Genomic DNA, 57,116 nt, shown 5'->3' with positions numbered 1-57,116 from the left:
GTTGTTCTGGTTCAGCACCTTGACGTCAAGGCCCAGGGACTGCAGTTCTTTAATCAGAACCTTAAACGATTCCGGAACGCCCGGCTTCGGAATGTTCTGGCCCTTCACGATCGCTTCGTAGGTCTTTACGCGGCCCACGACGTCGTCGGACTTGACGGTAAGAATTTCCTGCAGGGTATACGCCGCGCCGTAAGCTTCCAGCGCCCAGACTTCCATTTCGCCGAAACGCTGGCCGCCGAACTGCGCTTTGCCGCCCAGAGGCTGCTGCGTAACAAGGGAGTAAGGTCCGGTGGAACGGGCATGGATTTTATCGTCAACCAGATGATGCAGTTTCAGGTAATACATAATGCCGACGGTAACCGGGTTGTCAAAGAACTCTCCGGTACGGCCATCCTTCAGAATGGTCTTGCCGTCCTCGCTGATGCCGGCCTTTTTAAAGCATTCGACAATGTCGTCTTCATGCGCGCCGTCGAATACCGGGGTCATGATCTTCCAGCCGAGCGCCTTTGCGGCATAGCCGAGGTGAACCTCAAGCACCTGTCCGATATTCATACGGGAAGGAACGCCCAACGGATTCAGAACAATGTCGAGCGGGGTGCCGTCCGGAAGGAACGGCATATCTTCCACCGGAAGGATACGGGAAACAACGCCCTTGTTGCCGTGGCGGCCGGCCATCTTATCGCCCACGGAAATTTTACGCTTCTGGGCAATATAGCAACGGACAACCTTGTTGACACCGGGGCTTAGCTCGTCGTGGCTGTTTTCGCGGGTAAATACCTTTACGTCGACCACGATGCCGTATTCGCCGTGAGGCACTCTCAGAGAAGTGTCCCTCACCTCTCTGGCCTTTTCACCGAAGATGGCGCGCAGCAGGCGCTCTTCGGCGGTCAGCTCCGTCTCGCCCTTCGGCGTGACTTTACCGACAAGAATATCACCGGCACGCACCTCGGCGCCGATGCGGATGATTCCGCTTTCGTCCAGATCGTGAAGCAGATCCTCGTTGACGTTCGGAATATCCCTTGTGATTTCCTCCGGCCCGAGCTTCGTGTCTCTGGATTCAATTTCGTATTCTTCAATATGAATGGATGTGTAAACATCGTCGCGGACAATCTTTTCGCTGATGAGAACAGCATCCTCGTAGTTGTAGCCTTCCCATGTCATGAAGCCGATCAGGGCGTTTTTGCCCAGACTGATTTCGCCGTCCTTGGTCGCGGGACCGTCGGCAATGACGGAACCGGCTTCCACTCTCTGGTTGACATCGACAACGGGAACCTGATTGATACATGTTCCCTGGTTGGAACGCATAAACTTAGTAACATGGTAAACGTCGACGCTGCCGTCGTCGCAGGTCACCCGAATTTCATCCGCGCTTACGCTGCGGACAACGCCGGAGTGTCTGGCGATCACGCATACGCCGGAGTCGACGCCGGCTTTATATTCCATGCCGGTTCCGACGATCGGAGACTCGGTTTTCAGAAGCGGAACCGCCTGCCGCTGCATGTTGGAACCCATCAGCGCACGGTTGGCGTCGTCGTTTTCCAGGAAGGGAATCATCGCGGTGGCGACGGAAACAACCATCCTCGGCGAAACGTCCATATAGTCCGCTTTTTCGCGCTCGATTTCAAGGAACTCGTCGCGGTAACGGGCGTTGACCTTGGCATTTTTGAAACGCCCCTGCTCGTCGAGCGGTTCGTTCGCCTGCGCAACGATATAATCGTCCTCAATATCCGCGGTCATATAAATCACTTCTCGGGTAACGCAGCCGGTCGCTTTGTCCACGCGGCGGAACGGCGCTTCAATAAAGCCGTACTCATTGATTCTGGCAAAGGTCGCCAGATAGGAAATCAGTCCGATGTTCGGACCTTCCGGCGTTTCAATCGGGCACATGCGTCCGTAGTGGCTGTAGTGAACGTCACGGACTTCGAAGCCCGCGCGGTCTCTCGACAGGCCGCCGGGGCCCAGGGCGGAAAGACGGCGCTTATGCGTCAGCTCCGCAAGGGGGTTCGTCTGATCCATGAACTGCGACAGCGGGGAGGAACCGAAGAATTCCTTGATCGCCGCCACAACGGGACGGATATTGATTAAGGAATGAGGGGTCAGGACTTCCAAATCCTGCGCCTGCAATGTCATTCTTTCACGTATAACGCGCTCAAGTCTGGAAAAACCAATTCTAAACTGATTCTGAAGCAGTTCGCCGACCGAACGGATACGGCGGTTTCCCAGATGGTCGATATCGTCGAGATTGCCAAGGCCCACGGCCAGGCAGTTCATATAGTTGATCGAAGAAAAAATATCGTCGATGATGATGTGCTTTGGAATCAGCTCATCCGCTCTGGTTTTAATGGTCTCCTTCAGTTCCTCGTCCGAAGAACAGGAATCCAGAATTTCAGCCAGCACGCTGAAACGCACTCTCTCGTTGATCCCGCATTCGGCTTTCGCGTCGAACCCGACAAATTTGTTGATGTCAACCATTCCGTTGGAAATTACCTTTACCTCACGCTCGTTGACATTGACGAACGCGATGGACACGCCTGCATCGTCAATTTCATGCGCTTTGTCGTGAGAAAGGATTTCACCCGCTTCCGCCATCAGCTCGCCGGTAAGCGGGTTGACAATGGGACGGGAAAGCTTCTGGCCGGTAATGCGTCCGGCAAGATTCAGCTTCTTATTATATTTGTAGCGGCCGACACGGGAAAGGTCGTAGCGGCGGGCATCAAAGAACAAACCGTTGATGTGGGACTGAGCACTCTCAATCGTCGGCGGTTCGCTTGGCCTTAATTTTCTGTATACTTCAAAAAGAGCCTCTTCGGTGTTTTTGCAGGGATCTTTTTCAATAGTGGCGTTCATACGGTCGTCGTCGCCGAAATATTCGCGGATTTCCTCGTCGGTTCCAAGGCCGAGCGCGCGGACAAAGACTGTTACCGGAATTTTCCTGTTTTTATCGATACGGACATAGAAAACGTCGTTGGCGTCGTTTTCATATTCCAGCCACGCGCCGCGGTTCGGGATAACGGTGGAGCTGAACAGCTCCTTGCCCGTCTTGTCATATTCCATTTTATAATAAACGCCGGGTGAACGGACCAATTGGGAAACAATCACGCGTTCCGCACCGTTGATAACAAAAGTGCCGCTGTCCGTCATGAGCGGAAAGTCGCCCATGAAAACCTCGGATTCTTTTATTTCCCCGCTTTCCTTGTTGAGCAGGCGGGCGGTAACCCTTAGAGCGGCCGCATAGGTAGCGTCGCGCTCTTTGCATTCTTCCACACTGTAATTCGGTTTGTCGTCGTCCAGTTTGTAATTCACAAAGTCCAGCACAAGATTGCCGGTATAGTCAGTAATTCCGGAAACATCCTTGAAAACCTCCTTGAGGCCTTCATCAAGAAACCACTGATAGGAATTCTTCTGTACCTCGATCAGGTTTGGCATGTCCAAGACTTCATCAATACGCGCGAAGCTCATGCGAACATTTTTGCCTACTTGCACCGGTTTGACATTCACCATTGGCTCGATCACTCCATTCATATATTTACCATCTTCGCAAGAAATAAAGCACAAAAATAAGCTGCATCCATCTCCCCTTTTGGAAGGTTTTCATGGGAACCTCTTGCCTTTTTGAAATTGTTGTGATATGATAGAGCAAGATAGACGTGAGTATATGTTTCCATGATGATGCAGTATATTATTTTATTACAATATATTGTGTTTGTCAAGCCATGTTTTACAAATTTATTATTTAAATGGTAAAAATCCGACGACTAAACAGCCGCCGGATTTTTTTATGTTCATTTTTCCCCTTTTTTCCCCATTATATCGCCTGTATCGCCATTGCTGAGGGAATCGAAGGTATAGGAGTCCAGTTTTTTACGTACAATGGACGAAATCTCGTCGTAGATCTGATGAACCTTACAGCAGGTGTTGTGCTGGCAGGCGTACTCGTCCTGCTGGCATCGGCTGATCATGTACGGGCCTTCGACCGACTCAATCACTTCCCGCAGGGTGATTTTGCCGGGTTCCCGCGCAAGCATATAGCCGCCGTGCGCTCCCTTGTACGAGACGATCAGGCCGCCCGCCACCAGCTTGCGCAGAATTTTCAGCGCAAACCGCAAAGGTACATGGGCCTGGTCGGAAATGGACCTCGCATCTATTTTTTGATTGGATACCGCCAGCATTTCCACAATTCTGACGGCGTAATCGGCTTCCAGTGTCATGACCATGCAGTCATCCCCTTTAATCCAGGAAATCTTTCAGCTTTTTGCTGCGGCTCGGATGGCGCAGCTTGCGCAGAGCCTTCGCCTCAATCTGTCTGATACGCTCTCTGGTAACATTGAATTCCTTTCCGACTTCCTCCAAAGTGCGGGAACGGCCGTCTTCCAGACCGAAGCGCAGACGGAGCACCTTTTCCTCCCTGGGGGTCAGTGTGTCGAGCACATCGGCAAGCTGTTCCTTCAAAAGCGTGTGGGAAGCGGCGTCCGCCGGCGCCGGGGCGTCGTCATCCGGAATAAAGTCGCCGAGATGGCTGTCCTCTTCCTCGCCGATCGGCGTTTCCAGCGAAACCGGCTCCTGTGCGACGCGCATGATTTCACGCACTTTGTCCACCGGCATATCCAGCTCTTCGGAAATCTCGTCGGCGGTCGGCTCGTGGCCGTTGGTGTGCAGAAGCTGGCTGGAGACCTTCTTTACCTTATTAATGGTTTCCACCATGTGAACCGGGATTCGGATGGTCCTTGCCTGGTCGGCAATAGCGCGGGTAATCGCCTGACGGATCCACCACGTCGCGTAGGTGGAAAATTTAAAGCCCTTGGAGTAATCGAATTTTTCTACCGCCTTAATCAAACCTAAGTTGCCTTCCTGAATCAGGTCCAGGAACTGCATACCGCGCCCCAGATAGCGCTTCGCAATGCTGACGACCAGGCGGAGGTTCGCTTCGGAAAGGCGCTTTTTTGCGGTCTCGTCCCCGTCGGAAATACGGATGGCAAGGTCGATTTCCTCCTCCGGCGTCAAAAGGGGAACCCGGCCGATCTCTTTCAGGTAAACCTTGACAGGGTCGTCGATCGCAATTCCTTCCGTGCTGAGCGCAGATTCGATGTCTTCGTTTTCGTCCACCTGCGTGTTGAAATCAATGTCTTCCAGCGCTACGTCGGCAAAATCTTCAATAATTTCCACACCCTGTGCTTCCAGCGTATCATAGAATTTTTCGATCTGCTCGGGTTCAAAGTCCAGTTCTCCGATCGCGTCCAGAATTTCCTTGGTCGAAAGCTGTCCTTTGCTCTTTCCCTGCTCGATCAATTCCCTGATCACTGTTTTCTTGTCCGGTGCTCCCATAAATTAGTCCCCCTATTTCTTCTGTGACCTCAGCTTTTGCAGGTAATCCTGTATCTCCTGCGGCTCTGCTGAATTTACGTTTTCTACGCTCATTTTTTCATATTCCTGCTGAATAACATCGATATATTCCTCTGCGTCCCGCATCGTAACGGAAACACCGTGAAATTTCGCAAAAATCTTGGCAATGGAAGAAATCTCCTCCATGGAGAACTCTTCCGCTATATCTGTAAGGCTGACCGCCTTCGCATTCCTAATTCTTTCCATTATTGTCCCATATACACGGCGGTTAAACGTTGTCGCAAATTTTTCGGCCGGCAAAAGCCTTTCTATTGCTATAGCGTTCTCAGGGTATTGAACAATATACGCAATCAGCGCCTCTTCCGCGCTTGCAGCCCTTAAATGCTGCACTTTTTCGGGGTTAATGCTGTCGCGAACACCCGCCGACTGCTGTTGGAACGCCTTGAACGCCTTTTGCTCCTGGTTTTTTTTCAGTTTCGAGCGGTTCTTCTGTACCTGCTGCAAAATGGCCGTACGCTCAATTCCGATTTCCTCCGCAAGCTTTCCCGCGTATACCTCCTGCTCAATCCGGTTGTCCAGCGTGGCCAGCACCGCGGAAGCGCCCGTGAGGTAATCCACCCGGCCCTGCGGCGTCTGAATGTTGCAGCCCTGCCGAATTTTCTGCAAACGGTATTCTACGTCGTTTCCGCTGGCGTCAATCAGCTGCTTGAATTTCACCCGGCCGTTCTGGCCGTTCGATCGTATGTATTCGTCCGGGTCCTTTCCTCCGGAAATCGTAAGTACCTTCACCAGCAGCCCCGCCTCGCGCAGAATCGGGATGGCGCGCGCGGTCGCCTTCTGCCCCGCTTCGTCGGAATCGTAGGAAAGAACCACTTCTTTTGTATACCGCGCCATCAGGCGGGCCTGATTCGGCGTCAGAGCCGTGCCCAGCGTGGCGACCGCGTTGGTGAACCCGGCCTGATGCATGGAAATCACGTCCATGTAGCCCTCGCACAGGATCAACTGCTCGGTGCCGCTGTTTTTGGCAAAATTCAGCGCGAACAGAAAATTGCCTTTATTGAACACAGGCGTATCCGAAGTATTGAGATATTTCGGCTTTTCATCAGTCAGCACGCGGCCGCCGAAAGCAATCACGTTCCCCCTCAGATCGATGATGGGGAATATCACCCGTGAAAAAAAGCGGTCAACAGCTTGTCCCGACCGGCCTTTGAAAGCGACATTGGCCAGAATCATTTCGTTCTGCGTGTAGCCTTTTTTCTCCAGACATCCCACCAGAGAGTAACGGGAAGCCGGAGCGTACCCCAGCCCGAAATGGCGAACCGTGGCGGACGACAGGGCACGGCGGTTCAGATAATCCATGCCCGCCTTCCCCTGCTCTGAATTTAATATCGAATAATAGTACCGCGCGGCCTCGCGGTTGATTTCCAGAATGCGCGCCCGCAGCCTGGCCATGCCGTCGTCGACCTGGTTTTCCGGCACCTGAATTCCGGCGCGCTGCGCCAGAAAGCGAACCGCCTCCATGTAATCCAGATTTTCAATGCGGCGGACAAACGTAATAACGTCGCCGCCCGCACCGCAGCCAAAGCAGTAAAACGAACCGTTTTCCGGATACACGTTAAAGGACGGCGTCTTTTCATTGTGAAAAGGACAAAGTCCGACCAGATTCCTGCCGCTGTGCCTGAGATTGACATAAGAAGCGACGACTTCGGATATTTCGCAGCGCGCCTTTAACTCCTGCATAAAAGCTTCCGGCAATGGCATATCGTCACCTCATTTTTATTAAGATTTACAATTTCCAGGATTTCGGCACATAAATATCCTGAAACAGCTGGACCGCAAAATGATCGGTCATCCCCGCAATATAATCGCATGCGGCGCGCTCGGTTCCGTCCTGCTCCGCAATCAGGCACATATCCGGCGGGAAACGCTCGGGCCGCTGCAGATAATAGCTGTACAGCGTGCCGATCAGATTCGGAACCTTTTTCTCTTCCGCCTTTGCGTAGGGATTCAGGTAGACGGACTCAGACATAAAATCGTGCAGCCTGTCAAAGGCATCCTGAACCCTCGGGTCCATTCTGACTTCCCCGTTCCGGCTGTTTTCCACGACAGAATGGACCAGGGTATCGATTCTTTCCGTCCGCCGTCCGCCCAAAACGGATTTGATATCTTTCGGAATATCGCTTTCCAGCAGTACCCCCGCCCGCTCGGCGTCATCCATATCGTGATTTATGTAGGCAATCCGGTCCGCCGTACGGACTACTCTTCCCTCGAGCGTCATTGCTTCCCTGCCCTTGGTGTGGCACAGGATGCCGTCGCGCACCTCTTTTGTCAGATTGAGACCGGCGCCGTTTTTCTCAAGCTTCTCCACGATGCGCACGCTTTGCTCGTAGTGGCGGAACCCGCCGGGACAAAGCTGATTCAGCGCCCGTTCCCCCGCGTGGCCAAACGGCGTATGCCCCAGATCATGGCCGAGGGAAATCGCCTCCGTCAGGTCCTCGTTCAGCCGGAGCGCCCTTGCTATGGTGCGGGCAATCTGGGAAACCTCCAGCGTGTGGGTCAGGCGCGTGCGGTAGTGGTCGCCTTCCGGGGAAAGAAAGACCTGCGTCTTATGCTTCAGCCGGCGAAAAGATTTGCAGTGAAGGATTTTATCCCGGTCCCTCTGATAGGGCGTGCGCAGATCGCACTCCTCCTCGGGAACATCCCTGCCCAGCGTATTCCTGGAAAGCGCGGCATAGGACGAAAGGGTTTGTTCTTCAATCTCCTGTGTACGTTCACGGACCGTCATCATACCACCGCCTGTTTTTCTATATTCTTTGGGTTTCATATAGATATACGCAGGATTATACAAAATCCCTTCAATTCTCAGGAAAATTTAAAAAACTTTTCTCCTGTGACCTCCGTTTTGCACTGACCGCAGGTGGCGTCGGCCAGTTTTTGTTCAAAGGAGCGCATATCTTCATCGCTCATATGAAAAGATAGCCTTACAGAGTCGGTAAACTCCGCATTGTCCACCGTCCCGCCGCTTTCCGGTATCAGCGCGCTTACTCTGCCGTACTGATTGTAATCGAAGCAGACCTCGACCGTCAGGCAGGTCCTCATCGTAATGATTCCGGCCTGCTCCAGTGCGATGGACGCTCCGTGGGAATAAGCCCGCACAAGGCCCCCGGCGCCGAGGAGGATTCCGCCGAAATACCGGGTGACGACGACCGCCGTATCCACCACATCGGACTTCACCAGCACGTCCAGCACCGGGATCCCCGCCGTGCCCTGCGGCTCGCCGTCGTCCGAATAGCGCCTGATCTGCCCCTGACGGAGAGAGTACGCGTAGACGTTATGGGACGCGTTCCAGTTTTTGGATTTTACGGAATTGATGAATGAAACCGCCTCTTCCTCGGTTTTTACAGGCTTTACGCAGCCGATAAAGCGCGAGCGCCTCTCCACAAATTCTGCGAGGGCTTCCTTTTCAACCGTTCGATATTCAACCACGGGCATCCTCCACAAAAAATAAGCGGCGCAGAAAGCCTGCGCCGCCTAAGCTAATCCAAGAAAACTCAATCTGTCAATTACTTGCCCATACCGTAACGCTTCTTAAACATATCAACACGTCCGCTTGTATCAACAAGCTTTTGCTTACCTGTAAAGAACGGGTGGCACTTGGAGCATATTTCAACGCGGATGTTTTCCTTCGTGGATTTTGTGTTTATAACATTCCCGCATGCGCATGTGATCGTAGTTTCTTTATACTTGGGATGTATATTTTCCTTCATTACCTGTCACCTCTTTCAACCAAACTGCAACTTAACATTTGAATTTTACCATAGAGATTCCCAAATTGCAAGTAAAAAATCATATTTCAGGAATATTTCTGCTTATTTCGGACTTTGCTTGCGGATATACGCCTCAAATTCTTCCAGGCACATGGAATATTCCCGCATCTTTACGGCGTTGCCGCCGCCGACATACCGAAAATGACGCGGGTTGGACGCCACACCGGTGATCGCGGCCTTTGCTTCGGTGTACCGCAGCACGAAACCGTACTGCACGCTGTTCTTGACAAGCCATTTATACTGCGGGGTAGCGGAAAAATCAGTACCCGCGGCCTCGCCCTCCGCCGCAAACTCCACCGCCATGCCGGTCTGATTTTCATTGTACCCTCCGCGCCCTACGGTATTCTGCACCTGGTTCTCCGCCCTCACCTGCGTAAATCCCTGATTCTTCACCAGATCCTGTACGGCGGCGGCGAAGAGCTTGTCCTGCTCCTTCGCGTTCACATAGCCCCTTGTCAGCTTCAGGGGACATCCCGCGGACTTCGCATCGTCCATCATTTTCCGGAGAGCGGGAAGGATTCTGGCATCGACGGTGATTCCCTCCAACTGATCTGACTGAACCTGAAAATCGGACTTGAGCGGGGTGGACGCGTTTACCACCACCAGATTATAGGAATCGTCGTAGACAGGCAGCGCCCCGCTTTTGGAAGAGGCTTCTTCGGCCATGCTGGAAACCGAAGCGGAAGCCGGTTTCGTAAACGGATTCTTGAGCTGGACCCACACCAGAATGGCCCCCGAGGCAACCGAAATACAGACGATAACCGCAATGACGGTCATAATGATTTTTATTTTTCGCACCTGATCGGCATTGCGCCAGCCAGTGCGGCTTTTCACTATCTTTTCTCCGCGTCTGCGCAATGAGCCGCCCCCTTTCCTACGGTTCGTTTTACCGCAATCCGTCAAACCGATTTTCCTTTGCGCAGGGGAAATCGGCAGCCTTCTTATCATGATATCATTGTATAACTTAAATCAAATAATTTCAACCGCTTTCTCAATTTCAGGCTTGTATACAATATCTGACAATTCATTTGATTTATGGTGATAAATATAATATCATATACACTGGGTAAAATTTTTGATTTCTATTTTTACGTTAGGATTGGAGTCTTAGAACATGAGAAAAACCAAAATCATATGTACTCTCGGCCCTGCGACAGATAATATCGACGTACTGCGGCAGCTGATGCTCGCCGGCATGGATGTCGCCCGACTGAACTTCTCCCATCAGACCTCTGCGGAGCAGAAAGTGCGCGCGGACGCCGTAAAAAAGCTGCGCAGCGAACTCAAGATTCCCGTCGCGCTTCTGCTCGACACCAAAGGGCCTGAAATCCGTGTCAGGGACTTTAATCAGCCGAAAATCACACTGAAAACCGGGGAAAACTTTACGCTGACCAGCCGGGATATTGTCGGTGACGAAACCATTGCTTCCATCACGTTCGCGCGTCTTCCGCTGGAGGTTTCCACCGGGGCCAGAATTCTGATCGACGACGGCCTGATCGAACTGAAAGTACTTTCCTGCACCGAAACCGACATCCACTGCAGCGTCGTCAACGGCGGGACCATTTCGGCCCATAAGGGAATCAACGTACCGGGCATCAATCTTTCCCTTCCGTTTATCAGCGAAAAGGACAAGGAAGATATTGCTTTCGCCGTGCGGGAGGACTTTGACTTTATTGCCGCTTCCTTTACGCGCAGCGCAAAAGACATTATCGAGCTGAGAACGGAACTGGAGAAACATAACTGCCATAAAATCCGTATCATTGCCAAAATTGAAAATTCCGACGGTGTGGAAAATATTGACGACATTATCCGGGTATCGGACGGCATCATGGTCGCCAGAGGCGACCTCGGCGTAGAGATTCCGCTTCAGGAAATCCCCGTCATCCAGAAAAAGCTGATCAAAAAGGCTTATAATGCCGGCCTGCAGGTCATTACGGCGACCCAGATGCTGGATTCCATGATCAAGAATCCGCGTCCGACGCGTGCGGAAGCTACCGACGTCGCAAACGCCATTTACGACGGAACCAGCGCCATCATGCTCTCCGGCGAAACCGCCGCGGGGAACTACCCGATTCAGTCTTTAAAAACCATGGCGACCATTGCGGAGCGCACCGAACGCGATATTGATTACAAGGGCCGTTTTGAAAAACGCGATTTCACCGAACAGCCCAACGTTACTTCCGCAATCTCCCACGCAACCTGTACAACCGCCCAGGACCTCGGCGCGGTCGCGATTATGACCGTGACGAAATCCGGCAGAACCGCCCGCATGATTTCCAAGTACCGTCCGGAATGCCCGATCATCAGCGGGACCACGGACCCTACCGTCCAGCGCCAGATGAATCTTTCCTGGGGCGTTGTGCCGATTATGATGGATGAAAAAGACAACACCGACGAGCTGTTCGACCACGTAGTCGACGTTGCCCGCAATCAGGGCCTTGTCAAAAACGGAGACCTCGCGGTGATTACCGCCGGTGTGCCGCTCGGCGTTTCCGGCACCACCAATCTTCTGAAGGTCCAGCTGGTCGGCGACGTGCTGGTATCCGGCATCGGCGTTACCAAAGGCGCTGTCTGCGGCAATCTGTGCGTCTGTGCCGACGAGGACGAAGCTCTGAAAAATTTTAAGGACGGTGACATCCTCGTCATTCCGCAGACCAGCAACAAAATTCTCCGTATCATAAAAAGCGCGGCGGGGATCATCACCGAATTCGGCGGAATGAACTCGCACGCGGCGATTGTCGGGCTGACACTGGACAAGCCGGTGATCGTCGCTGCGGAAAACGCGGTGCAGATTTTAAAGAGCGGCACGACGGTCACGCTGGACGCGTCCCGCGGCATTGTGTTCAGCGGAATTGAAAAATGTACGCTGTAAGCCATCCGTTCAGCCTCAAAAAAGCCTGAGATTTTATATTTGAAAGATACAAAAACAGCCTGACCTGTGTTTTCCCCACAGTGTCAGGCTGTTTTATTCTTGTAAGGTCTCAATCGCCAGAGAGATAATCCGCAAAGCTGATTTTTTCAACGGAATCGCTGTAATACTTAGGGCTGATATCAATCGATTTCAGATATGCCTGTAAATTCTTTTTGAGCAGAGTTTCATAATCTTCCCCGGAATACCGGGAAATCATCTTTTCCGCAACGTCGTGATGCGTTCCGCAGAACTCCCTGATGGACGGCGCCCAGTAGCTTCCGTCCTTCGCCTGCGTATACGCCGTGCAGTCAGAAATTTTTCCGTCGCTGCCGACGGTTCCCGTAATTGCGGCGGGAATCACCGCTCCGCCCGTATTCGTCACAGTATCGCCAAGCACCTGAAAATCCTTAACCAGTACCGTGGCAAAAACAGTTACCGTCGTCCCCTGCGTCTCGCTCCCGTAAAGGACGGGAGCGGCAATGGTGACAGTATCATCTTTTTGAGAAGCGTACCGGTCCATAGCCGCTGTATAAACAAAATCAAGATTGCGGTCGTTCGTTGTTTCCCAATATTCCTTTTTGGGCAGAGAGGCCGGCTCATAGGGATCCAGCTTTTCGTACCATTCCTGCGCCGTTTGGAAGCTGCCCTCCGGCACATTGTTTCTATCGCCAAGCAAATCGACGCAGATCGCTTTCATGATCTCGCCCCGAAGCCCATCCGATCTGCCGCTTTTGAATTCTGCGAGCAGATAGGTAAGCGCCGTATCCCCCTGTTTGAGAATATTTTCATACTCCTGCCGATGCGCGCTGATATAGTCGTTCGGTGCGGAGCCGGACAAGGGAGAGGACAGGATCGTTTCAAGGTCCGCTTTGATGCTTTCCTGTGCGGCGGACCGGGAGGAAAACGAATCCTCTTCCCCGGTTTTCCCCTCTGAAACAGCCGGAAGACTTTCCGCAGTGGAAGCCGGTTTTTCCGGAGAACCCGAGCGGCAGGCCGCAAGGATGCCCGCACAGGCCGTCAGCGCCAGCAAGGCGCAAAAAACAGCCGTGCTTTTTCTAAGCGGCGATAAAAGCGGGTTCATGTCAGCCCCTCCTGTCTCCGGATAACGATGTTTTTTTCAGCTTGCCTCGTAAAAAGCCTTGATTCCCTTATAGGTCATATAGACGTCCAGTTTCGCTACAATCTCAAACGGAGAATGCATCGAAAGAACCGGAACGCCGACGTCGAGAACATCCACATTCAGATTGGCAATGTATAACGCAACGGTTCCGCCGCCGCCGCCGTCCACCTTGCCCAGCTCGCCGATCTGCCACAGCACGTCGTTCTGCTCAAAAATGTTTCTGACCTCGGCGACGAATTCCGCAGACGCCTCGCTGGAGCCGCTCTTTCCCCTGGAACCGGTGTATTTGGCCATACCGACACCGTCGTTGATATAGCAGGAATTGGTCGGCTCGTACGCGCTGGCGTAGTTCGGGTCATACGCAGCCGTCACATCGGCGGAAAGGCATTTGGATTTACTCAAAACATGCCTTGCTTCCAGCCCCTCGGCATGAGCCAGATCGGAAATGAAATAGTGCATAAACTGGGAGTTCAGGCCGGTGTTTCCGTCGCTGCCGATTTCCTCCTTGTCGGCCAGAACCGTAAGGATGGTGCTGTCGGGTGTTCCGGCCTGCAGAGCGGCCATCAGAGCCGGATAAGCGCAGACCCTGTCGTCGTGGCCGTAAGCGCCGATCATGCTGCGGTCGAAACCGATATCGGAAGCTTTGAACGCCGGTACGAATTCAATATCCGCGGAAACGAAATCCTCCTCGGTCATCCCGTATTTGTCGTGAATCAGTTTCATAATGTTCAGCTTTACCAGATTTTCACCTTCGTCGGCCCGGACGGGACGGCTGCCGGAAACGATGTTCAGGTTTTCGCCCTCGATCGCTTTGGAAAGCTTCTTCTCCATCTGTTCGGCACTGAGGTGCGGAAGCAGATCGGTTATACAGAACTGCGGTTCGCCCGGCTCCTCGCCGATACGGATTTCCACGGAAACGCCGTCCTTGCGTACGGCAAGGCCGTGCATGGAGAGAGGAATGGCAGTCCACTGATATTTTTTGATTCCGCCGTAATAATGGGATTTGAAGAAAGCAATGTCGTCTTTTTCATAAAGCGGATGGGGCTTCAGATCGAGCCTTGGCGAATCGATATGGGCGGCGGCGATGCGTACGCCGTTTTTACAGCCGTTTTTGCCGATCACCGCAAGGATCACGGCCTTTCCGCGGTTGTTATAATAAACCTTATCTCCCGCCTGATATTTTTTCTGAGGGTCAAAGGGCACAAATCCGGCCTTTTCAGCCGCCTTCAACGCAAAAACGGTCACTTCGCGCTCTGTTTTCGCAAGATCCAAAAACTTTTTGTAATCCTCGCAGAAATCATCGGCTTTTTTAACCGTCTCATCCTCCATTTGAAAATAGCCGTTTTTCCGGTTGAGCAAAAGCTCCTCCGTCAGCTTTTTCAATTCGTCTTTTTCATATTTCTTAGCCATCGATTGTTTCTCCTTTGCTGTTAAATTGATATAGTTTTTTATAATTCGCATAATTCTTTAAGACGGCGTCCACATAATTTCTCGTTTCCTCATAGGGGATGCTGTCAAGCACGGCGCCGTCTTTGGAAATATCCGGATTTTTCAGCCATGTGTTTACCGTACCCATTCCGGCATTGTACGCGCTCAGAGCGGTCGCCTTCTCGCTGTACCTCTCAGACAGAAGGGCCAGAAGCTTGCAGCCGTAACGAATGTTGATGTCCGGCGCGTAAAGGTCCTCTTCCTCGTATTTCGTATCGCTTTTCAGCTTGGTCTGCACCCACTCAAAGGTATCCGGCGTCATCTGCATCAGGCCGACGGCCCCGGCGTGCGACCGGGCGTTCGGGTCAAAATTGCTCTCCGCCTTGATCACGGAATAAACCAGCGCAGGGTCAAGCCGGTTAGCTGTCGCCTCTTTCGCCACAAGCTGTGTATATTGAAGGGGATACGCCCTTTTCATGAAAAAAGTATACCCCCGATTCAAGGCAAAATAACCGATCAGCAACAAAATAACGGCCGCGGCGCAGGCCAGAAGAATTCTTTTAAAATGTTTCATGCATAATCTCCGATAATTTTCTCCAAAAGCTGATTCACTCTTTCCTGGATATCGTCGTCACTCATGGTGCCGGTAAGCTGATACCGTGCGCGGGAGCTGTAATACGCGTCGTCCTGCTGCATGCTCATCCGTGCTCTGGCCAGCTCCGGCGTGATGGAGTCGCGGTTTACAATGCGGTAAAGCCGAACTTCGGCGGGCGCGGTGACGGCCACAGAGGTCGTGCAGAGCGAATCGGATCCGCTTTCAAAAAGGAGAGGAGCGTCCAGAATAATCGCCTTCGCCGTTTGTTGCCGATATTCGGCGATCTTACGGATCACTTCCTCCTTGATCAGCGGATGGGTAATCGCATTCAGCCGCTCTGTGCTTCTTTGATCGGCAAAGGCGCGCTGCGCCAGCAGAGTGCGGTTGAGCCGGTTGTCTTCCCCGACAATATCATTCCCAAATTCGGCTTTTAAAGCCGCAAGGCATTTTTCGTCCGCAATGGTTTCGCGGGCAATCCGGTCCGCGTCCACAATCAGGCAGCCCGCCTTCTGAAAGGCGGCGGCCACGGTCGATTTTCCGGCGCCCGTCGGGCCGGTCAGTCCGATTACCAGATCAGTCAAGATGCAGCACCTCAAATCCAGCCGCGCGGATCAGCCGGTTATAAACGGCAAGACCCACGCCTTTCGGTTCCGGGCAGCGTGCGTAAACGGTTTTCGCATGAATTTCGTCAAGGCGGCGCAGCGCATCGAAAAGCTCCCGCGCCTGCTCGCCGTAATCGTCTTCCCCGCCGTAGCAGACGGTCGGAACCGTCAGCTCCGCGTCCTCCCCGCTGTAGCAGAGGGCCGCGGTACCGTCGCCGCCGTGGCTGTTTACATAATTTCTATATGCGTCAAAACTGCCGTCAATGATAATTACGTTCGCTTTCGGCGAATAATGCTTATACTTCATGCCGGGAGAAGAAGCGCGAACGCCTTCCTTCAGCGGATGCAGCACCGCGCTGTCCATTTCCACCGTTCCCAGAACACTGCGGAGCTGCTCCAGCGTAATCCCGCCCGGCCTTAACAGGCGCGGAGGATCGCAAGCCAGGGTAACGACCGTCGATTCTACCCCGACCCCGCAGGGCCCGCCGTCCACCACCGCCTCTATTTTCCCGTCCAGATCGTTCAGGACATGCTCGGCGGCCGTAGGGCTGGGATGCCCGGAAAGGTTGGCGGACGGCGCGGCAAGCGGAATCCCCGCGGCATCGATCAGCGCCCTGGCGGCGGGATGGGACGGAAAACGGATGGCGACCGTGTCGAGTCCGGCGCTCACCTCGTCCGGAATTTTATCCGACTTCGGCAGAATGATCGTCATCGGACCGGGCCAGTATGCCTTTGCCAGCTTTTCGGCTTCGGGCGTTACTTCCCGAACCAGCTGACTAATCTGGTCAAAATCAGAAATATGTACAATTAAAGGGTTATCCATGGGCCTGCCCTTCGCGGCAAAAATACCGGCGACGGCTTTTCCGTCCAGCGCGTTGGCGGCAAGCCCGTAAACCGTTTCCGTCGGGATACCGACCAGACCGCCGTCCCTGAGAATTTGAGCGGCGGTAAGGATGTCTTCCCGGTTGTTTGCGTTCAGCCTTAGGGTCTGCATTGTTTTATTCTCTCTCTTCCGATTGGTTGTCTATGGTGTTTTGGAGCTTTGCGGCTCTGTCCGCCGTAATCAAAGCGTCTATAATTTCATCGAGACTTCCATTTAAGATATCGTCCAGGCGGTAAATGGTCAGACCGATCCGATGGTCGGTCATCCGCCCCTGCGGATAATTGTAGGTGCGTATCCGCTCGGAACGGTCGCCGGTTCCCACCTGTGACCGGCGTTCGGAGGCTATTTTTTCGTCGTGCTCCCGCAGCTTCGCCTCATACAGCCTGGAACGCAGCACTTTCATTGCCTTGTCTTTATTTTTGTACTGGCTCCGCTCATCCTGACATTCCACCACCGTGCCGGTAGGCAGATGGGTGATCCGGATTGCGGAGGAGGTTTTATTGATGTGCTGTCCGCCCGCTCCGCTGGAACGGTAGGTGTCGATCTGCAAATCCTTCGGATTGATCTCGAGTTCCACTTCGTCGGCTTCCGGCAGAACGGCGACCGTAGCGGTGGAGGTATGCACCCTGCCCTGCGTCTCTGTTTCCGGCACGCGCTGCACGCGGTGCACGCCGCTTTCATATTTCAGGCGGGAATACGCCCCGTCGCCGGTAATCATAAAGCTGATTTCCTTAAACCCGCCCAGCTCCGTTTCGCTGACGTTCAGAATTTCCGTTTTCCAGCCCTTCGTTTCCGCGTACATGCTGTACATACGGTACAGGACGGCTGAAAAAAGGGCGGCTTCCTCGCCGCCGGCGCCGCCCCGGATTTCAACGATAACGTTTCGGTCGTCATTGGGGTCGCGCGGCAGAAGCAGGATTTTCAGCTCCTCGGAACACCGCTCGATGTCCGATTTCGCGGTCTGAAATTCCTCGTCCGCCATCTCCTTCAGGTCTTTATCGAGGCTGCCGTCCTCCAGCAGCTCGCGCGCTTCCGTCATAGAGCGGACGGCCTTTTGGTATTCCCCGTATTTTTCGACGATGGGCGTGATATTTTTATGCTCCTTCATCAGTTCGGTATACTGGGCCTGATTGGATAAAACCGAAGGGTCGTAGAGCTTCTGATTTAACTCCTCATACCGTTTTTCAAAGACTTCCAGATTTTCAAACATAGTCATTCTCCTTCATTTATTCTGTTGATAAATAAAGGAGCTACAATTCGTGCTGCGGTTCTTCCCTGATAATCTTTTTAATGTTCTTTTCGCATTTCAGCCTGGGAACCATGATTTCATGCCCGCAGGAGGTACAGCGAATTTTAAAATCCATGCCGGAACGAAGAACAAGAAAGGTTTTACTCCCGCATGGATGCGCTTTTTTCATCTGTAAAATATCACCCGGCCTGACATCCATGTTAAGCACCCCGCTTTCCTCAATTTACTTTCTTTAGAAAACATATAATATAGTATATCACTAAATCCGCTGAACCTACAATATATTTTTCATATTTGCTTGCCCGCGTATAGGGAAAAAGGGTATAATCTGCTTATGATTATGAAATAAAGGCCGTGATCGCATGTCTACGAAGGACGAAATATTAAAGTATCTGCAAAAGCATAACGACTATGTTTCGGGCGAGGAGCTCAGCGAACAGCTGATGGTCTCCCGCACCGCCGTCTGGAAGCACGTCAACACCCTGAGAAGCGCTGGCTATGAAATCGAATCCGTTACAAACCGCGGCTACCGCCTAATTTCCTCCCCCGATCAGATTACGCCGGAGCTCATTCTTTCGGGCCTGAAAACAAAAACACTCGGGAAAACCGTTTTCAGCTTCGACAGCATCGATTCCACCAACGCACAGGCAAAACGCCAGGCCCTTTCCGGCGCTCCGAATGGCAGTCTGTTTATCGCAGAGCGGCAGACCGGCGGCAAGGGCCGCCTTGGACGAGCCTGGGAATCCCCTTCCGGAACGGGGCTGTGGTTTTCCGTGCTCCTGCGGCCGGACAGCCTGCCTGTACAGGTAACGGGCATTACGCTCTTAGCCGGACTCGCCGTCTGCCGGGCAATCCGCAAGCAGACAAAGGCCCCGGCCATGATCAAATGGCCGAATGATATCGTGATCGGAAGCAAAAAGGTCTGCGGCATCCTGACGGAAATGGCCGCGGAAATCGACCGGATCGAGTACGTCGTCGTCGGAATCGGCATCAATGTGAACATGGAAAATTTTCCCGACGAGCTGTCTGTAAAGGCAACCTCCCTGCGCATGGAATGCGGCCGGCCGGTCGCCCGCGCAGGATTGCTTCAGGAAATCCTGAAGGAATTTGAAGAAATTCTGTGCGATGATATCGACCGTCCCGAAGCGATCCTCGCGGAGTACAAAACACTCTGTGTTTCCTTAAACCGCACCGTCAGCTTTACCCGAAATGAAGAGTCCGTCACCGCGACGGCGGTGGATATCTCCTCCGCCGGGGAACTGATCGTCCGGTGTGAGGACGGAAGCCTGTTATCCGTCAACGCCGGAGAGGTCTCCGTGCAGGGAATATACGGGCAGACATAGCATCCTTCCGCCATTACGGAATTTGTCGCATAAATGACGGCCCCCGGTTTACCGGGGGCCGTCATTTATGCGGAGAACGCCCAGAGATTCCGGATCTGGGGCTTTAATGTCCCGTAGCTCCACGCCTGCTCGCTGCGGCTTTTGCTGTTAGGATCGTTCACCAGAAAATTCCCGTTTTCATATCCGTATAAAACAATAAAATGCCCTACTGTTGTGAAGTCGCCCGGGCGCAGGCTGCAGATGATCGGGTGCCCCTTTGCAAGCTCCTGGGCCAAAAGGCTTTCATCCAGAGGGATTTCCCGGGAGGAAAAGCCCAAATCCTTCGCTCCCTTGGACATCAGCGTCCAAAGTGTGCTGCCGGTTGCATCCAGATATCCGTTTTTCTCGCTGAATTCAGCAACCGCTTTGGGGTTTAGGGCGGAATCTCCCGTCAGTCCGACGGCAACCATGGAAAGACAGGTAGGGCCGCAGCCATCCAGCGCAATGATACCGTCCCCATAGGAAGCGTACCCCCAATCCTCGTCCCATTGCATCAGAAGCGGAATCCGGCCCTGCCGGTCCTTTCCAGAAAGGTCGATGTTCTTGGCCGAAGTGCCCTTTTTCTCCGGATAATCCAGCGTGAAATCGAGAAGCTCCGGGTTTCGGGTCAGCGATTCAAGAAGCCTTTCGGGGTAACGCCCCGGATTTTGCAGGATCGGTCCGGCTTTTGGGTTCTGTGCCGCCATGGCCTGCAGCGTCTCTGCCGTCTCTTCAGGGATGGTTCCCGTTTCCAGCCCGGCAGAAGGGGACTTCTGTGACAATAATTTTCCGGGAAGAACATCCTGTTCCAGCGGGATCACTCTGAAATGTATCAGAAGGGCCGCCGCTGCCAGAAGAATCAGCAGCAGCAGGAAAGAATGCTTTTTTCGCGGCCTCTTATATTGATATTCTTTTCTGTTCCGGTTGTCCAAATTGCAACTTCCCTTCTTGAACATATTTCTGTAAAAACACAATTCACCGCATTCACGGAGATGCTTCCGCGGGACTTAAATGGGGATAAGTGCCCGACTAATTAATCTATTATATCAGATGAAAATGGTTTTTGTTTTAAGAGATTTTGACAAATTTCTTACGAAAATCTTATTTTTCAAAAATCCTTTATGATCTTGGCCTTATAGCTGCCACCGGGCAGTTGACTGCGCTTGTCTGCCGGCAACTCCACGATATGGCAATCAGTTTAAGAGGCTGATAGGAATGAGACAGGCTACCGGAGAGCGATGGCTTTACGATTTTACAATCAAAAGGGTCCAGCTCTCGCTGGACCTTTTTCGACCATCCGGGCCGTCCCAAAATCGATTTGGGGCGGCCCTTTGCATATCGACCAGTCAATCAATCAATTTTCAAGCTCAGCATAGACGCTGTAGACATAAGGGTCGTTTCCGCCAGCCAGTTCGGGCAGAACTGTACGAATATTATTTTCACCATAGACTACTTTCAACTTTCCCGTTTTCAGATTCAGGCTTTTCGTCTGCTGAGACCCATCTCTAAAAGTGGCGGTTATCTTAAGGGTTGCGCCGTTAAAGATATCGATATTTTTATGGGCGGCTTCCCTAGGATCTTCCTCCCCACTGCTCAGCGTCGATTCCGGCGGCACCCAGAAGCCGAAAAGCGAATTTGCGGTCCAATTCTCGGAAAAGCTGCTGCCGAGCGCCGTCATTTGCTCGGAACACCATGTTTTTTCATCATCCGAACTGGCAAACTGAAAATCGGCTTTTAAAGTGCCGTTCGCCTCAGCGGCATAGATGGCTTTGATTTCGTCCTTTGTCAGATTCGTCAGTTTCTGATACCTGTAAAGGCCTCCGCGGTCTATTGCGATGTTGAGCGTTTTAATTTCGTCGCCGGTCACGCGGAACAGGCAGCCGGTATAGTCGCCCTTCCCGAAAACCTCGCCTCCGCCGGCGTTGGAAACGGAAAAGGCAATTTTGTTATCCTGCGGCTCAAAGGTTTTATTGATATCCGCCGCGTAAGCTACCAGTCCGAAATGATAGGCCGGGGATAAGCTGCTGCCTGCGCCCTTCTCATTACTGATTTTCTCTGCGCCCGGTTTAGAAAGGAAAAAACCGCCGCCCAGCAAAACGGCAAAGGCGCAGACTGCGCAAACTGCCATACGAAAAACAGTATGACGCTTCGGCTGGCGCCGGATATTTTCGGTGACAGGAGACGAGGTGTTACAAGCAGCACCCAAAACTTTATCTTTCAAGGAACTCGGGGCCTTGATTTTCTCCATCATATCTTTGCAACGGTTCTTCATCCAAATTACCTCCCATCATTTTTTTAAGCTTTCGCCTTCCGCGGTACAGGCGGGAACGGACAGTTGCGTCCGGGCATTGTATCAAATCTGCGATTTCCTCCGTCTTGTAGCCCTCTACATAATACAGAAGCACTACGATTCTGTACTTTGCGGGAAGTCGTCCAAGCGCTTCCCATAGCTCATAGTCACTTTCCGTTAACTCAGACGTTACTTCCGGTACTTCCTCCAGGGAAATCACCTTCCTCCTCAACCTGTTTCGCACCAGATTGTGGCAACAGTTAATCGTTACCCGCAGCAGCCACGCTTTGAGATGCTCCGAATTCCACTGGCCGACGTTTTTCTCTTTCAGCAGATGAAGAAATACATCCTGAAAAACATCCTCCGCGTCCGCCGTATTCTGCAGGCGGCAGAGTGCCAGCCGATAAACTGCATCCCCATGGGTATCGATGGCATTCCTTAGGAAGGCTTCGGTTTCCACCATGCCATATACCTCCTTCTTTTAAAAAACGCTTTCACCTATAAAACACTTGAAAGCAGTAAAACGTTTCATAAATTTAAAACATTTTTCAGTTTGTCTTGCATGCTCCCCAAATCCGTAAACTCGAGGGACTGAAATGTCTCATAAATTCGGCCGTTTTCGGGCGGTTTGCACGAAACGGTGCGCAAAAATGCGCCTTGATCTGGCCGAAAACCATTTCAAGGCGCATTCTTAAACGCTGTAAATTCTATATTTTGCTGTGCAGGCAACGAACAACTTCACCAGTCTTTTTATTTCTTTTTGAAGCTGTCTTTCAGAGATACGCAGCGGTTAAAGACCGGGTGTTCCCGCGTACTGTCGCGGTTATCCTGACAGAAATATCCCTGACGCATGAACTGATAGGAATGAACTCCTTCCGTCTGAGCGAGGGACGGTTCCACCTTACAGTTGGTCAGCACCTTGAGCGAATCCGGGTTCAGCTGGGTAAGGAAGTCCCCTGCCTCCGGGTCCGGCACGGTAAACAGGCTGTCGTACAGACGAACCTCCGCATCGGCGGCGGTTTTTGCGTCCACCCAGTGAATGGTACCCTTGATCTTTCTGCCGTCCGGCGTATTGCCGCCGCGTGTCTGCGGGTCATATTCCGCGTAAACCTCGGTGACATTGCCGTTCTCATCTTTTTTGCAACCGGTGCAGCGAACAATATACGTCGTTTTCAGCCGAACTTCATTGCCCGGGAAAAGGCGGAAGTAGCCTTTTACCGGCTCCTCCATGAAGTCTTCCTTCTCAATCCACAGCTCGCGGGAGAAGGAAACCGTCCTTGTACCGTCCTCCGGACGTTCGGGATTGTTCTCCACTTCAAATTCCTCGGTTTTATCCTCGGGATAATTTGTTACGATCAGCTTGACCGGGTTCATCACCGCCATGGTGCGCTGAGCGTTCTGGTTCAAATCTTCCCGCAGGCAGTGTTCCAAAAAGCCGTACTCCACCGTACTGTTCACCTTGGAAACGCCGATGCGTTCACAGAAATTCCGGATGGAAGCCGGCGTGTAGCCCCTGCGGCGAAGCCCGCAGAGAGTGGGCATACGGGGGTCGTCCCAGCCGCTGACATAATTGTTTTCCACCAGCAGGCGAAGCTTGCGCTTGCTCATGACGGTGTTGTTGATGCCCAGGCGGGCAAACTCGATCTGTCTGGGCTTGTCCGGAAGATCGATATGGCTGATGACCCAGTCGTAAAGCGGCCTGTGGTCTTCAAACTCCAGCGAGCACAGCGAATGGGTGATTCCCTCCAGCGCGTCCTCGATAGGGTGCGCGAAATCGTACATGGGATAAATGCACCAGGTGCTGCCGGTGCGGTGATGCGTCATATGATTGATACGGTAAATGACGGGGTCGCGCATGTTGAAATTTCCGGAGGCCAGATCAATTTTGGCCCGGAGCGTCATTTTTCCATCCTCAAATTCCCCGTTTTTCATGCGCTCAAACAGATCGAGACTTTCCTCCGCCGGTCTGTCGCGGTACGGGCTGACCGCCGGGTTTGTCAGGTCGCCCCGGTTCTCACGCATCTGCTCCGGAGTCAGTTCGCAGACATAGGCAAGGTTTTCCCGAATCAGCTTGACGGCCAATTCATACATTTTCGGAAAATAGTCGGAGGCATAGTAAAAACGGTCGTCCCAGGTGAAACCCAGCCAGCGGATGTCCTCCTGAATGGCGTCCACGTACTCCGTGTCTTCCTTGGTCGGATTGGTGTCGTCCATCCGCAAATTGCAGATGCCGCCGAACTTCTCCGCGGTACCGAAGTCGATGCAGATCGCCTTGGCGTGTCCGATGTGCAGGTATCCGTTCGGCTCGGGCGGAAAACGGGTATGGACCCTTTTCCCTTCAAACCTGCCCTGCGGAGCAATATCCTCTTCTATAAAGGTATGAATAAAATTACCGGAAGCTTCCGCTTCACCGGCAGTCGTTATTTCGTCACTCATTTTCGTTTCCGCTCCTTATGCCTGCAATTTTTCAAGACCGATATGAAGCCTGCGGATGGATTCCCGCTTGCCCAGTATGGCAAGGATTTCCATAGCTCCGCCGGGCGTAACCGTCATCCCCGCCGCCGCGATGCGCACCGGCCACAGCAGGGTCCCGTTTTTCACTTCCAGCCTCTGTGCAAGCGCAATCAGCAGATCGTGGAGTCCATCCACCGACCAGTCGTCCGTCTTCTCCAGTTCCGCAATGGACTCCTGCAGCATCTGGACCGAATTTTCAAGATTGGTCTTACTCTTCTTATTTACAAAGAAATCAACCGGGTATTCCGGCAGTTCCTTCAAAAATACGATCATCTCCGGAATTTGCATAAACTGGGTCACGCGGGGCTGTAAAATGGAAGCAAGCACCTGCCAGTTCAGTTCCGCGCTTGGGAAAACCTCTCTGAAATACGGCATGGCGTTCTCTATGAATTCCTGCTCCGACATGGCGCGGATATATTCCCCGTTAAACCAGTTCAGCTTGTCGTAATCGAACACGGCGGGCGATTTGCTGATGCCGTCGATCGAAAAATTCTCTACAAGCTCCGGAAGCGTAAACAGCTCGCGGTTTTCCTTCGGGCACCAGCCCAGAAGCGCGATATAATTGACGATGGTCTGCGGCAGATACCCTTCCCGTATCAGGTCCGCAAAGCCGGTGGAGCCGTGGCGCTTGGACAGCTTGGAAACGCTGCCGTCCTCATTTTTTCCCATAATCAGCGGAAGATGGACATAGGTAGGCACGTCCCAGCCGAAAGCCTGATAAAGCAGGTTGTACTTCGGGGTGGAAGTCAGGTACTCGCTGCCTCTGACCACATGGGTGATCTGCATAAGATGGTCATCGATGACGTTCGCGAAATTATAAGTCGGATAACCGTCGGATTTAATGAGAATCTGATCCTCCAGTTCCCTGTTTTCAATCGTGATGGAACCGTATACAGTATCGTCAAAGGTGGTGGAACCCTCTATCGGCATCTTTTGGCGGATTACATACGGCTTGCCCTCCCGAAGCAGCCGGTCGACCTCCTCTTTAGGCAGGTCGCGACAGTGGCGGTCATATCCCCCGGAGAAAGTTCCGTCCTCTTTGCTTTCATGCAGCGCGTCCAGCCGCTCCTTGGTGCAGAAGCAATAATACGCTTTTCCTTCCCTGATAAGCTGTTCCGCATACGGTTCGTAAATATCCTTGCGCTCGCTCTGCACATAAGGGCCGTACTCGCCGCCGACATCCGGTCCCTCGTCGTGCTTCAGGCCGACTTTTTCAAGCGTATTGTAGATAATATTCACAGCGCCTTCTACAAGCCTTTCCTGATCGGTATCCTCAATACGCAGTACAAAAGTGCCGCCGAGCGATTTTGCAATTAGATATTCATACAAGGCCGTACGAAGATTTCCGACATGCATAAAGCCTGTCGGGCTCGGTGCGAACCTTGTTCTTACTGTTTTTTGCTGCATTGATTGCCAGACCCCTCTCGTTGTTATGAAATTGGAAACCTGTTATTGGTTCATTATACCAAACTCGAGGGTAATATTCAATGAGAAGCAGTTTGATTTTTATTGAGATAGTCTATATATTCCTCAAGGCACAGATTCAATTCTTTCATCTTCTTCGCATGCTCCACCCCGACATAACGGAAATGCCATGCTTCGTATTTGATATGGGTGATATCCTGCTTGTCCTTTGGATAGCGAAGAATAAAGCCGTAATCCTGCGCGTGCTCCGAAAGCCAGCGGAATTCTTTGGTACCGCCGAAATCTTCAAGCACACCGTTCACATCAATGGCAAGCCCCGTGATATGCTCGCTGGTACCCGGAGGCGCAACCGATTTTGCAGCCTCGCTTACCGCGTCCTCATAGCTGATTCCCGCTTTGTAGTAAGCTTCAATTTCTTCCGAATAGAGCTTCTGCTGCTTCTCATCGTTGCGATAGCCTGAAGAAAGCCACAGGTGAATATCATCCTTTAAAGCGGCGTCGCGCATCTGGCGAAACGGTTCGACGATTCTTGAGTCCATATTCACATTGAATTCATTTACAATTTTGGATTGGAAGGTTTCCGGAAGCGTATGCTCGTAATTGACCAGAACAAGCCTCCAGTCAGCCGGCTGCTCGAACTGCTGACCGGCCGGCTGACTTGTCCGGCTTGGGCTAGGCTGTACAGCGGAAGACACCGACGCTTTGCTGCTGCTGACGGCTGTCGGCTTTGCTTCGGCTTTTTTTGCATCAATGTGTTCAAAGGCCATAACAAAAACGGCAGTCGTCGCCGCCATAAGGGCCAGTTCTACTATAACAACAGCAAATGCTGAAAGTGTTTTCCGAATTTTATTCTTTTCCTGATACATTCTTTTCCCACCTATAAAAAACGAATCATTTTTATTATAATACAAACCTCACTAAAAATGCATCCTTCTTTTTCTGTCAATTACATTTTCCCTGCGTATAATATAGTATTTGGAAAAAAGAGATGATGTTTTATGTATGACCATTATCCGTTTCAGCTCCTGCCGCTTCCCTATGCATACAATGCTCTGGAACCTTATATCGACGCCGAAACAGTAGAAATTCACCATGACAGGCATCTGAAAGCGTATGTCGACCATTTGAACGAAGCGCTGCAGCCATATCCGCAGCTGCACAATATGACCCTAGAGCAGCTTCTCATTAACTCGGACCGGCTCCCAAAATGTATTCAGACCGCAGTAATCAACAACGGCGGCGGCGTATACAACCACAATTTTTATTTTAACATCATGGGGCCTGTCAATCATGAGCCCGATGCTCAGATGCTGCGCACAATTGAAAAAGCGTTCGGCAGCTACAGCAATTTCAAGGAACAGCTAAAAGAAGCTGCTGTGAACCGCTTCGGCTCGGGTTACGCCTGGCTGGCCGCCAACCGATGCGGCGATTTGAAAATTCTATCCACCGCAAATCAGGATACCCTTCTAAAAACCGGCCTGAAACCGATCCTTCTGATTGATGTCTGGGAGCACGCATATTATTTGAAATATAAAAATCTCAGGCCTGAATATGCCGAAAACTGGTTCAATGTACTCGATTGGTTCCAAGTGGAATCCTTTTTTCAGAAAGCTTGAGCTGACATGAACAACTGTTGTGGTGAAAAACTTGTAACACTTGCTGCGGCTATTTCCATACAGATCGCTCAGTGCGTCACCAACGACGAACTGGCAGTATTAGGAGAACTCTTCACAGTCATTGGAGATCAGTTGTCCCTGCTGGCCGTTACAAATCCGTTATGCTGCCCGGACAGCAGTAAAAAAGCTCCGCCAAAACAGGAAAACGACAGCGCATGAATTCACTGCAAGTGCAGAGAATACTCTTCGGGGTGAATTTATGAAGGAAGGATTCGACCATCTTCCGCTGGAATTCAGCATGCTTTTCTCAAACGATCTGAGAGTTCAGGAATACCTGAATTCAAGGCCCGTTTCTCAGCGATATCAGGCGGAAAAATATCAATATGAGAACTACGAGAAAAATGAGTCGCCGCACAGCGTCCGGGAAAAAGAGGACGAAGAATAGTCAGGTCAGCATCAGAGCCTTTTCTGATGCTGATTTCTTTATGATTGCTGTCCTTACAGATTCGCTGTAATGACCCCATTAAATTCAGCGGAGAGATTTTTTGGCAGTTTATCGGTAAAAATAGAAGTTTTCTCTTGCAAGGCTTTGGATGTTGTGATATACTAATTAACGTTGTTTCCGGGTGTGGCGCAGTTGGTAGCGCGCTTGACTGGGGGTCAAGAGGCCGTGAGTTCAAGTCTCGCCACTCGGACCATAAAAATCCATGTGTCAGCATTTAAACTGGCACATGGATTTCTTATACCCACTGGGTAATACAATATTTATCAATTATTTTCGTCGTGTAAACAGAGGTGCATCTCAATGTATATGGGTAACTTATCTTATTGGAATGATAAATTTGAAGCGAGAGGTCAGGAATTGATGCAGCCGGAAGGCCGTTTGGTCAGTGATATGCACTTCCTTCCCAAAAGCGGAACGGTTTTGGACTTAGCCTGCGGCGACGGCCGCAACACGGTATTTTTGGCTTCCCACGGTTACAAAGTAACTGCGGTAGATTTCAGTGATATTGCTATTGAAAGATTATGCCGGTTTGCTTCGGAAAAGCAGTTAGACATCAGCGTACTGCAAAAAAATCTTTGTGCTGAAGAGTCTTATCTTAATTTCGGAGAGTTTGATTTAATCGTGATAAATCACTACCGTTTGGAAAACAATTATTACCCTATTTTGGAACGGCACTTGAAAAAAGGCGGAGTTCTATGGGTAAATGGTTTTTATGAAGTACCAAAAGGTAACCCTGATATTAAAGATAAAGATATGATTGCTCCAATAGATTTCCATGGGTTAAAAGGATCGACTTGCGAGAACAAGACAATCTATGAAATCGGTATGAGAAAATTTATAAGGTATATTTGGAGAAAGGTTTCTTAGCTTCAAACGGAATTCAATACCCTTCTGACCAGATTTGCCGGCAGTATGCAATTCTCGCTCCTCACGCTGCAGACCCATCGATTGATATCCATCTGATCTGCTGTTTCATCGAAAAGAGCCGCAGATTATGGCGCAATAGAGCACCCCTGCAGTTTATTATAAAATACCCAAACTGCAAGAGTCGTTACAGAAACATCTGGTAATTTCTGTAATCATATAATAATCGCATTTCGGCAATTAATGTTCAAGAAAAATCGGTATAATGAAAGAACATTAATTTGATTGGAGATGTAAACGATGGTAAAAGCAGAGACAAAGGTAGAAACAGCAGAAAAAATAAGGCATATGCTTCAGGAGCTGGGTTGGTCTGATGAAGTAATAAATGATTATCTTGTAAATTCTCCGGACTTGGGAGCTCAGGTTCCTACAACACCAAAACAGCAATGACTACATAGCATGAAGCTTCCAGGAAGTATATTGCCGGACAATATCTCCCATGCTTTTTCCTTTGAATTCCGCCATTGCCTGAACAGTTTTGTATAAAACAAGAAATCCAGTCCCAAAGGGGTCTTCAATGGATCGAATACGCCGGTCTAATTTTTTGATTTCTTCTTGTGTCATTTTGTTGTTACCCCCTAAAATATTTGTTTCTATTATAATTGATTTTTCGTCAATTTTCGACACATGTAACATAATGTAACAATTTATCTTTTGGTTAAAAATGGAGATATTTCTCCGACAGCCGTAAGGCAACAGCAAAACGGGCTCATCGAGTTCATGGAATCCCGATGGGCTCTGTCTTTATTTATAAAATCATCAAATCGGCATGTAATCTCGTAGTACAAGTTTCATTATTGGATTTTACCACATAGACTTATATCAGATATGTCAATTCTCTGAAATAAGCAGAGCCTGGCAAATATAATAATCCTTCTTCGAATAATGAAATGATGATTTACCACCAATTCCAATCTGAAATAGCAAATAAAAAGCCCTCCCAGACGGTAAGACTGAGAGGGCAAATTATTAAGGAAGATATTGGAAGAACCCCCCGTTGGCAAACCGGCCGACGGGGGATTTATCATTTTGCTGTACTGAAGACATCAGAGGTCATTTTCTACAAACTGAATGGAAACACCGTTAGGATCCTTCACAAAAAAGAAAGAGGCTCCCGGTACTTTTGTGGGTCCGCCGAAAGCGGCGATCTTTTTGGATTTGACCATGGCAAGCGTATCCGCAAGCGATTTCACTTCAAACCCCAAAGAGATACCCTCTTTCTCTGCGCCGATAGGTCTGCCGTTTTGCAGAAGCTCAATCTCAAAGCCGTTTTCGTCTTTTAAAAAAGCGATTTCTGTACCCGGGTCAGGTGAAAAACGCCGCGCTACAGAGAGCCCGACGACCTCCCTGTAAAATTCCACAGACTCGTCCAGTTTTTCCGTCGTAATCGTGCACCAGCAGCAGTTCATAAATTGATCCTTCCCTTCGTGTCTACTGTCGTTTTCATTATATCGTCAATAATTTCAGTATAGCATTGCAGAACTGCATTGTAAAGCTATGTAAACTACTGAAAATATTGCTCCGCCTGCTTCCTTCGTGCTCCGATCAGTTTGATCAAGGACCACATCAGCCATGCGTGAAAAACAATATCAATGATATAAAAAGTAAAATCGTCAAGCGACAGATAAAGCACAACCAATGTGTCCAGCACGACCAAAACCAAGGCGACTACAACGGGCCAGAACCTTTTCTTTGCAAGCAGGTAAAGGAGCAAATACACGGAGGCGAAAATCACAGAAAGCACGATCCCTGAGACGAAAAGAACCGTGGATGGGGCCTCTTCATTCCAAGACAAAGCAATGCCGAGAACAAGCTGAGGAACGGTCGCACTGAACGGAAAAGAGAGAGAGGCATTCATCAGAATCAGGATCAGGTTCACATAAGTAAGGCCGACAAAAGTCAGAAAAGCCCCCATTCCCGCCCTGTCGTTTGCAATGATCGGGTTCTGATCCTCCTGGGCGGAACGAAAAGCAGACAGTACGGTTTCTTCCATTGGCATTCCCGTTTCCAGATAAATGCCGTCCTGTATCAGTCCGACGGGGTAATTTTTTAAGTCAAGCCTTAGCATCATTTCGCTTCCGTCCACCTCAAACGGACAGAACATACCAACCTTCTTCACTAAAAAAGGGGAATATACAACCGGGTTCCCGTCAATACGGAGTTTGATTTTTCCTGAGATTTTACATCCTTCAAAAACAATTTCATGCTTGGTTTCATTTACAAAAATATCCCATTGGTGCATCGGCAATCACTCTTTCTTTTTCTTAAATTATACTAAATCAATTTCAGATGCACAAAGGCAATATCTGGAAGTCAGAATACCCAAAAACAAGAAAGCGCCTGCCCAAGGCAAGACGCTGTTTATTTGCTATTCGGCTGCCATTGCATCGGCTTTGGTTCTATGGACAGTCCCTCAGGGATGGTGTGGAGGTGCAGAAGTATTGAGGCTTTGTAATCTCTCTGTGAACAAGGGCATATATTGAGATTATTCCAACAGAAAAGAGGGAAAGGAATGAGCGGCACTTACAACGTTACTCTGCATACGCCAATGGGGGTCCAAAAGGGAACCGTGACCCTTGTTGACGATCACGGAACGCTAAGCGGCTCTATCCGTGCTATGGGGAGCACAAGCTTTTTCAGAAACGGGAAAGCCCTTGGAAATTCCTTTGAGTTTTCCGGAACTCTCAGCATCGGATTCTTTCAATTAAGATACCGTGCGAAAGGGACCGTAGAAGGGGATATCATCAAAGCTGTTGCCACGACCGATTCCGGAACATTCCAGATAAACGGAACACGGGCGGCATAAGAAAACGCGCGTATAAAAAGACTTCTGAAAACACTGAAAATCCAGAGTTCACAAAAACCGGCACTCCCAGCCTTAAAAGCTGAGAGTGCCGGTTTTCCCTACATTTACAAAAAGGTGAATCCGGATATTAGACAACAATCTTGGCATATTATTTTTTAAAAGCAAGGTTGGTGTATGTACTTTGACACTGAATATCATCATCGGATTTATTATCCCCTGGATAACAGCGCTGATCTTCATACGGGAAAGAAAGGTACTGTTTCTAATCGCCCCTTTTTCAGCCGCCATGGCCTTTTTGATCAACGATATCGGATTCCTTTATTACTGGAAGCTGTATCCCTTTTATTTAGACAGTCTCGCGTCACTACCGTTTACGCTGGGATTATTCTGTCTTTATCCATGTTTTGCAATTTATCTCATACGTAAATATCATTTTCCCGATCATGCCGTCTTAATCCTGTCCAGTCTTCTGCTGACTTTGGCGGAGGGCTGCGGATTCCTTTCAAAAAGAGTCTATTATCTGAACCAATGGAATATTATAGCGACTTTCCTGTCCTACTATATCGCGATTCTGGGTTCCTATCTATTTTATCGAATACTGAAGAGAAACGGATATCTATAACGGCGGGCTGCATGAACCTGCCCTTATACGTTCTCCCGGAAGAAGCGTTCCAGAGCCGCAGCCGCTTCGGCTTCATCAGGGCCTTCTACGGAAACGCGGATTTTTTCTCCCTGTTTGACCGCAAGCTGCATAACCGCGAAAAGCTTTTTTAAATCGGCGGAGCTTTTGTCTCTGCTGATCGTAACGGAAGAGCTGTATTTTTTTGCTTCCTTTGCAAGGATGCCTGCCGGACGGGCATGGATCCCCATCTCGTCCTGAACGGAATAGTAAAATTCTTTCATAGGAAATCTCCTTTTGCAGTAAAATGCTATTCATTACAAGCAGGATCCCCGGTGAAGTTACCGCCGGGGATCCTGTGCTGTCATTCTGTAAAATTACTTTACCAGTTCGGTAATGATCGTATAGAGTTTACGGACATCCTCAATTCTGGTATCCCCCGTCTCTTGATCGATGATGGAGGAATAGACATGCGGGATGATTTTCGACACCCCGGCATCCAGAACGATCTGCAGAATTTCACCGAAGTTTTCCGTGGTGATTCCTCCGGTGGGTTCCAGCCCGAAATCCGCGTCGGCACAGGCCTTCGCTACTTCCGTGAGCTCATCCCGTACCTTCAGGCCGCCCATCGGGAAATATTTCAGCGAATCCGCTCCCTGCTCCTTCGCCATGGCGATTGCCGCGGCAACCGGCGCAATCACAGGCTCCAGCTTCCCGCTCACCGGACCGGTTGAAATGCGTACGTAACCCGGCCTGCCACAGGGGGCCACCATCGCATTCAGAAAAGGCCCCTCCCCGGTCTTGCCGCGGGTAAACCCCGTGGCCGTAAAAGTCTGATTGATATGTTTGGGAATGATCTGAGAAGAAATTTCGGCTACTGCGCGCCACTGGTTCGGGTTTCCGGCGCCAAGTCCGACGGAAATATTGTTGTCCACCGCTTTTTGATAAATTTCCATATCCTTGACCGCGCTGGCAATATCGGGATAATTAGCGGACAGAATCCCCACTACCACATGGCCGTCCGCCGCTTCCAGAATCTCCCGGGCGTTGCGTACGGAATTGGTCAGGCAGTTCAGCGCGACGCGGCCTTTGTAAAATTGAACTTCGTCCATATTAATCTCCTTTGCTAAGACGTTTGATACTACTGTAGATTGTTTCCAGCTCCTGTGCAGAACGCAGCGGACGGGGATCAATAGCTATCGAGCCTAAATTTGCCTGATAATCGCGTGTATAAATGGCCGGATTCCCTTTTTTCAGCTGTTCCACAACCTCTTCGGCACTGAAGCCGAACTCTTCTCCGAACGTAATCTTGCACCGGTAAATCAGCCGTCCCGCCTCATCCTGTACAATCTGCGTACGGCATCCGGGGATGGAGCTTGTTTTTTCGGCAAACTCTTTAAGCTGATCCAGATTGACCGCAGGCTGGTGCTCGCCGGCAAGATATTCTTCCATGGCCTTGAGCAGACCCATAATATTTTCTTTACCCACCTTCATAGCCCGCCCGATTCCTTTATACTGCAGGCGCATATTAGCGGCAAGCTCTTCCGTTTTGCAGACAACCAGCCCGCTGGTGGGACCTTCGATCGCCTTAGCCCCGCTGTAGCAAACAAAATCCGCACCCAATCGGCTGTAAAGGCTTAAATCTTCCTCCGCGGCCGCGTCCACAATGCAGGGGATCCCCAGCGAATTTGCCAGCTCGATTGCCGAACGGGCATCCACCATTTCTTTCTGTACGCAGTGATGGGACTTCACGAAAAAGATCGCCAGCGTTTTTTCACTGACCGCGGAGCGGATATCGCCCAGCGTGGATTTGTTGGCGTATCCAACCTCCACCACTTTTCCGCCGCCGATTTGAATCATCTCCCCGACCGGCGCGCCGAAGTCCACATTCTGACCTTTCAGGAGAATGACCTCCCGGCGCTTTGTGTCGGGGAGACGCTCGTACAGATGCTGTACTTTCTCCAGACTGTCTCCGCAGATCAGGGAGGCGACCGAAAGCGCGATTCCCGCCGAGGCGCTGGAGGTAACACACGCATCCCGTGCGCCGACCATGGAACCGATTTTCTTTCCAGCATATTTCATCAGGTCTTCTATAACGACATAGTGGTCGGCTGCTTTGGCAATCGCCCGCCCCACTGCTTCGGAAACCGTGGACACTCCCAGAATGGTCATGCGCCCGGAAGCGTTGATCACCTCCTGCAGTCCGTTTTGGGTGTAAATATTTGCCATGATATCAGTTTCCCTTCTTTTATGCTTTCGTCCGTTGTATTGCGGCGTTCTTTACAGGATTCCAAGGAAGGCCGCGGCAACGGAGATCACGACGATCGTCCCCAGAATCAGGTTGTAGCGGGGGCCGCGCTTTTTCAGGTAGAAATAGATGAGAAATACTGCAAGCAGCGGCAGCAGACCGGGGACAATCAGATTCAAAATATCCTGAAGTACAATTTTATTTCCGCTCGAGAATACAAAGGTCAGCGGAGTGCTGAGCTTCACATAGCTTGCCGAGAGCGCGCCCATCATGGTAAGCCCGATGACGTTGGCGCTGAAAATAATGGACTGCATCTTTCCGCCGTTCAAAAGGGAGGTTACGGATTTCTTTCCGAGTGTGTAGCCCTGATGAATCAGAACATACGAAACGCCGATCGTGATCAGCGGATAAAGAATCAGCGGAAGGAGTCCGCCCATCGGCGAACCGTTGGAAGCAAAGGGCAGGAAAATGGAAATGAGGATCGGCATGAGCGCCGCCCAGATAATGGCGTCTCCAATACCGGCGATCGGGCCCATCAGACCGGTTTTCAAACCGGTAATCGCATCGTCCGTCACGTCTTTGCCAGTTGCTTTCTCTTCTTCCATCATAATAGCGATTCCCTGAATGACCGCGCCGAACGTACCCTCTGTATTGAAAAACACAAGATGGCGTTTGAGAGCTTTGCTGAGCTCCTCGTCCGTGTCATACAGCTTTTTCAGCACGGGAGTCATGGAAGCGCAGAAGATCAGGCTTTGTAAACGCTCATAGGAATTGGACAGTTCTGCACCGAGGTAGTAAATCCACATCGCCTTGGTGATGTCTTTTTTCTCCAGCCGGCTGGTTTTCTTCTCGGCGGGCTCTTTCAGGGCCTCTGTTTGTACCGTCGTCATATTGTCCATTTTTACGCCTCCTCCTTAATCTTGAACAGGTTCAGCAGCAAAGCAGTGCAAATCGCAAAGATTGCCATTGCCATGGTGTCCAGTTTCAGATACTGCACGGCGAAAAAGCCGATGATGAAAAAGGGCAGCAGCTTCTTTTTTCCGATCACCATCAAAGTAATCGCGAAGCCCAGTGCCGGAAGAATTCCGCCCATGACCTCGAATGAGTGCATCAGCCAGGTGGGAACAACGGTCATAAATGTTTTGACCGCGTCGACGCCAAGATAATCGATGACAAACACGATCGGAAAACGGATGACAAATCCGAGCAGGGCCGGGAACAGGAACGCAGCCATCAGGATTCCCTTTGTGTTGGCCTGCTCCGCGTAACGGTCTGCCATATGTACCCAAATGGCGTTGGTGGAACGGCGAAGCTGGTCGACGAAAACGCCCAGAACACCGAAGGGAATCGCCAGCGAAATAGCGACCTCCGGTTTCATATTGGCAAGTACGCCCAGCGGGATCGCCACACAGCCCGCAAGCGCGGGATCGCTGGGAACATTGCCTCCGGGAGTGGAAGTAACCCCTAAATAGACCAGCTGCAGCCCCGCGCCGATCTGCATGGACAACGCCATGTTGCCTGTGAGTATGCCGACAAAGATACCGATGACAACGGGCTGGAGCAGCATGGATGAAAAGGTGTAGCCAAGCCGCAGCCGGGAGAACCAGTAATAGATACCCATTGAAATAGCAAGTGGCAAAACGCTCATTGTTGTTTCCTCCTCAAGTATTTAGTTTTGATGATACTTCTTCAAGATTCCTTCCAAGCTCTGGGGAGCATCCTCCGGGATTGTCTGAAAAATGATTTTCACACCTTTTTGCTGCAGTTCGGTAAGAATCTCCACATCCGCATCGTCCAGCGTGATGTTCTGAAAGACCACTTTCCGGTTCGGCGCTCCACCGAGACCGCCTACCTGGATGTCGCTAACCCGGATGCCTCCGTCATAGACCTCTTTCATTGTCTTGAGATTTGGCAGCAGGAGCAGCACTTTTCCCCCGCCGAATTGGTCCGCATTCCAGCTCTCAATAACATCCTTCTGGGTATAGCAGTTCACCTTGACATCCCGCGGCGCGGCAAGAAGATAAATCTCCATCATGAAAGGATCTTTTGCAAGCTCATCACTGACCACGACGATCTTGTTCGCCCCGGACTGATTGACCCATTTGGTCATGACCTGTCCGTGGATGAGTCTGCTGTCAATTCTGCACAGAACAATTTCAGCCATTTTTTTCCACCTCCCTTTCCTGAAGCGATTTTGTGATCTTTTCAATTACATCCATAACGGAAGTTTCCCCCGTCTCCAAAACAGAATCGAAGTCTATGCTGCCTTCCTCCATCAGCCCGAGACACGCTTCGATCAGAAGCGGGGCATTCAGCCCGGAAAACACCCTGATGTTCTTTTCCCGTCCTACGAGCGCGCCGGCGTTGGTCGTGGTCCCGCCAAACATATCGGTAAGGATCAGCGACCCGTCGGGCATTGCATCGGCAGCTTCCCGGACAAGCGCAAGATATTCCTGAAAGGTAACCTGTGGTCTCAGCGGCACTTCTTTTACGAAATCGACCGCGCCGATCACCATCCTGACCCCTTCCATCAGGGACATCCCCCACCCTCCGTGAGTCAGCAGTAAAATCTGTGGTTTCCCCATAAAACACTCTCCTAACGGCTAAAAAATCGAATTGTCATATACTTTATTATTATTTAATTATTGTAGTACACTACATTATCCGCGTCAATTCACAAATCAAATAAAGAAACCCTTCCGTTTTTGTAATTTACTACAAATCGTAACAATTCAATGTAGGCAATCAAAAAAAACTATGGTATAATAGAAAAATAGTGAAGATCGGCTGCATGACAAAGTTTTCGGCGTTCTCAAATAGTACTATTCCCTTTTGTTATGCCAGATCAACTGTAAAATGTTGGATTGCCGACGCAAAATCCTAATTCAAATATGGAGGTACCCATCCGCAATGGCAAAAGAGAACGATTGGTCCAGTCTGATTACACGGATGAATGCAATGTCGAACCAGTTTACAAAGACCGACTGGAAAATTGTCAATTATATCAAAAAGAAAGCGGAGGCTTTTCTGGACTGCAACGCGCAGGAGCTTGCGAAAGCAATCGGCACATCCGACGCGAGTATCATCCGCTTCACCCAGAAGGTGGGATATTCCGGCCTGAACGAATTCAAATACGTGCTGCAGCAGCAAATTGCGAAACCTGCGGCGGAGACCGGAACGGGAGATTACGCCGCTCTGCTCCAGGACAACATGACGCTCCTGCAGCTTCTGTATCAAACGGTCAAGCCGGAAAATGTGGACTTGCTGCGGAAAAAAATGCTGGCTGCGGAAAGGATTTTCATCGTCGGCCTGGAAATCAATCAGTACGTGGCGGAAATCCTGGCATTTAAATTTGCGAAACTCGGACTGCCGATCTGCGCTGTAACAAACTACGACGTGCTGAAGGTCTACAGAAAAATCTCCACACCCCGCGACCTGTTCATCACCATCTCTCTTTCCGGGGAGGATGAGCTTCTCTCGGAAACACTCGCGGATTTCATTAATAACGGCAGTTATATCGTGCTGTTCTCCAACCATGAAAAATCCCTGTGTGCCGCCTACACGGATCTGCTTTTCCTGATCCCGAAAACGGACCTTCTGTCAAGCTCCAACGTAATCTGCCGCGAAATCATCCTGCTCCAGCTGGGAGACATGATTTTTCAGAATTTTCTGGCGAAGGACAGCCCCTCCTACAAAACATTTTTAAAAACGGCTTCTTACGCCGTCCCAGACGACGAAGACGATTAGCAGAAGGATTGCTATAAAAAAGATCGCTGCCCCTGTTGAAGTAGAAGGGACAGCGATCTTTTTATTCTGTTTTACGATTCCAAAGCACAAAACCCGGACTTTAAGCTTCCATCGCTTCGCTGAAAAATTTATTGTGTACCGCCGTGACGGCCTTATCCGCATCGGAGCGGTCGATCAGGACCGAAATCTTGATTTCACTGGTAGCAATCATCTGGATGTTGATGTTTGCTTCAAACAGCGCCTCAAACATCTGGGCAGCCGTGCCGGGATGCGTTTCCATTCCCGCGCCCACAATGGAGACCTTGGCGACATTTTCATCGTACACGACGCTGGTCGCGCCGATCAGCTCCACATAAGGATTCAGGATATCGATCGTTTCCTTCAGATTTGCCTGGCTGACTGTAAAGCTGATATCCTTTGTACCGTTTCTGCCGACGGACTGAAGAATAATGTCAACATTAATATTTTTCGCGGAAAGCTTTGAGAAAATTTTGAAAGCGAGGCCCGGTCTGTCGGGTACGCCGATGATTGAAATGCGGGCCACATCCTCGTCTTTCGCAATACCGCTGATCAACATTTTTTCCACTTTCGTTGCCTCCTTAACAATTGTGCCGGGTTTTCTTGTCATGCTGGAAAGGACCTCAAGCTGAATTCCGTACTTCTTTGCCATCTCGACTGAACGGTTATTGAGCACTTGAGCGCCCAAAGTCGCAAGCTCAAGCATTTCATCATAGGAGATGTAGGCAAGCTTTCTTGCGTTTTTCACCTTGCGCGGGTCGGCGGTATAAACGCCCTCCACATCCGTAAAAATCTGGCACAGGTCCGCATTCATCACTGCCGCGATAGCGACAGCGCTGGTGTCCGAGCCGCCCCTGCCGAGCGTCGTCATGTCGTTGTAGCGGTTGATTCCCTGAAATCCCGTTACAATGACGATATTTCTTTTATCCAGCTCCTTCTTGATACGGTCGGGCACGACTCGTTTGATTCTCGCGCTGCCGTAGGCCGAGCTGGTATAAAACCCGGCCTGCCACCCCAAAAGCGAGACAACCGGGTAACCCAGCTTTTCAATCGCCATTGCAAGCAGTGAAGCGGATATCTGTTCGCCCGAAGTAAGAAGCATATCCATTTCTCTTTTGGAGGCATATGGATTGATTTCTTTCGCTTTATCGATCAGATCGTCTGTCGTATCGCCCTGTGCGGAAACGACGACGACAATGTCGTTGCCCTGTGAATAGGTCTTTGTGACGATGTCCGCTACATTAAAAACGCGTTCGGCGTTCGCAACGGAACTGCCGCCGAATTTCTGGACTATAAGGCTCATTCGGTTCCATCCCCCATATTAAAGTAAAAGTATTATTCAATCGATATCTGTGCACCATTTGAATCCGTATTCAGAATTTTAATCTCCCAGCCTGTAATCCCTTTTTCCTCCAGATGATTCGCCGCGTATTTTGCAAAGACATCCGTATCGGAAGCATCGATCATGGAGATAATCGTCGGGCCGGCCCCGCTGACATAAGTGCCGAGCGAACCCAGTTCATAGCTCAGACGGAACACGTCGTCCAAGTGGTCGATCAGGCTGGCCCTGTACGGCTGGTGAATCTTATCCTGTACCGCCACACGCAGGTTTTCCAGCTTCCCGGAAAAGAGCGAGGCCGCCATCAGCGCGGATCTTGAAAGATTGTAAACGGCGTCGCTTCTCGAATACTCTTTTGGAAGCACGGAGCGCGCCTTCTCTGTTTTCAGTTCAAAAGGCGGAATAAACAAAGCAAACCGGATCTTTTCCGAAACGGGAACGCTCACGCTGTAAACCCTTCCCGCTTCCATGGCGGAGGCGGCAAGGCCGCCTTCGATCGCGGGCGTGGTGTTGTCGGGATGCCCTTCGATTTCAGCCGCGAGGTTAATCAGTTCCTGTACCGAAAGAGGGCCTCCCAAAAGGCGGTTCGCGCCGGAAATTCCTGCGACAATGCACGCCGAGCTGCTGCCCAGGCCGCGCGCCATCGGGATATTGTTCAGCTGAACGATTTTAAGACCCGGCAATTTGCGGCCGCACCGCTCATAAACCTGCTTTGCGGCCCAGAAAATCAGGTTGCTGTCGTCCGTCGGCACCTGAATATTGTCTTTGCTGGAAATATCTATGGTATCGGATTCTTCCATCCAAACCTGATTGTACAGGTCCAGCGCAATTCCAAGAGAGTCAAAACCGGAACCAAGGTTTGCGCTGGTAGCCGGTACCTGAATTCTTATCATATCATATCAACATCCTAATCCTAAATAAATGAATTTACAGATCCCCTATGCGGATGGTATTCTTTACCGTCACGCCCAGCGGTTCCAGTTCCGCAAGCTTGGCGACGATTTCCTTTTCCCGCATGACCTCTGTCACAAAAGCGATTTCGCCGCGGACCGGTTTCCTGCGGGACAACCGGGTAACTCCGCCGAAAATCTGATTGATGTTTTTAAAGGCGAGGTCTTCGCCGTCCGTTTCGGCACGGACGAACATGGCAACCTCGTTCAGGAGGTAATCCTCTACATAATCCTTTGAGCCGTCTTCCCAGTAGAGATATTTTCTGGCTCGGAAATGCTTCACGCAGTCAATGACGTCCGCGACAACCGCGCTTGCGGTCGGGAGCTTCCCGGCGCCCTTTCCGTAGAACACGACATCGCCGGTCGAATCGCCGCGCACCATAATCCCGTTGAACACATCGTCAACATTGGCAAGCTGGCTTTCGCGCGAGATGAACATCGGGCAGACAATGATCTGCAGCTTTCCGCTCTCCATCATTTTGACCTGTCCGATCAGTTTGACCACTCCGCCCCAGGCAGAGGCGTATTCCACGTCCGCCAGAGCAATTTTGGTGATGCCCTCGGTGTGCACCTGATCGGGGTAGACGTGCTTGCCATAGGCCAAAGAGGACAGGATGCAGATTTTGCGGCAGGCGTCCTGGCCCTCCACATCCGCGGCCGGGTTGCGCTCCGCATAGCCAAGCTTTTGGGCAAGGGCCAGCGTATCCTCAAAAGTCATCTGCTCACGGATCATTTTAGTTAATATAAAATTGGTGGTACCGTTTAAAATACCCGCAATTTCCACCACGTCGTTTGCAGCAAGGCACTGGCTGATCGGGCGGATAATCGGGATGCCGCCGCCGACACTTGCTTCAAACAGGAAATTCAGGTTGTTTTTCTGCGCGATTTTCAGCAGCTCCGCCCCTTTGGCGGCCACCAGCTCCTTATTGGAGGTAACCACGCTTTTTCCCGCTTCCAGGCAGCGTTTCACATAATCAAAGGCCGGGTTCAGCCCGCCCATTACTTCCACCACGATTTTTACTTCCGGGTCATTCAGGATTGTATCGAAGGATTTTGTGAATTTGCTTTCAAACGGACTGCCGGGGAATTCACGCAAATCCAGAATATATTTGATATCGATTCGCTCTTTGGCGCGTTTGGCGATATTCTCCGCGTGATTGGTCAAAACCTCCACCACGCCGGAGCCGACTACGCCGTATCCCATTACAGCTATTTCTACCATATGTAGCACCCCTTACTATTTCTACTGATCTCCAAAAAAACAGATAAGCACTTTAACAGTTTACCACGTTTCAGTGCGACAATCAATTTACAAATTAACCGAAATGCAGATGCCCGCGAACAGGCATCCGCATGAAAATGACAGACTTGTCAGCCGACTGCGACCACAGAATTTCCCGGGGTACGGCCCGGCTTCGACGATTTATCCGGGCGGGAATTCCCCGCGGACGACGTGTGGGACTCCGGCGTTGTGGAAGACGTCGGAGCTTCTGAGGAAGTGTCGGGGTTTTCGTGCGACTCCCCGCCGCTTGAAACGGCGCTCTCTCCGCTTTCCGTACCGGACTCAACGGGATGGGAAACAACAGAGGAAGCCGATCCGGCGTGGACACCGTCACAGATAGCCGGCATATGGCTCTTGTCGTACCAGCCAAGCTGGGTATCCTTGTCGGTAGCCGGGTTCGCCAAAAGCCCGGTCACTGTACAGAACCTGGCCGAAACCACGTTGGAATCGTAGGTAAAGGTCAATTTATCTTTATTCTTCAGATACGACGCCATAATATTCTTCCATGTAGAGGCAGCATAGGTCGTATTGGTCAGATGCGCGGGCGTTAGATAGCCTGTCCAGATACCGGCGACCGCATAGGGCGTTCCGCCGATGAACCAGCTGTCCTTTTCATCGTTGGTGGTACCCGTTTTGCCGAATACCTCCCATCCGCTGATCGCCGCGCCGCGCCCGGTTCCGTGGGCGCCCGTCACGACATTGTTGAGCAGATGATGCATGATGGACGAGGTGGTGGAGCTGATAGCCTGAACGGAAGTCTGATTGCGGTTATCCAGAATCACATTGCCGTCGTGGTCGTCCACATGATAAAAGGTATAGGGCTGATAATATTTCCCGCCGTTCGCGAAAATCTGGAAACCGGCCGTCATCTCACGCACGGTAACACCTTCGCTCAAACCGCCGATCGCCATAGGCGCGCGGTTGTTGTCCGCGGGAAGCAGGCTGGTAAAGCCCAGCTTTTCTTTCAAAAAATTAAAGCTGACGTTTGGCGTAATGGCGTTTCCCACCTGCGCCGCACTGGCGTTGAGGGAACGCTCCAGCGCCCACTCCAGAGGAATGGGGCCCCAGTATTTTCCGCTTGTGTTCCCCGGCCCCCAGTTTTTCGGGCCGGAGCTGCCGTCGCTGAACCAGTTCGGCAGCGGATTGTCATTCACTAAAGAAGAATAGTTGTATTTTCCGGATTCTATCGCCGGTCCGTAAACCGCCAGAGGCTTGATGGTGGAACCCGGCTGTCTTTTGGAGTCCGTAGACAGGCTGAACAGGCGGTTGCTCTTTTTCTCCCCTCTGGAACCCACCGTGGCAAGCACCCGTCCGGAATAGTCCATGGCAAGGTACCCCGCCTGCATCTTGGTATTGCTTCCAAAGAGCTTGTCCGATTTGAATGTATTTTCTGCAATGTTCTGCAGATCGGTATCCATTGCGGCGTAAATCTTCAGTCCGTCATGGTAAATCATATCCACGGCCTTCTCGCTGGAGCAGTTATAGTGCTCCATCAGGCCGCTCTTGACGTCTTCAAACAGGGTATCCACATACCAGTTCCAAATAGGAACGTCGTCTACGACATTTTCGGCTTTCTTCCCCACAAAGGTCATATGTTCCGATTTTGTCATCGCGGTTTTGTACTCCGCGTCCGTAATCATTCCCTGAGTATGCATCTCGTTCAGTACCGTCTGCTGGCGTTCCTTGTTCTGATCCGGATGGACGAGCGGGGAATATTTCGTCGGGTTCTGCGTGATGCCCGCAATCGCGGCACACTCCGCTATATCGCAGTCCTGAATATTCTTGCCAAAATAAAGGTTGGCCGCGGCTTGAACGCCGTTGCTGCCGCTTCCGAAGGGGACGACATTAAGATAAGCGGCGAGAATTTCCTCTTTGGTATATTTTTGTTCCAGATTCAAGGCACGGAAGATTTCCTTTACCTTTCTGGTAAGACTTACGTCCTTATCTCCCGTAATGTTTTTAATCAGCTGCTGGGTAATGGTAGAACCGCCGTAGCTGCTCCCCTTGGAAAACAGCGTAGTCACCGCGCCGGCCGTTCTGATCCAGTCAACGCCCTTATGATCCCAGAAGCGCTTGTCCTCAATCGCGACAATGGCGTCTTTCATGGACTGCGGTATTTTGTCGTAATCCACCCACACCCGGTTTTCACTGCTGTACAGGCTCTGGTACTGAACGGGATTGGAACTGTCGTCGTTCGGGCCGTTTACATAGATGAAGCTCGTATAATTCAACTGCAGCTTATGCAGGTCATAATCGACGGATTCACTGCTCAGGCTGAACACAAAGGAAAGCAGCGAGATAGACACAATGATGCCGGTAATGAATAATATAGTGAAAACGGTGGAAAGACTTTTTAACAAAATCCGGCCAACGGACCTGGCTTTGCCGTCTTTTTCTCCGTTTCTGGAGCCGACATATTTATTGATATCGGTTTTTCTCATCGGGAACCACCTCCTTGATAAAAATTGATTATCACAGCAAAAAATGAATAATTTTCCAATATTTTCAAATAATACCTATGAGGTGATGCTATTTGAAAAGAAACTGGATTGTGCTGCTGGGTACAACTGTTATTATAATCGGAATGTTAATGTGGGGTTTTTCTCAAACGAGAATAAACCAAATACCTGAAGTTTCAAGCTCAGATATATTAGATAATTCTACCTCAAATGAGGCTTCAAGTCAAGAAAACAGCGAAATTCCGACCATGGCGAGCCGAAGCAGCAGCTTGAACACCTACACGGTAAAGGAGTATGAAGGGCATATCGGAGTCTTTTACAACAATGAGAGCACTCCCTATCAGGAGATCGACGTTGACGTCGCATCGCTGCCACAGGCGGATCAGGTACTTTTAAAAGACGGAATCCGGGTCACGGACGTCGACCGCCTGAACAGTATCATTGAAGATTATGAAAGCTAATATAATGCTTTTCGCCGGTTTTTGTGCTATAATTTGAAGCTGTAAAATAACATTGCAACACAGGAGGCAGCTATGGATTGTTCACCCTTTGTAATCGGTGTTGCCGGCGGCACCGGTTCAGGAAAAACAACGCTTTCGACGAAGCTGAAACAGGCAATCGCCGACGACGCCATCATTTTATCCCATGATTTTTATTACCGCGCCAATTCCGATATCCCATTCGAACAGCGTGTCAAAATGAATTATGACCATCCTAACGCATTCGATACCGATTTGCTGATTGAGGACGTAAAAAAACTGAAAAGCGGCCGGGCGATCGACCACCCGGTTTATTCTTTTGTCACCTACACCAGAACCGGCGAAACCGTACACATGGAGCCGGCGCAAGTGATTATTGTGGAAGGAATTCTGATTTTTGAGAATAAAGACCTCCTGGATTTAATGGATATGAAGCTTTTTGTGGACACGGACGCGGATATACGGCTTCTCCGCCGTCTGACCCGGGACGTGAAAGAACGCGGCCGCAGCCTGGATTCTTTTATGTCCCAGTACATAAATACGGTCAAGCCCATGCATGAACAGTTTGTAGAACCCAGCAAGAAATACGCTGATATCATTATTCCCCAGGGCGGCGAAAACCCTGTCGCCCTGCATATGCTGATCGACCACATCAAGGCGCTGATCCGCAAAACGGATCAACTCGCCGTTACCCGTTAACACAAAACGCTCCGCGGAAAACCGCGGAGCGTTTTTGTTTGATCTGTTCTGTCAGATATCGGTGGTGACAAAGCCGATGGGATTGCCGCCGGAAGCATTCAGGCGGTGGAACGAATCCTTGAATTCATGATACGGAGTCGAACCGTATTTGGCGACCATAATCACAGAGCCGGCAAGCCCTGCGATATTATCCGCCTCCGGATACCGCACTTCGGAAGGCGTATGGATAATCACATAATCGAACTTTTCGGAAAGCTCCCGGAACAGCCCGGTGAATTTTTCGGAAAACAGTACGTCCGCAGGATTCTGGGATGCTTCCGTGCCGGAAACAAGGCTCAAGCCCTTGACGGAAGTCGTCGAAACCGCCTCTTCTGCGGAGCAGGCTCCGTTCAAGGCATCCGTCAGGGAATGCTGCGGTTTTACATTCAGCAGCTTTCCGATTCCGTTTTCACGGAGGTCCGCGTCAATCAGAAGCGTGGTCTTTCCGGAATAGGCCAGCGCGCCCGCCATCCCGGCCGCCACGGAGGCAGCGCCGTTGTGCTCACAGACATCGGTGACAAGGAAACTGGTCTTTCCCTGTGCACAGTGAACCGCCGCGGCACGAAGCTTGCGGAAGCTGTCTTCCTTCTTTTCGCTTCCGCCCTTCTTCGGGAGCGTTCCCAGAAGCGTGGTATCCAGCGCTTCGCTGACATAGCGGCTGTTGCGGATGGTTCTGTCCGTCAGCACGACAATGATGCCGTAGCATACATACACGATAAAACCGATGATGAGGCCAATGATACCGGCCTTGAGCATGGTGGACTTATTGGACTGCGGCTCCGCCGGAATCGCGGGGTCGGTGATGACCGCCGTCAGCTTCGGGGAGGGGAACGCGCCGGTAAGCTTTTCCCCCAGCACCTCGGCCGCTGTGTTGGCAATACGGTCCGCCATGGCGGCGTTCGGGGTTTTCGCGGTCAGCTTGACGACCGGGGCCGTATTGACCTGAACCGCGCCGATCGAGGTAATTTCCTTTTCGTCGATCCCAAGCTTTTCGGCGGTCTGGGAAATCATATCCTTGCCCGTCGCAATGGCGATGGCGGTCTGCACCCTGCTGTTCAGAATGCTGGTGTACTGCAGCCGATAGTCCGTCTGCGCGTCCTCGGGAACCTCACAGGAAATGATCATGGTGGTATCGCAGGTATATTCATTGTGGACAAATTTGAGGGGCATCAGCCCAAACACAATTCCAAAGGCAGCGACGACGATGATAAATTTCAGGATGCTCCTCTTAAAATATTCCAGTATTTCTGAAAAGCTTACGAAAAGTTCCATATTTAACCTCCAAATATCGTTGATCAATCTATATCCATTGAAGCTCCGGCAAAATCAAGGACCTGCTTCATAATGGTTTTCCAGTCATAATTTTTTTCCGCGAATTCGCGTTCCTTTTGCGCTATGGAAGGGTCCCTGCGGCAATCCCGGACAAATTTGATGACGGCGTCCATATCCACCGCCGTCCCGTCGTTTGGCAGCCTGAGCGCAAAGGGCGTATCCCGTCCGATTTTCGCGTCGTCGTAGGCATACAGGAAGGGCAGCGCCGCGGCGCAGTATTCGCGCGCTTTTAAGGAAAAGCAGGCGGTCAGCCCCCTGCGGTAACAGCCGAGAGAGGATACCCCCACGTCAACCGTTTTATAAATATCGAAAAGCTCCCTGCCCTTTTTAAAGCCGCAGAACGTCACGTCCTCGGTCAGTCCAAGCCTGTCCACCAGCGCGCGGAATTCGGGCATCTCCGTGGCGTCGCCGCCGACCAGCACAAATTTCAGCGCGGGCGCGCCGTCCGGCCTTTTCTTTTTATACTCGCTCATTCCTTCAAGGACCCGGTCGTAGCCCTGCCACCACAGGGTACCGGCAACCCCGAGAAACACGATGTCCTTGTCGACGTCCCCGCAGTGAGGGACGGGCGATATCCCGTCGATGTTGATGCCGTTGTCCCCGTTCATGGCTTTGACTCCGAAAAATGAGTCCGCCCGGTTTCCGTACAGCACCACCGCGTCCACATACCGTTTCAGCCTTCTGCCCGACAGACGGTCGTCCGCCACCGTTACGGCAACCTTTGCGGCGGTCACTACACGGGTTTTCAGCGTTTTGGCATATTGGATATTGCGGATATAATCCCCCAGATAAGGGTAATTGGGGATTTCGACCACAATGGTTTTTACCCGGTTTTCCCGCGCGGCCCTACAGATTCTAAGCATGTCGGAGCTGATGCGGTCAAGGCGCAGATAAAGCACGTCAAAGCTGTGCTTCTGAACATATTCAAGGGCAATTCGCGTAAGCTGCTTCATGATTCCGCCGGAGGAATCAAAGTCACTTTTCTGCGGCTCGGCGCCGAAGAACTGAAACGTACTCCCCTGCCACATGGAATAGGTCACCTGGTAGCCCAGCTTCTCAAACGCGCCGACCTGGCCCTCAATTTTATTTTTCACACCCAGATACAGCGGAGCATCCTCCTGAAAAGTAAGATACATCAGTTTCATTGACTGATCTCCTTGTAAAAGTTCCGGTAGTTTTTCTGCGCATTGAATTTTTCAGCCCATATTCTGCGCGCATTCCGGCACAGACGGTCATAGTCCTCATCCGGCAGTTCTTTCAGTTTCTTCAGTCGGGACAACAGCTCTTCCGGCGAAAAATCCGACGGAAGCAAATAGCCGTTTTCCCCGTCGTACACTGCTTCCCGGGTACCGCCGACATCCGTGGCGATCACGGGAACACCGAAGGAGCAGATTTCCATAATGGAAACCGGAATACCTTCGCTGGCGCTTACATTGACAAAGGCGGAAAGGTCATGGGAACGGTAATACTCCATAATGGCGGCGTTGTCCATCTGCCCCTTCCATTCCGTACGGACACAGTCCGGCAGCTTCGACGCCATCCCCTCGATTTCCCCGCGCAGCGGCCCGGAGCCGATATGCGTCCAAAGAATCGGAAAATCCGCTTTTTCCAGCGCCTGCACGATCAGATGCAGACGCTTGACCGGGGCTATGAAAGAACAGGATACGATATGCAGACCGTTTTCTCTGGTGCCGCGTTTTTCGCCGTGGTCGGCTGTCCCCAGAAAAGCGGGCGCTATTTTTTCCGCGTACCGGGGATACCCTTTTTGAAGGTACTCCGCGCCCGAAGCGGAACAGGGCAGCACTCTGTCGATCCGGTCCAGCAAAAACTCCCTCATCGGCAGGTAATTCATTTTCGCAAACTCACTGTAAAGGTCAAAGCGGTGGGCGCGGGAAATCTGTTTCACCTTTTTGCCCCGCCGCTTCAAGTCCTGCGCAAGCAGCGCCCCCGCGGCCGCGGCGTCAAACAGCCAGTAGCTGTAGATGGTGACTTCATCGGCAGAGGCAAGCTCCGGGAACTGTACCAGCGCCGTATAAATCTCGTAGGCACGCTTCATAAAGAAGAGCATTTCATGCGCCCTTTGCGAAGTAAATGTCCCGGACTTCATCATACGGAGCAACTCGGCCCGTACAAAAGGCCTGAGCATCAATCCGGCGTAGGCCGACTTACCGCCCGGAACCGTTTTGAGCGGAACACAGGAGATAAAATCGGGCAGCTTCTTTGTAACGGCAGAATTCGGTTTCAGGTTGCAGGGACAGATCAGTACCCGGTCGTATCCGCTGATATAATTGACCTCGTTGAGCAAAAACTCTTCCCCGTTGTCATACGGAAACGAGGTGGTAAGCAACAAAAGCAGCTTCATGGCTGTTCCTCCCATGTCAACCATCCGCCCCGGGCATGGGAAAGCGAGCGTGCGTGCGTTCCTTTCGCAATCAGCAGCGCCGCAAGGTAGATGCCCACAAAGAAGCAGATATAGGTGATGTTAAAAACCTCGGTAACCCACAGAAACGCAAAGTTGCGCGGAAGATATACAAAGTTTTTCAAAGCGAGCAGCCCGAAGGCAACGGTCACCCAGGAACGGGTCAGCAGGGAAGAGAAAAAGCGGAAGATGATGCCGACCATAGCGCTGACCAGGATGACCCCTAAAATGCCGTAGGCGACATAGGCCTCTGCCACATAGGAGGTGCCGAAACCGCCCCCGCTCAGGTAACGGTCCGGATCGACCATAAAGGTCAGGGCATGTCCGAAATTATGGGTGGTGCGGACAAATTCCGTGTTCTGCACCTCGATAATCGGGGTCAGGCCGAACAGGGTTTTCGTAACAATATTATTATGGACGAACAGTTCAAACGGATAGAATAAATACCAGTAGGCTGTGGAAGGGTTGAACAGGTCGATATGGTTGACCGTCTGGACAACGACGCGAAAGCTTGCCCCCTGGGAATCGACAAAGCTGACAAGCATTTCTCCCAGTCCCCTGTCCGTGTTCAGGCCCGCGCGAATCAGCGCCAGAAGCTGAAGCAGGTACACGGCGGCAATTCCGAACACGCCCCCGTAGGCAACCGTTCTTTTTTTCAGCACTCTTTTCTCTTTTTCCAGCATAGAGTCCCTTAGGACAAAATAGGCGATCAGCATCAGCGCTTCCGTTACAATCGTATTTCTCCGTCCTGTCAAAAGGGACGCGAGCATATAGGCCCCGTAGACGGCAAGCGGCAGCTTCATCTGATTTTTGCCGGGCAGAGTGGCAAGAAAAACCGCAAACGCCGGGACAAAAAACATGGAAAGGCGGCTGATGACGGAAGGAACGCTGGCCGTATTGGTGTAAGAGCTGAGATATCCGTTTCTTAATACCGCCAGACCAGAAGTGAACAGGATATAAAAGAACGGAATGGAGCTGATGTACAGCACAACCGCGCTGATCCGACGGATAATGGGATTCAGGTCGTTTTGGGCGGCGGCATGGATTCCTTTGGTCCGTATCGCGGATTCCCTGCGGTAAAAAAACGGTCCCACGGCACGGTAAACCCCATAAACGCAAAACAGCGACAGCGCGACAATCTGGAGGGACTGAAACAGCTTCGGAAAATCATCCGCTTCCAAAAGCATCAGCAGCTTATGGTGATAACCGAACCAGGAAGTATACACACGCCCCAAAAGAAGGATGTTGTAGGCCCCCACAAAGATCAACAACGCAAAATCACGCCTGATATTGACAATCAGGCTGCTGATAATCGCAATATTCATCATAATGACTGCAAAAAACAGGACGTCGACCGCCGTTTCCGCCCTGCCGAAAACGGTCATCAGATTGGCGGCGAACATCAATAATATCGTAATTCCAAAAAGGATGGTATCTCTCAGAAAATCGGATGTTTTTATTTTTAGCATCGGCACACTTCCCAAACATATTATTGGTTATTATAACATGAATCTCATGTTTTTACCAATTTAATTTGCTTTGCGGCTGTCTGTAAATGCAGCATCCGGGGTAACGTAAACGGTTTTATAGTTTACATAAATAACCATACCGGGTTTTGCGCCCTGCGGCTTGCTGACATTGCGCACCTCCGTATAATCCACGGGAACCTTGGAGGACTCCTTCCCCCTGCTGTGGAAAGCCGCCAGCATGGCCGCTTCATAAATCGCGGTTTCCGTCACCGCGCGCCCCTGCGTCGAAAGGATGGTGTGGGAGCCGGGAATGTTTTTCGTATGCAGCCAAATATCGTTGTTATTGGCCTGCTTCATCGTCAGATGGTCGTTCTGACGGTTATTGCGTCCCACCAGAATGGGAAAACCGTCCGAGGAAACAAATTCGATGGGCCCCATAGCCACAGGCTGCTTCTGACGGCCCTTCGGCGCGCGGATATAGCCCTGTTCGATCAGTTCGGCGCGGATTTCGGAAAGGTCGCGTTCCGTCGCCGCCCGGCTGAGTTCCTCAAACACAGTGTCGATATAGCTGAGCTCCTGCTCAGCCTGCTGAAGCTGAGCGGTCAGCATTTCCTCGGCAGTACGCGCCTTGCGGTATTCCTTATAATATTTCTGCGCGTTCTGGGAAGCGGAAAGCGCGGGGTTCAGCTTGACCTTGACCAGAGGCATCGATTCCTCATAAAAATTCTGCAGCTCAACCGTCGCCGAGCCTTTCGGGATATTGTACAGATTGGCGTTGATTAGGTCGCCGCAGATTCTCAGGTCGTCGCGCTCTGCGCAGTGCGCAAGCTCCGCCCGCTGCAGGTTCATCTTCCGGCTGAGGCGGTCGGAGGTGGTGGTCAGCACGCGCAGTAAATCCTGCGAACGCACCCGCATGCGGTCAATCCGGTCGCGCTCGTCGTAAAACGCGTCCAGAAGGGTGGAAAAATCGTCGTACGGTTTCACAACCGCAGTCAGCCCGTACTGCTCAATATTCATAAAAGAGAAGTCCATCGGCTTTTGGACGGGGCTTACCACCATGTGCGGCGTTCCGTCCACATTTTTGACCGTATCCGCCATTCTGCCCAAAAAGAAAGCAAGCCGTTCCCACTGCTGAGCGGACATTGATTTCGTGCTGATGTCGCTCCCATGGCCGGTCAGATGTTCCAGCTCGCGGCAGACGATCGGAGAAACTCCCTGCAGCGTATTTAAAATGGCTTTTGAAAGCTCCGTATCCGAGGGGATCCGCTGAATTCTTTCGATTATTTCAGGAACGGAGTCCGCTAAAAGGCACAGCTTGTCCTGCGGCGGCGGAAGCTGATACGTCAGTCCCGGCAGCACCAGGCGTTCGGAAGACATTTCTGCGTCCACCCGTTTGAGGGCGTCGATGATTTTTCCCGCTTCGTCGACAAAAATAATATTGCTGTAGCGCCCCATGATCTCCATGACCAGCGTCAGGCGGATTTCGTCCCCCAGCTCGCTGACCGCGTCGAAATCCAGGCAGAGCATCCGCTCCAGTCCGGGCTGACGCACTGCGGCAAGGCGCGCCCCGGCCAGCCTTTTGCGCAGCAGCATGCAGAGCATCGGCGGGACCTTGGGATTTTCCGGGACAGAGCGCGTAAAATGAATCCTTGCGCTGTTGGCCCTAGCGGACATCAGCAGTTTCTGGGTTTCCCGATACGTGCGCAGGGAAAGAACCATTTCCTCCTTGTTCGGCTGGTAGATCTTATCCACCTTTGCGCCGATTGCGTTTTCTTCTATTTCTTTTTTGATATGATGTAAAAATGCTCCGTCAAGAGCCATTGATATTCCTCCCGTGTATGTGCATTACAGATATTTCGCGGGGCTGTGCATCCGCTTTGATTCAAAGAAGGCAACGTCGGGGAATTGTATTTTCAGCTTCACCGCAAGCGGTAAAATCACAGGATTTTCCGTATAAAAATGCCCGGCGTCAACCAGAGTCACCCCCATGTTTTCCGCATCCAGCAAAATATTGTGCTTGCTTTCCCCGGTTACGAAGGCCTGACAGCCGGCCTGCGCGGCGTCATAAACCAAATCCGCGCCGCCGCCGCTGCAAAGTCCCACGCGTGTAATCGTACGTTTTCCGTCCGTAAAGCGCAGACCGTCACATCCCAGCGCTTCCTTGACAAAACGCGCAAAGGCTTCCGGCGTATATTCACAGCCGGTTTCCCCCTCCAGCGCCTCCGGCAGGCCGGAATCCTCATATTCCCTGAGCGTCCGCACATTCCGTAACCTCAGGCGCTCCGCCAGGCAGGTGTTCACCCCGCCAGCCGCCATATCGAGGTTGGTGTGGGCACAGATTGCCGCAATGCCGTATTGAGCCAGCAGATAGGGCGCGGAATCTGCGGAAAGGCTTTTCAGCGGATGAAAAATGACCGGATGGTGGCTGACAATCAGCTCCGCCCCGAGTTCATGGGCTTCCTGAACAACCGCGGGTGTAATATCCAGCGACAAAACCGCCGAAGACACCCCGGCTTCCCCGTTTCCGACCAGCAAACCCGGATTGTCAAAGCTCATTGCCGACCGAAACGGCGCAAAGCTGTCAATGTAATCGTAAATCTCACCAACGGAAACCATACTACCGCTCCCTTTTCATTTTCATATTGATTTGTTCCGCCGTACGGATCAGCGCGGCGGCTTCTTCCTGCCTGCCGGAAACGGCAAGTCCCCCGGCCTTTTTTTCAAGCTGGGCGATCACCTTGCGCATGTACGCGCGGTTGTCCTCCGTCGCCGCGTCCAGCTTCCCGATATAGGGGTACAGGCTGTCCGTACCGGCTTTCTCGGGAGCATACTGTACCTGCATGGCCGAATAAGCATAGCCGTCTTCCACAGCCGCCTGTTCCCGCAAAACCGCAAAGCCCTCCCCCGCAAGAAATTCACGCAGCTGGGGAACCGACGTCATCGGCTGTAAAATCAGCCTTTTTTCTCCGTCCCGCAGCCAGGACGCGTTTTTAATAATCTGTATCATCATTTCGCCGCCCATTCCGGCGATGACTATATCGTCCGCCTCTATGGAAAAGATCGCTTCCAGCCCGTCTGACAGACGCGTGGAGACAAGCTCTTCCACACGGTAGCGGCGGATATTCTGCTGTGCGGACTGAAGCGGCCCCGGGCGGATATCCGCCGCAATGGCGCGGGAAACCAGCCCTTGCTTTGCAAGCCAGATCGGCAGGTACGCGTGGTCGGTGCCGATGTCCGCCAGGGCCGTACCCGGCCGGGCCATGGAGGCGCAGAGCTGAAGCCTGCCGCCCAAAGTAAATAAAGGATGAAGTCCCATCCGGCACACCCCTTTGTAAAGTGATATTCGCCGACTTCCCCACGGACAGAAATGCCCGACAGCTTCCCATCGGCATCAGAGGAAACCGGGACAGGGGAACGGCAGCCCTCAAAAAGCACGCACCGTCCCCCATACTTAAGAACCGCCCGGCAACTTGATTGCCGGGCGGCCTTGTTCAGAAATTCTTTTATTTAGACGCGATGTGATCGTTCAGCTTTCTCAGCATTGAGTCCGGATCCACGCCGTGAACCAGGCAGGCCTGCTCAAGGGTTTCGCCGCGGGAAGCGGGGCAGCCCAGACAATGCATGCCCATTTCAAGGAAATAAGGCGCCGTGGTTTCGTCAATATCAAGAATATCACCAATAATGGTATCTTTCGTAATAGCAGCCATTGTTAGAATCCTCCAGCTTTTCAATAGATTTCATGTATATTATAATACCCGTGTCCAAGCTTTGCAATACATTTCTGATTTGACGAAATAAAATACCCCGGAAATCAATCCGGGGTACCTGGTCACGAATAAGAAATATTAGGCTATATGCTTATTCTTCCCTCATCTTTGCAAAGCACTCGCTGCAATATACAGGACGGTCTTCACGCGGCTTAAAGGGGACCTTTGCTTCCTTGCCGCAGCTTGCGCAGATAGCGGTATACATTTCACGCTCTGGCTTGGCAGCATTTTTACGAGCATCGCGGCAGGCTTTGCATCTTTGCGGCTCATTTACGAACCCTTTGGAAGCATAAAATTCCTGCTCACCGGCGGTGAATACAAATTCAGCGCCACATTCCTTGCAGATGAGAGTCTTGTCTTCGTACATTTAATTTACCTCGCTTTGGATAAAGATATTTGCCCATAGACGGATTTGCACCGCCGCCTTTGATTTCCAACGCTCTACTTAAGCTACCCGGGCATATGAAATTAATATATCAAACTAAAGCAACTGTTTTAATTTCAGCCGAACCCGCTGCAGAGCATTATCGACTGCCTTTGAGGAAACGCCGAGTTTCACCGAAATATCGTGATAACTGCAGCCGCCCAAATAAAGCGTCAGCACCTGCTGCTCCAGCTTTGAAAGCAACTGTTTCATCCGCAGCTGCATGGCCGCGTAGCTTTCGCTGTCCATCAGCACCGCTTCAGGATCCGAGGCGCAATCTGTCATATCCATGTGCGAACCGTCGTCGCTGAGAGAAACAAAATTATTCAGCGGAAGATTTTTGCGGCTGGCCGCCGTGCGGTAAGCCATAATAATCCGGTTATTGATGCAAACGCCGGCATATGTTTTAAAACCGGCCTTTCCGGCTGAGTCATAAGTACGCGCCGCATTTAAAAGGCCCAAAAGTCCTTCCTGGCACAGATCGTCGGCTTCCAGCATCGCACAGCGAAACGGCGCCGCCTTGACCCTGATCAGCGACATATAACGCGCGGTAAGTTCCACAAAAGCATCCGAATTTCCGCTGTTCACAAGGCAGGCAAGCTGACTGTCGGTATAATCTGCCATTTTATTAAAATGGTTGTTATCAACCAAGCCCAACACCTCATGGCTCACATTAAACTTGAATTCTGCATCTATCATACCTCATTGTGTCTATTAAGTCAACAAATATTTTGCTTTTGAAGCTAAATATTTGTTTTATTTAGTTAAATTTTATAAAAATACCTATTTTGTCGGACAATGTCTGATTTGACCTCCGCAACATTTGTGATTTATATAGATCAAGCCCTGTTTGTAAAGCAAAAATCCCGATCGGCTAAAATCGTCTGACCGCATCAAAAGTACCCGGCATACGGCAGCTGCGCCTGCAAACGTGTTTTGCCCGGAGGTTCCCTCAGAGGGCCTCAAAGCGAAGTGTGCAGAAAACCGTATTGAATGGCCATAGCCGTGGGTGACATAGGCGGATAAGACGCTTTGCATCCGAAAATCCATCGATTTTTTATTTACAAACAAGGCCTGATAAAGGAACATTTTCATTATATCATAAGAATCGTAAAACATCCAGAAAAATCTTAATCAACGCTTTTCCCCGCCCCCCGTTGGAAGCGGAAGCTTTTCCATCAGCACGGCGCGTTTTACGGAAGCTTTTCCGTATTTGTTTCTGACATGCTCCATACGGCTTTCCAGCTGTTCCATTTTTTCATCGCACAGGATACTGTGGAACAGGGATGTCTGCTGCATTTCCGACTCCGGCAAGAGGCCGAAGCCGCTGATGCCCAGCGCCCGCACGGGACAGGGCCATTCGTAGCCCTTCTGAAACAGCTCTTTCGCCGCCCGAGCCAGGTCCATCGTCAGCCGGGTGGGAACCTCCAGCTGCATCTGATGCTGCGAAACATGCAGGCGGTTATCCTTGATGGAAAGCTGAAGGCCCGAAGCGATCACCCCGGCGTCCCTCATGCGGAAAGAGATCTTTTCGGCAAGATACAGCAGCACCGGCCAGACCTCATCGAAGTCGAAGAGATCATGAACGCAGGTGATGCTGTTGCCAATGCTTTTCGGTGCGGAGGAAACCTCACTTGAGCATACTCCGGAATCATCCAGCCCGTTCGCGTTCCTCCACATATCGTATCCTATTTTTCCGAAGGAGGAAACGATATATTTGGAATCGGTGCGCGCCAGGTCGCCGATCGTTTTAATTCCCAGTGAATTCAGACGTCGGGCGGTCACCCTGCCCACTCCCAGAAGGGAATCCGTCGGAAGGGGCCATACCCTTTCCCTAAAATTTTCCCGGGTAATCACGGTAGTGGCGTCCGGCTTTTTCATATCGCTGCCGAGCTTCGCAAAAATTTTATTGAAGCTGACCCCGATGGAAACGCCCAGCCCCAGCTCCGATTTTGTACGGTCCCGTATCTGATCCGCTATCTCCGGCCCGTCTCCGAACAGCCGGGTGCTTCCGGTAACATCCAGCCAGCATTCGTCAATGCTGAAAGCCTCCACCTGATTCGTATAGCTGAGATAAATCTGCTTTACCAGATCGGAGAAATACAGATACCGGTCAAAATGAGGCGGAACAACCAGCAGGTCCGGGCATTTTTTCTTCGCCTGCCAGACGGGCTCCGCCGTTTTCACGCCGAAGCCTTTGGCGCGCTCGTTTTTAGCCAGCACGATCCCGTGGCGGTCCTCCACGCTGCCGCAGACCGCGACGGATTTTCCGCAGAGTTCGGGATGGTCCCTGCATTCCACAGAAGCGAAAAAATTATTCAGATCACAGTGTAAGATAACCCGCTCCACAACCTATTCCTCCGCATATCGTTTTTCAGTATCCCCATCTTAAATGGGTATTGGGAAATTCGCTCATTTTTAATTGTAGGA

The 57,116-nt window shown here is 51.2% G+C and carries 57 protein-coding genes and 1 tRNA gene (1 of these 58 running past the window's edge); 12 read left to right on the top strand and 46 right to left on the bottom strand.

Going from position 1 to position 57,116, the window contains the following annotated elements; translation table 11 throughout:
* From rpoB to LY85_RS00795, 8 genes are all read right to left on the bottom strand, one after another.
* A protein-coding gene (gene rpoB, locus LY85_RS00830) for a DNA-directed RNA polymerase subunit beta (RefSeq protein ID WP_141827913.1) crosses the window boundary here: on the bottom strand, positions 1–3,501 show its 5' portion. Its footprint begins 258 nt before the window's first position; only the first 3,501 of its 3,759 coding nucleotides appear in the window; the start codon lies at positions 3,499–3,501; the stop codon falls past the left edge of the window.
* 281 nt (positions 3,502–3,782) lie between these two features.
* On the bottom strand, positions 3,783–4,214 hold the full coding sequence (locus LY85_RS00825; protein WP_038323928.1) for an Rrf2 family transcriptional regulator: 432 nt from the start codon (positions 4,212–4,214) through the stop codon (positions 3,783–3,785).
* A 13-nt stretch (positions 4,215–4,227) separates the two neighbouring features.
* Entirely contained in the window at positions 4,228–5,322 is a 1,095-nt protein-coding gene (rpoD, locus tag LY85_RS00820; RefSeq protein WP_141825110.1) for an RNA polymerase sigma factor RpoD, read from the bottom strand.
* Between the two features lie 12 nt (positions 5,323–5,334).
* On the bottom strand, positions 5,335–7,101 hold the full coding sequence (dnaG, locus tag LY85_RS00815; protein ID WP_141825109.1) for a DNA primase: 1,767 nt from the start codon (positions 7,099–7,101) through the stop codon (positions 5,335–5,337).
* A gap of 25 nt (positions 7,102–7,126) precedes the next feature.
* On the bottom strand, positions 7,127–8,125 hold the full coding sequence (locus LY85_RS00810) for a deoxyguanosinetriphosphate triphosphohydrolase (protein ID WP_141827912.1): 999 nt from the start codon (positions 8,123–8,125) through the stop codon (positions 7,127–7,129).
* A 77-nt stretch (positions 8,126–8,202) separates the two neighbouring features.
* Positions 8,203–8,826: a YigZ family protein gene (locus tag LY85_RS00805; protein WP_141825108.1), complete on the bottom strand. Its 624-nt coding sequence runs from the start codon at positions 8,824–8,826 to the stop codon at positions 8,203–8,205.
* A gap of 77 nt (positions 8,827–8,903) precedes the next feature.
* A complete protein-coding gene (rpmE, locus tag LY85_RS00800) occupies positions 8,904–9,107 on the bottom strand; it encodes a 50S ribosomal protein L31 (protein WP_038323919.1) in 204 nt (67 codons plus the stop codon).
* Between the two features lie 102 nt (positions 9,108–9,209).
* Complete coding sequence (locus tag LY85_RS00795; protein WP_185741063.1) at positions 9,210–10,001, bottom strand: M15 family metallopeptidase; 792 nt, start codon at positions 9,999–10,001, stop codon at positions 9,210–9,212.
* Positions 10,002–10,281: 280 nt separating this feature from the next.
* On the opposite strand from LY85_RS00795, the gene pyk reads away from it, so the two are divergent.
* Complete coding sequence (gene pyk, locus LY85_RS00790) at positions 10,282–12,039, top strand: pyruvate kinase (protein WP_038323916.1); 1,758 nt, start codon at positions 10,282–10,284, stop codon at positions 12,037–12,039.
* 109 nt (positions 12,040–12,148) lie between these two features.
* Here the strand turns inward: pyk and LY85_RS00785 are convergent, their stop codons facing one another.
* From LY85_RS00785 to LY85_RS00755, 7 genes are read right to left on the bottom strand one after another with little or no spacing between them, the layout of a single operon-like run.
* Positions 12,149–13,159, bottom strand: coding sequence for a hypothetical protein (locus LY85_RS00785; protein WP_141825106.1), 1,011 nt, complete (start codon positions 13,157–13,159; stop codon positions 12,149–12,151).
* Between the two features lie 36 nt (positions 13,160–13,195).
* Positions 13,196–14,608 carry an aminopeptidase gene (locus LY85_RS00780; protein ID WP_141825105.1) on the bottom strand — a complete coding sequence of 471 codons (1,413 nt, stop codon included), beginning with the start codon at positions 14,606–14,608 and terminating at the stop codon, positions 13,196–13,198.
* The gene (locus LY85_RS00775) at positions 14,601–15,200 is read right to left on the bottom strand and encodes a lytic transglycosylase domain-containing protein (RefSeq protein WP_141825104.1); all 600 of its coding nucleotides are present in this window, start codon (positions 15,198–15,200) and stop codon (positions 14,601–14,603) included. Before LY85_RS00775 ends, LY85_RS00780 begins: the two co-directional genes overlap by 8 nt.
* Positions 15,197–15,802 carry a dephospho-CoA kinase gene (coaE, locus tag LY85_RS00770; protein ID WP_185741062.1) on the bottom strand — a complete coding sequence of 202 codons (606 nt, stop codon included), beginning with the start codon at positions 15,800–15,802 and terminating at the stop codon, positions 15,197–15,199. The genes LY85_RS00775 and coaE overlap by 4 nt, the downstream gene beginning before the upstream one ends.
* Positions 15,795–16,817 carry an L-threonylcarbamoyladenylate synthase gene (locus LY85_RS00765; RefSeq protein ID WP_141825102.1) on the bottom strand — a complete coding sequence of 341 codons (1,023 nt, stop codon included), beginning with the start codon at positions 16,815–16,817 and terminating at the stop codon, positions 15,795–15,797. The genes coaE and LY85_RS00765 overlap by 8 nt, the downstream gene beginning before the upstream one ends.
* Positions 16,818–16,821: 4 nt before the next feature.
* Complete coding sequence (prfA, locus tag LY85_RS00760) at positions 16,822–17,916, bottom strand: peptide chain release factor 1 (RefSeq protein WP_141825101.1); 1,095 nt, start codon at positions 17,914–17,916, stop codon at positions 16,822–16,824.
* 40 nt (positions 17,917–17,956) lie between these two features.
* On the bottom strand, positions 17,957–18,154 hold the full coding sequence (locus LY85_RS00755) for a DUF951 domain-containing protein (protein WP_038323909.1): 198 nt from the start codon (positions 18,152–18,154) through the stop codon (positions 17,957–17,959).
* Positions 18,155–18,317: 163 nt separating this feature from the next.
* On the opposite strand from LY85_RS00755, the gene LY85_RS00750 reads away from it, so the two are divergent.
* Entirely contained in the window at positions 18,318–19,298 is a 981-nt protein-coding gene (locus LY85_RS00750; RefSeq protein WP_141825100.1) for a biotin--[acetyl-CoA-carboxylase] ligase, read from the top strand.
* 65 nt (positions 19,299–19,363) lie between these two features.
* On the opposite strand, the gene LY85_RS00745 is transcribed toward LY85_RS00750, so the two are convergent.
* From LY85_RS00745 to LY85_RS00720, 6 genes are all read right to left on the bottom strand, one after another.
* Positions 19,364–20,248, bottom strand: coding sequence for a C39 family peptidase (locus LY85_RS00745; protein ID WP_243122440.1), 885 nt, complete (start codon positions 20,246–20,248; stop codon positions 19,364–19,366).
* Between the two features lie 422 nt (positions 20,249–20,670).
* On the bottom strand, positions 20,671–21,588 hold the full coding sequence (locus tag LY85_RS00740) for a hypothetical protein (RefSeq protein WP_141825099.1): 918 nt from the start codon (positions 21,586–21,588) through the stop codon (positions 20,671–20,673).
* Positions 21,527–22,069 carry an RNA polymerase sigma factor gene (locus LY85_RS00735; protein WP_141825098.1) on the bottom strand — a complete coding sequence of 181 codons (543 nt, stop codon included), beginning with the start codon at positions 22,067–22,069 and terminating at the stop codon, positions 21,527–21,529. Before LY85_RS00735 ends, LY85_RS00740 begins: the two co-directional genes overlap by 62 nt.
* Positions 22,070–22,356: 287 nt before the next feature.
* On the bottom strand, positions 22,357–24,042 hold the full coding sequence (locus LY85_RS00730) for a glutamine--tRNA ligase/YqeY domain fusion protein (protein WP_141825097.1): 1,686 nt from the start codon (positions 24,040–24,042) through the stop codon (positions 22,357–22,359).
* A gap of 15 nt (positions 24,043–24,057) precedes the next feature.
* Complete coding sequence (gene gltX / locus LY85_RS00725) at positions 24,058–25,527, bottom strand: glutamate--tRNA ligase (RefSeq protein ID WP_141825096.1); 1,470 nt, start codon at positions 25,525–25,527, stop codon at positions 24,058–24,060.
* Positions 25,528–25,604: 77 nt separating this feature from the next.
* Positions 25,605–26,411, bottom strand: a complete 807-nt coding sequence (locus LY85_RS00720) for a M15 family metallopeptidase (protein WP_141825095.1) — start codon at positions 26,409–26,411, stop codon at positions 25,605–25,607.
* Positions 26,412–26,543: 132 nt separating this feature from the next.
* Here LY85_RS00720 and LY85_RS00715 point away from each other — a divergent pair, with 132 nt between their 5' ends.
* The 6 genes from LY85_RS00715 (at position 26,544) to LY85_RS19130 (ending at position 28,980) form a co-directional block, all read left to right on the top strand.
* The gene (locus tag LY85_RS00715; protein ID WP_141825094.1) at positions 26,544–27,161 is read left to right on the top strand and encodes a superoxide dismutase; all 618 of its coding nucleotides are present in this window, start codon (positions 26,544–26,546) and stop codon (positions 27,159–27,161) included.
* A 6-nt stretch (positions 27,162–27,167) separates the two neighbouring features.
* Complete coding sequence (locus LY85_RS00710; protein ID WP_141397594.1) at positions 27,168–27,380, top strand: DUF6774 domain-containing protein; 213 nt, start codon at positions 27,168–27,170, stop codon at positions 27,378–27,380.
* Positions 27,381–27,420: 40 nt separating this feature from the next.
* Positions 27,421–27,606 carry a hypothetical protein gene (locus tag LY85_RS00705; protein WP_038323904.1) on the top strand — a complete coding sequence of 62 codons (186 nt, stop codon included), beginning with the start codon at positions 27,421–27,423 and terminating at the stop codon, positions 27,604–27,606.
* 177 nt (positions 27,607–27,783) lie between these two features.
* Positions 27,784–27,859 (top strand) — tRNA-Pro (locus tag LY85_RS00700).
* Positions 27,860–27,966: 107 nt separating this feature from the next.
* The gene (locus tag LY85_RS00695; protein WP_141825093.1) at positions 27,967–28,533 is read left to right on the top strand and encodes a class I SAM-dependent methyltransferase; all 567 of its coding nucleotides are present in this window, start codon (positions 27,967–27,969) and stop codon (positions 28,531–28,533) included.
* A gap of 297 nt (positions 28,534–28,830) precedes the next feature.
* On the top strand, positions 28,831–28,980 hold the full coding sequence (locus LY85_RS19130; protein WP_185741061.1) for a hypothetical protein: 150 nt from the start codon (positions 28,831–28,833) through the stop codon (positions 28,978–28,980).
* Here the strand turns inward: LY85_RS19130 and LY85_RS19125 are convergent, their stop codons facing one another.
* The 3 genes from LY85_RS19125 to LY85_RS00685 all read right to left on the bottom strand — a co-directional run bounded on the left by LY85_RS19125 (position 28,981) and on the right by LY85_RS00685 (position 30,694).
* Positions 28,981–29,154: a hypothetical protein gene (locus LY85_RS19125; RefSeq protein ID WP_185741060.1), complete on the bottom strand. Its 174-nt coding sequence runs from the start codon at positions 29,152–29,154 to the stop codon at positions 28,981–28,983.
* Positions 29,155–29,636: 482 nt separating this feature from the next.
* On the bottom strand, positions 29,637–29,999 hold the full coding sequence (locus LY85_RS00690) for a VOC family protein (protein WP_141825092.1): 363 nt from the start codon (positions 29,997–29,999) through the stop codon (positions 29,637–29,639).
* Positions 30,000–30,094: 95 nt separating this feature from the next.
* The gene (locus LY85_RS00685; RefSeq protein WP_185741059.1) at positions 30,095–30,694 is read right to left on the bottom strand and encodes a hypothetical protein; all 600 of its coding nucleotides are present in this window, start codon (positions 30,692–30,694) and stop codon (positions 30,095–30,097) included.
* Between the two features lie 408 nt (positions 30,695–31,102).
* Here LY85_RS00685 and LY85_RS00680 point away from each other — a divergent pair, with 408 nt between their 5' ends.
* Positions 31,103–31,396: a hypothetical protein gene (locus LY85_RS00680; RefSeq protein ID WP_243122439.1), complete on the top strand. Its 294-nt coding sequence runs from the start codon at positions 31,103–31,105 to the stop codon at positions 31,394–31,396.
* Positions 31,397–32,041: 645 nt separating this feature from the next.
* Here the strand turns inward: LY85_RS00680 and LY85_RS00670 are convergent.
* From LY85_RS00670 to LY85_RS00640, 7 genes are all read right to left on the bottom strand, one after another.
* Positions 32,042–32,299, bottom strand: coding sequence for an HPr family phosphocarrier protein (locus tag LY85_RS00670; protein WP_141825089.1), 258 nt, complete (start codon positions 32,297–32,299; stop codon positions 32,042–32,044).
* A 93-nt stretch (positions 32,300–32,392) separates the two neighbouring features.
* Positions 32,393–33,127: a KDGP aldolase gene (locus LY85_RS00665; RefSeq protein ID WP_141825088.1), complete on the bottom strand. Its 735-nt coding sequence runs from the start codon at positions 33,125–33,127 to the stop codon at positions 32,393–32,395.
* Between the two features lies 1 nt (position 33,128).
* Positions 33,129–34,244, bottom strand: a complete 1,116-nt coding sequence (locus LY85_RS00660; RefSeq protein ID WP_141825087.1) for a DgaE family pyridoxal phosphate-dependent ammonia lyase — start codon at positions 34,242–34,244, stop codon at positions 33,129–33,131.
* A gap of 51 nt (positions 34,245–34,295) precedes the next feature.
* Positions 34,296–35,162 carry a PTS system mannose/fructose/sorbose family transporter subunit IID gene (locus LY85_RS00655; RefSeq protein WP_038323889.1) on the bottom strand — a complete coding sequence of 289 codons (867 nt, stop codon included), beginning with the start codon at positions 35,160–35,162 and terminating at the stop codon, positions 34,296–34,298.
* 2 nt (positions 35,163–35,164) lie between these two features.
* Positions 35,165–35,911, bottom strand: a complete 747-nt coding sequence (locus tag LY85_RS00650) for a PTS sugar transporter subunit IIC (RefSeq protein ID WP_038323887.1) — start codon at positions 35,909–35,911, stop codon at positions 35,165–35,167.
* A 21-nt stretch (positions 35,912–35,932) separates the two neighbouring features.
* The gene (locus LY85_RS00645; protein ID WP_038323885.1) at positions 35,933–36,427 is read right to left on the bottom strand and encodes a PTS sugar transporter subunit IIB; all 495 of its coding nucleotides are present in this window, start codon (positions 36,425–36,427) and stop codon (positions 35,933–35,935) included.
* Positions 36,420–36,848, bottom strand: a complete 429-nt coding sequence (locus LY85_RS00640; RefSeq protein WP_141825086.1) for a PTS fructose transporter subunit IIA — start codon at positions 36,846–36,848, stop codon at positions 36,420–36,422. The genes LY85_RS00645 and LY85_RS00640 overlap by 8 nt, the downstream gene beginning before the upstream one ends.
* A gap of 325 nt (positions 36,849–37,173) precedes the next feature.
* Between LY85_RS00640 and LY85_RS00635 the strand changes: the two genes are divergently transcribed.
* The gene (locus LY85_RS00635) at positions 37,174–38,010 is read left to right on the top strand and encodes a MurR/RpiR family transcriptional regulator (protein WP_185741058.1); all 837 of its coding nucleotides are present in this window, start codon (positions 37,174–37,176) and stop codon (positions 38,008–38,010) included.
* A 100-nt stretch (positions 38,011–38,110) separates the two neighbouring features.
* Here the strand turns inward: LY85_RS00635 and LY85_RS00630 are convergent, their stop codons facing one another.
* The 4 genes from LY85_RS00630 to LY85_RS00615 all read right to left on the bottom strand — a co-directional run bounded on the left by LY85_RS00630 (position 38,111) and on the right by LY85_RS00615 (position 44,040).
* Entirely contained in the window at positions 38,111–39,331 is a 1,221-nt protein-coding gene (locus LY85_RS00630) for an aspartate kinase (protein WP_141825084.1), read from the bottom strand.
* Between the two features lie 32 nt (positions 39,332–39,363).
* Entirely contained in the window at positions 39,364–40,260 is an 897-nt protein-coding gene (gene thrB / locus LY85_RS00625) for a homoserine kinase (RefSeq protein ID WP_141825083.1), read from the bottom strand.
* A gap of 34 nt (positions 40,261–40,294) precedes the next feature.
* A complete protein-coding gene (locus tag LY85_RS00620) occupies positions 40,295–41,539 on the bottom strand; it encodes a homoserine dehydrogenase (RefSeq protein WP_141825082.1) in 1,245 nt (414 codons plus the stop codon).
* 149 nt (positions 41,540–41,688) lie between these two features.
* The gene (locus tag LY85_RS00615; protein WP_141825081.1) at positions 41,689–44,040 is read right to left on the bottom strand and encodes a transglycosylase domain-containing protein; all 2,352 of its coding nucleotides are present in this window, start codon (positions 44,038–44,040) and stop codon (positions 41,689–41,691) included.
* Positions 44,041–44,306: 266 nt separating this feature from the next.
* Here LY85_RS00615 and LY85_RS19120 point away from each other — a divergent pair, with 266 nt between their 5' ends.
* Positions 44,307–44,519, top strand: coding sequence for a BofC C-terminal domain-containing protein (locus LY85_RS19120; RefSeq protein WP_038323874.1), 213 nt, complete (start codon positions 44,307–44,309; stop codon positions 44,517–44,519).
* A gap of 72 nt (positions 44,520–44,591) precedes the next feature.
* A complete protein-coding gene (gene udk / locus LY85_RS00605; protein WP_141825079.1) occupies positions 44,592–45,236 on the top strand; it encodes a uridine kinase in 645 nt (214 codons plus the stop codon).
* 51 nt (positions 45,237–45,287) lie between these two features.
* Here the strand turns inward: udk and LY85_RS00600 are convergent, their stop codons facing one another.
* The 11 genes from LY85_RS00600 to dinB form a co-directional block, all read right to left on the bottom strand.
* Positions 45,288–46,547, bottom strand: a complete 1,260-nt coding sequence (locus LY85_RS00600; protein ID WP_141825078.1) for a polysaccharide biosynthesis tyrosine autokinase — start codon at positions 46,545–46,547, stop codon at positions 45,288–45,290.
* Between the two features lie 23 nt (positions 46,548–46,570).
* Positions 46,571–47,752, bottom strand: coding sequence for a glycosyltransferase (locus LY85_RS00595; protein WP_141825077.1), 1,182 nt, complete (start codon positions 47,750–47,752; stop codon positions 46,571–46,573).
* Positions 47,749–48,969: a glycosyltransferase gene (locus tag LY85_RS00590; protein ID WP_185741057.1), complete on the bottom strand. Its 1,221-nt coding sequence runs from the start codon at positions 48,967–48,969 to the stop codon at positions 47,749–47,751. Before LY85_RS00590 ends, LY85_RS00595 begins: the two co-directional genes overlap by 4 nt.
* Complete coding sequence (locus LY85_RS00585) at positions 48,966–50,495, bottom strand: O-antigen polysaccharide polymerase Wzy family protein (RefSeq protein WP_141825075.1); 1,530 nt, start codon at positions 50,493–50,495, stop codon at positions 48,966–48,968. Before LY85_RS00585 ends, LY85_RS00590 begins: the two co-directional genes overlap by 4 nt.
* 60 nt (positions 50,496–50,555) lie before the next feature.
* Positions 50,556–52,316 (bottom strand): NFACT RNA binding domain-containing protein, encoded by a 1,761-nt coding sequence (locus LY85_RS00580; RefSeq protein WP_141825074.1) that lies wholly within the window; start codon positions 52,314–52,316, stop codon positions 50,556–50,558.
* A 24-nt stretch (positions 52,317–52,340) separates the two neighbouring features.
* Entirely contained in the window at positions 52,341–53,111 is a 771-nt protein-coding gene (locus LY85_RS00575; protein WP_141825073.1) for a Nif3-like dinuclear metal center hexameric protein, read from the bottom strand.
* 1 nt (position 53,112) lies between these two features.
* A complete protein-coding gene (locus LY85_RS00570; protein ID WP_141825072.1) occupies positions 53,113–53,811 on the bottom strand; it encodes a class I SAM-dependent methyltransferase in 699 nt (232 codons plus the stop codon).
* Between the two features lie 187 nt (positions 53,812–53,998).
* A complete protein-coding gene (locus tag LY85_RS00565; RefSeq protein WP_038323859.1) occupies positions 53,999–54,202 on the bottom strand; it encodes a DUF1858 domain-containing protein in 204 nt (67 codons plus the stop codon).
* A 151-nt stretch (positions 54,203–54,353) separates the two neighbouring features.
* Positions 54,354–54,629 carry a zinc-ribbon domain containing protein gene (locus LY85_RS00560; protein WP_038323857.1) on the bottom strand — a complete coding sequence of 92 codons (276 nt, stop codon included), beginning with the start codon at positions 54,627–54,629 and terminating at the stop codon, positions 54,354–54,356.
* 114 nt (positions 54,630–54,743) lie between these two features.
* Positions 54,744–55,337, bottom strand: a complete 594-nt coding sequence (locus tag LY85_RS00555; RefSeq protein WP_243122438.1) for a sigma-70 family RNA polymerase sigma factor — start codon at positions 55,335–55,337, stop codon at positions 54,744–54,746.
* Between the two features lie 483 nt (positions 55,338–55,820).
* Positions 55,821–57,035, bottom strand: a complete 1,215-nt coding sequence (gene dinB, locus LY85_RS00550; RefSeq protein WP_141825070.1) for a DNA polymerase IV — start codon at positions 57,033–57,035, stop codon at positions 55,821–55,823.
* Between the last annotated feature and the right edge of the window lie 81 nt (positions 57,036–57,116).

The organism is Clostridium sp. KNHs216 (assembly GCF_006714885.1).
Taxonomy (GTDB): domain Bacteria; phylum Bacillota; class Clostridia; order Oscillospirales; family Acutalibacteraceae; genus Caproiciproducens.
The sequence above is the reverse complement of the archived record's forward strand: the minus strand, read 5'-3'. Positions and strand labels throughout refer to the sequence as shown.

Bases quoted from the DNA above. Each gene is read 5' to 3' on its own strand.
- LY85_RS00590 (WP_185741057.1), bottom strand. From the start codon at position 48,969: ATGAAGCTGCTTTTGTTGCTTACCACCTCGTTTCCGTATGACAACGGG.
- LY85_RS00580 (WP_141825074.1), bottom strand. From the start codon at position 52,316: ATGGCTCTTGACGGAGCATTTTTACATCATATCAAAAAAGAAATAGAA.
- LY85_RS00780 (WP_141825105.1), bottom strand. From the start codon at position 14,608: ATGGCTAAGAAATATGAAAAAGACGAATTGAAAAAGCTGACGGAGGAG.
- LY85_RS00570 (WP_141825072.1), bottom strand. From the start codon at position 53,811: ATGGGACTTCATCCTTTATTTACTTTGGGCGGCAGGCTTCAGCTCTGC.
- LY85_RS00765 (WP_141825102.1), bottom strand. From the start codon at position 16,817: ATGCAGACCCTAAGGCTGAACGCAAACAACCGGGAAGACATCCTTACC.
- LY85_RS00585 (WP_141825075.1), bottom strand. From the start codon at position 50,495: ATGCTAAAAATAAAAACATCCGATTTTCTGAGAGATACCATCCTTTTT.
- LY85_RS00685 (WP_185741059.1), bottom strand. From the start codon at position 30,694: ATGTTCTGTCCGTTTGAGGTGGACGGAAGCGAAATGATGCTAAGGCTT.
- LY85_RS00680 (WP_243122439.1), top strand. From the start codon at position 31,103: ATGAGCGGCACTTACAACGTTACTCTGCATACGCCAATGGGGGTCCAA.
- LY85_RS00710 (WP_141397594.1), top strand. From the start codon at position 27,168: ATGAACAACTGTTGTGGTGAAAAACTTGTAACACTTGCTGCGGCTATT.
- LY85_RS00775 (WP_141825104.1), bottom strand. From the start codon at position 15,200: ATGAAACATTTTAAAAGAATTCTTCTGGCCTGCGCCGCGGCCGTTATT.
- LY85_RS00690 (WP_141825092.1), bottom strand. From the start codon at position 29,999: ATGAACTGCTGCTGGTGCACGATTACGACGGAAAAACTGGACGAGTCT.
- LY85_RS00810 (WP_141827912.1), bottom strand. From the start codon at position 8,125: ATGACGGTCCGTGAACGTACACAGGAGATTGAAGAACAAACCCTTTCG.
- LY85_RS00620 (WP_141825082.1), bottom strand. From the start codon at position 41,539: ATGGTAGAAATAGCTGTAATGGGATACGGCGTAGTCGGCTCCGGCGTG.
- gltX (WP_141825096.1), bottom strand. From the start codon at position 25,527: ATGCAGCAAAAAACAGTAAGAACAAGGTTCGCACCGAGCCCGACAGGC.
- LY85_RS00560 (WP_038323857.1), bottom strand. From the start codon at position 54,629: ATGTACGAAGACAAGACTCTCATCTGCAAGGAATGTGGCGCTGAATTT.
- LY85_RS00660 (WP_141825087.1), bottom strand. From the start codon at position 34,244: ATGGCAAATATTTACACCCAAAACGGACTGCAGGAGGTGATCAACGCT.
- LY85_RS00615 (WP_141825081.1), bottom strand. From the start codon at position 44,040: ATGAGAAAAACCGATATCAATAAATATGTCGGCTCCAGAAACGGAGAA.
- LY85_RS00715 (WP_141825094.1), top strand. From the start codon at position 26,544: ATGTATGACCATTATCCGTTTCAGCTCCTGCCGCTTCCCTATGCATAC.
- LY85_RS00565 (WP_038323859.1), bottom strand. From the start codon at position 54,202: ATGGCTGCTATTACGAAAGATACCATTATTGGTGATATTCTTGATATT.
- LY85_RS00720 (WP_141825095.1), bottom strand. From the start codon at position 26,411: ATGTATCAGGAAAAGAATAAAATTCGGAAAACACTTTCAGCATTTGCT.
- udk (WP_141825079.1), top strand. From the start codon at position 44,592: ATGGATTGTTCACCCTTTGTAATCGGTGTTGCCGGCGGCACCGGTTCA.
- LY85_RS00645 (WP_038323885.1), bottom strand. From the start codon at position 36,427: ATGGCTGAAATTGTTCTGTGCAGAATTGACAGCAGACTCATCCACGGA.
- LY85_RS00630 (WP_141825084.1), bottom strand. From the start codon at position 39,331: ATGAGCCTTATAGTCCAGAAATTCGGCGGCAGTTCCGTTGCGAACGCC.
- LY85_RS00640 (WP_141825086.1), bottom strand. From the start codon at position 36,848: ATGGGGAAACCACAGATTTTACTGCTGACTCACGGAGGGTGGGGGATG.
- LY85_RS00575 (WP_141825073.1), bottom strand. From the start codon at position 53,111: ATGGTTTCCGTTGGTGAGATTTACGATTACATTGACAGCTTTGCGCCG.
- thrB (WP_141825083.1), bottom strand. From the start codon at position 40,260: ATGATAAGAATTCAGGTACCGGCTACCAGCGCAAACCTTGGTTCCGGT.
- pyk (WP_038323916.1), top strand. From the start codon at position 10,282: ATGAGAAAAACCAAAATCATATGTACTCTCGGCCCTGCGACAGATAAT.
- LY85_RS00755 (WP_038323909.1), bottom strand. From the start codon at position 18,154: ATGGATGTCAGGCCGGGTGATATTTTACAGATGAAAAAAGCGCATCCA.
- LY85_RS00600 (WP_141825078.1), bottom strand. From the start codon at position 46,547: ATGGAACTTTTCGTAAGCTTTTCAGAAATACTGGAATATTTTAAGAGG.
- LY85_RS19120 (WP_038323874.1), top strand. From the start codon at position 44,307: ATGGCGAGCCGAAGCAGCAGCTTGAACACCTACACGGTAAAGGAGTAT.
- LY85_RS00650 (WP_038323887.1), bottom strand. From the start codon at position 35,911: ATGAGCGTTTTGCCACTTGCTATTTCAATGGGTATCTATTACTGGTTC.
- LY85_RS00595 (WP_141825077.1), bottom strand. From the start codon at position 47,752: ATGAAACTGATGTATCTTACTTTTCAGGAGGATGCTCCGCTGTATCTG.
- LY85_RS00730 (WP_141825097.1), bottom strand. From the start codon at position 24,042: ATGAGTGACGAAATAACGACTGCCGGTGAAGCGGAAGCTTCCGGTAAT.
- LY85_RS19130 (WP_185741061.1), top strand. From the start codon at position 28,831: ATGGTAAAAGCAGAGACAAAGGTAGAAACAGCAGAAAAAATAAGGCAT.
- LY85_RS19125 (WP_185741060.1), bottom strand. From the start codon at position 29,154: ATGACACAAGAAGAAATCAAAAAATTAGACCGGCGTATTCGATCCATT.
- LY85_RS00735 (WP_141825098.1), bottom strand. From the start codon at position 22,069: ATGGTGGAAACCGAAGCCTTCCTAAGGAATGCCATCGATACCCATGGG.
- LY85_RS00635 (WP_185741058.1), top strand. From the start codon at position 37,174: ATGGCAAAAGAGAACGATTGGTCCAGTCTGATTACACGGATGAATGCA.
- rpmE (WP_038323919.1), bottom strand. From the start codon at position 9,107: ATGAAGGAAAATATACATCCCAAGTATAAAGAAACTACGATCACATGC.
- LY85_RS00825 (WP_038323928.1), bottom strand. From the start codon at position 4,214: ATGGTCATGACACTGGAAGCCGATTACGCCGTCAGAATTGTGGAAATG.
- prfA (WP_141825101.1), bottom strand. From the start codon at position 17,916: ATGTTTGAAAATCTGGAAGTCTTTGAAAAACGGTATGAGGAGTTAAAT.
- LY85_RS00705 (WP_038323904.1), top strand. From the start codon at position 27,421: ATGAAGGAAGGATTCGACCATCTTCCGCTGGAATTCAGCATGCTTTTC.
- dnaG (WP_141825109.1), bottom strand. From the start codon at position 7,101: ATGCCATTGCCGGAAGCTTTTATGCAGGAGTTAAAGGCGCGCTGCGAA.
- LY85_RS00740 (WP_141825099.1), bottom strand. From the start codon at position 21,588: ATGAAGAACCGTTGCAAAGATATGATGGAGAAAATCAAGGCCCCGAGT.
- LY85_RS00665 (WP_141825088.1), bottom strand. From the start codon at position 33,127: ATGGACGAAGTTCAATTTTACAAAGGCCGCGTCGCGCTGAACTGCCTG.
- LY85_RS00695 (WP_141825093.1), top strand. From the start codon at position 27,967: ATGTATATGGGTAACTTATCTTATTGGAATGATAAATTTGAAGCGAGA.
- LY85_RS00785 (WP_141825106.1), bottom strand. From the start codon at position 13,159: ATGAACCCGCTTTTATCGCCGCTTAGAAAAAGCACGGCTGTTTTTTGC.
- LY85_RS00670 (WP_141825089.1), bottom strand. From the start codon at position 32,299: ATGAAAGAATTTTACTATTCCGTTCAGGACGAGATGGGGATCCATGCC.
- rpoD (WP_141825110.1), bottom strand. From the start codon at position 5,322: ATGGGAGCACCGGACAAGAAAACAGTGATCAGGGAATTGATCGAGCAG.
- LY85_RS00750 (WP_141825100.1), top strand. From the start codon at position 18,318: ATGTCTACGAAGGACGAAATATTAAAGTATCTGCAAAAGCATAACGAC.
- LY85_RS00655 (WP_038323889.1), bottom strand. From the start codon at position 35,162: ATGGACAATATGACGACGGTACAAACAGAGGCCCTGAAAGAGCCCGCC.